General features: G+C 66.6%; 42 protein-coding genes and 2 pseudogenes. 12 read left to right on the top strand and 32 right to left on the bottom strand.

The window, feature by feature from the left end:
* Positions 1-166: 166 nt before the first annotated feature.
* Positions 167-1,177: a type I glyceraldehyde-3-phosphate dehydrogenase gene (gene gap, locus AB4Y40_RS40235; RefSeq protein ID WP_368692587.1), complete on the bottom strand. Its 1,011-nt coding sequence runs from the start codon at positions 1,175-1,177 to the stop codon at positions 167-169.
* A 137-nt stretch (positions 1,178-1,314) separates the two neighbouring features.
* Positions 1,315-3,357, bottom strand: coding sequence for a transketolase (gene tkt, locus AB4Y40_RS40230; protein WP_368692586.1), 2,043 nt, complete (start codon positions 3,355-3,357; stop codon positions 1,315-1,317).
* A gap of 379 nt (positions 3,358-3,736) precedes the next feature.
* Between tkt and speE the strand changes: the two genes are divergently transcribed.
* The 3 genes from speE (at position 3,737) to AB4Y40_RS40215 (ending at position 5,879) form a co-directional block, all read left to right on the top strand.
* Positions 3,737-4,600: a polyamine aminopropyltransferase gene (gene speE, locus AB4Y40_RS40225; RefSeq protein ID WP_368692585.1), complete on the top strand. Its 864-nt coding sequence runs from the start codon at positions 3,737-3,739 to the stop codon at positions 4,598-4,600.
* Between the two features lie 105 nt (positions 4,601-4,705).
* Positions 4,706-5,119, top strand: a complete 414-nt coding sequence (locus AB4Y40_RS40220; protein ID WP_342919395.1) for a VOC family protein — start codon at positions 4,706-4,708, stop codon at positions 5,117-5,119.
* A gap of 19 nt (positions 5,120-5,138) precedes the next feature.
* Positions 5,139-5,879, top strand: a complete 741-nt coding sequence (locus tag AB4Y40_RS40215) for a 16S rRNA (uracil(1498)-N(3))-methyltransferase (protein ID WP_368692584.1) — start codon at positions 5,139-5,141, stop codon at positions 5,877-5,879.
* An 86-nt stretch (positions 5,880-5,965) separates the two neighbouring features.
* Here AB4Y40_RS40215 and AB4Y40_RS40210 read toward each other — a convergent pair whose 3' ends face one another.
* The 3 genes and pseudogenes from AB4Y40_RS40210 to AB4Y40_RS40200 all read right to left on the bottom strand — a co-directional run bounded on the left by AB4Y40_RS40210 (position 5,966) and on the right by AB4Y40_RS40200 (position 9,519).
* Entirely contained in the window at positions 5,966-6,523 is a 558-nt protein-coding gene (locus tag AB4Y40_RS40210; RefSeq protein WP_133182332.1) for a barstar family protein, read from the bottom strand.
* Between the two features lie 7 nt (positions 6,524-6,530).
* Positions 6,531-6,818 (bottom strand): annotated as a pseudogene (locus tag AB4Y40_RS40205) (ribonuclease); the annotation flags it as partial.
* A 406-nt stretch (positions 6,819-7,224) separates the two neighbouring features.
* Complete coding sequence (locus AB4Y40_RS40200) at positions 7,225-9,519, bottom strand: NADP-dependent malic enzyme (protein WP_368692583.1); 2,295 nt, start codon at positions 9,517-9,519, stop codon at positions 7,225-7,227.
* A 186-nt stretch (positions 9,520-9,705) separates the two neighbouring features.
* Here AB4Y40_RS40200 and thiL point away from each other — a divergent pair, with 186 nt between their 5' ends.
* From thiL to AB4Y40_RS40180, 4 genes are read left to right on the top strand one after another with little or no spacing between them, the layout of a single operon-like run.
* Entirely contained in the window at positions 9,706-10,695 is a 990-nt protein-coding gene (gene thiL / locus AB4Y40_RS40195; RefSeq protein ID WP_368692582.1) for a thiamine-phosphate kinase, read from the top strand.
* Complete coding sequence (locus tag AB4Y40_RS40190; protein ID WP_368692581.1) at positions 10,685-11,269, top strand: phosphatidylglycerophosphatase A; 585 nt, start codon at positions 10,685-10,687, stop codon at positions 11,267-11,269. Before thiL ends, AB4Y40_RS40190 begins: the two co-directional genes overlap by 11 nt.
* Before the next feature lie 45 nt (positions 11,270-11,314).
* Positions 11,315-11,815, top strand: a complete 501-nt coding sequence (locus AB4Y40_RS40185) for a CinA family protein (RefSeq protein ID WP_342919401.1) — start codon at positions 11,315-11,317, stop codon at positions 11,813-11,815.
* Between the two features lie 55 nt (positions 11,816-11,870).
* Positions 11,871-12,419, top strand: a complete 549-nt coding sequence (locus AB4Y40_RS40180; RefSeq protein WP_368692580.1) for a cupin domain-containing protein — start codon at positions 11,871-11,873, stop codon at positions 12,417-12,419.
* Here the strand turns inward: AB4Y40_RS40180 and AB4Y40_RS40175 are convergent.
* The 3 genes and pseudogenes from AB4Y40_RS40175 to AB4Y40_RS40165 all read right to left on the bottom strand — a co-directional run.
* The gene (locus AB4Y40_RS40175) at positions 12,416-12,859 is read right to left on the bottom strand and encodes a nuclear transport factor 2 family protein (protein WP_368692579.1); all 444 of its coding nucleotides are present in this window, start codon (positions 12,857-12,859) and stop codon (positions 12,416-12,418) included. The genes AB4Y40_RS40180 and AB4Y40_RS40175 overlap by 4 nt on opposite strands.
* A gap of 117 nt (positions 12,860-12,976) precedes the next feature.
* Entirely contained in the window at positions 12,977-15,214 is a 2,238-nt protein-coding gene (locus AB4Y40_RS40170) for a YadA family autotransporter adhesin (protein ID WP_368692589.1), read from the bottom strand.
* A 6-nt stretch (positions 15,215-15,220) separates the two neighbouring features.
* Positions 15,221-15,544 (bottom strand): annotated as a pseudogene (locus tag AB4Y40_RS40165) (ESPR-type extended signal peptide-containing protein); the annotation flags it as partial.
* A 691-nt stretch (positions 15,545-16,235) separates the two neighbouring features.
* Between AB4Y40_RS40165 and AB4Y40_RS40160 the strand changes: the two are divergent.
* Entirely contained in the window at positions 16,236-19,556 is a 3,321-nt protein-coding gene (locus tag AB4Y40_RS40160; RefSeq protein WP_368692578.1) for an ATP-binding protein, read from the top strand.
* A gap of 92 nt (positions 19,557-19,648) precedes the next feature.
* Here AB4Y40_RS40160 and pyrF read toward each other — a convergent pair whose 3' ends face one another.
* From pyrF to AB4Y40_RS40090, 14 genes are all read right to left on the bottom strand, one after another.
* Positions 19,649-20,464, bottom strand: coding sequence for an orotidine-5'-phosphate decarboxylase (gene pyrF, locus AB4Y40_RS40155; RefSeq protein ID WP_368692577.1), 816 nt, complete (start codon positions 20,462-20,464; stop codon positions 19,649-19,651).
* 182 nt (positions 20,465-20,646) lie between these two features.
* On the bottom strand, positions 20,647-21,837 hold the full coding sequence (locus AB4Y40_RS40150) for an aldose 1-epimerase (protein WP_368692576.1): 1,191 nt from the start codon (positions 21,835-21,837) through the stop codon (positions 20,647-20,649).
* Positions 21,838-22,128: 291 nt separating this feature from the next.
* Positions 22,129-23,049 (bottom strand): SMP-30/gluconolactonase/LRE family protein, encoded by a 921-nt coding sequence (locus tag AB4Y40_RS40145; protein WP_368692575.1) that lies wholly within the window; start codon positions 23,047-23,049, stop codon positions 22,129-22,131.
* A complete protein-coding gene (locus tag AB4Y40_RS40140; protein ID WP_368692574.1) occupies positions 23,046-23,858 on the bottom strand; it encodes an SDR family NAD(P)-dependent oxidoreductase in 813 nt (270 codons plus the stop codon). Before AB4Y40_RS40140 ends, AB4Y40_RS40145 begins: the two co-directional genes overlap by 4 nt.
* A 33-nt stretch (positions 23,859-23,891) precedes the next feature.
* Positions 23,892-24,920: an L-arabinose ABC transporter permease AraH gene (gene araH, locus AB4Y40_RS40135; RefSeq protein ID WP_342949485.1), complete on the bottom strand. Its 1,029-nt coding sequence runs from the start codon at positions 24,918-24,920 to the stop codon at positions 23,892-23,894.
* Between the two features lie 23 nt (positions 24,921-24,943).
* Entirely contained in the window at positions 24,944-26,455 is a 1,512-nt protein-coding gene (gene araG / locus AB4Y40_RS40130; protein WP_324162371.1) for an L-arabinose ABC transporter ATP-binding protein AraG, read from the bottom strand.
* Positions 26,456-26,560: 105 nt separating this feature from the next.
* Entirely contained in the window at positions 26,561-27,562 is a 1,002-nt protein-coding gene (locus AB4Y40_RS40125; RefSeq protein WP_368692573.1) for an arabinose ABC transporter substrate-binding protein, read from the bottom strand.
* A 152-nt stretch (positions 27,563-27,714) separates the two neighbouring features.
* Positions 27,715-28,494 (bottom strand): SDR family oxidoreductase, encoded by a 780-nt coding sequence (locus AB4Y40_RS40120; RefSeq protein ID WP_368692572.1) that lies wholly within the window; start codon positions 28,492-28,494, stop codon positions 27,715-27,717.
* On the bottom strand, positions 28,491-29,168 hold the full coding sequence (locus tag AB4Y40_RS40115) for a 2-dehydro-3-deoxy-6-phosphogalactonate aldolase (RefSeq protein ID WP_368692571.1): 678 nt from the start codon (positions 29,166-29,168) through the stop codon (positions 28,491-28,493). Before AB4Y40_RS40115 ends, AB4Y40_RS40120 begins: the two co-directional genes overlap by 4 nt.
* 96 nt (positions 29,169-29,264) lie before the next feature.
* Positions 29,265-30,281, bottom strand: coding sequence for a 2-dehydro-3-deoxygalactonokinase (locus AB4Y40_RS40110; RefSeq protein WP_368692570.1), 1,017 nt, complete (start codon positions 30,279-30,281; stop codon positions 29,265-29,267).
* Positions 30,278-31,225 carry an IclR family transcriptional regulator gene (locus tag AB4Y40_RS40105; RefSeq protein WP_368692569.1) on the bottom strand — a complete coding sequence of 316 codons (948 nt, stop codon included), beginning with the start codon at positions 31,223-31,225 and terminating at the stop codon, positions 30,278-30,280. Before AB4Y40_RS40105 ends, AB4Y40_RS40110 begins: the two co-directional genes overlap by 4 nt.
* Before the next feature lie 501 nt (positions 31,226-31,726).
* Positions 31,727-32,116 carry a RidA family protein gene (locus tag AB4Y40_RS40100; protein WP_028201897.1) on the bottom strand — a complete coding sequence of 130 codons (390 nt, stop codon included), beginning with the start codon at positions 32,114-32,116 and terminating at the stop codon, positions 31,727-31,729.
* Positions 32,117-32,200: 84 nt separating this feature from the next.
* Positions 32,201-33,682, bottom strand: a complete 1,482-nt coding sequence (locus AB4Y40_RS40095) for an amidohydrolase family protein (protein WP_368692568.1) — start codon at positions 33,680-33,682, stop codon at positions 32,201-32,203.
* 34 nt (positions 33,683-33,716) lie between these two features.
* Complete coding sequence (locus tag AB4Y40_RS40090; RefSeq protein WP_368692567.1) at positions 33,717-34,649, bottom strand: MurR/RpiR family transcriptional regulator; 933 nt, start codon at positions 34,647-34,649, stop codon at positions 33,717-33,719.
* Between the two features lie 127 nt (positions 34,650-34,776).
* Between AB4Y40_RS40090 and AB4Y40_RS40085 the strand changes: the two genes are divergently transcribed.
* On the top strand, positions 34,777-36,057 hold the full coding sequence (locus tag AB4Y40_RS40085; protein WP_368692566.1) for an amino acid deaminase: 1,281 nt from the start codon (positions 34,777-34,779) through the stop codon (positions 36,055-36,057).
* A gap of 23 nt (positions 36,058-36,080) precedes the next feature.
* On the opposite strand, the gene AB4Y40_RS40080 is transcribed toward AB4Y40_RS40085, so the two are convergent.
* Positions 36,081-36,557, bottom strand: coding sequence for a MarR family winged helix-turn-helix transcriptional regulator (locus AB4Y40_RS40080; protein WP_368692565.1), 477 nt, complete (start codon positions 36,555-36,557; stop codon positions 36,081-36,083).
* 93 nt (positions 36,558-36,650) lie between these two features.
* Positions 36,651-38,246, bottom strand: coding sequence for an MDR family MFS transporter (locus AB4Y40_RS40075; protein WP_368692564.1), 1,596 nt, complete (start codon positions 38,244-38,246; stop codon positions 36,651-36,653).
* 123 nt (positions 38,247-38,369) lie between these two features.
* On the opposite strand from AB4Y40_RS40075, the gene AB4Y40_RS40070 reads away from it, so the two are divergent.
* Entirely contained in the window at positions 38,370-39,245 is an 876-nt protein-coding gene (locus AB4Y40_RS40070; protein ID WP_368692563.1) for an EcsC family protein, read from the top strand.
* Here the strand turns inward: AB4Y40_RS40070 and AB4Y40_RS40065 are convergent.
* The 3 genes from AB4Y40_RS40065 to AB4Y40_RS40055 all read right to left on the bottom strand — a co-directional run bounded on the left by AB4Y40_RS40065 (position 39,215) and on the right by AB4Y40_RS40055 (position 42,090).
* Entirely contained in the window at positions 39,215-40,183 is a 969-nt protein-coding gene (locus AB4Y40_RS40065; RefSeq protein ID WP_368692562.1) for an alpha/beta hydrolase, read from the bottom strand. The genes AB4Y40_RS40070 and AB4Y40_RS40065 overlap by 31 nt on opposite strands.
* A 142-nt stretch (positions 40,184-40,325) precedes the next feature.
* On the bottom strand, positions 40,326-40,760 hold the full coding sequence (locus AB4Y40_RS40060) for a CHRD domain-containing protein (RefSeq protein WP_069269154.1): 435 nt from the start codon (positions 40,758-40,760) through the stop codon (positions 40,326-40,328).
* Positions 40,761-40,959: 199 nt separating this feature from the next.
* A complete protein-coding gene (locus tag AB4Y40_RS40055; RefSeq protein WP_368692561.1) occupies positions 40,960-42,090 on the bottom strand; it encodes a porin in 1,131 nt (376 codons plus the stop codon).
* An 85-nt stretch (positions 42,091-42,175) separates the two neighbouring features.
* Here AB4Y40_RS40055 and AB4Y40_RS40050 point away from each other — a divergent pair, with 85 nt between their 5' ends.
* Entirely contained in the window at positions 42,176-42,304 is a 129-nt protein-coding gene (locus AB4Y40_RS40050; protein WP_368692560.1) for a hypothetical protein, read from the top strand.
* Positions 42,305-42,543: 239 nt separating this feature from the next.
* The gene (locus AB4Y40_RS40045) at positions 42,544-43,488 is read left to right on the top strand and encodes a LysR family transcriptional regulator (RefSeq protein WP_368692559.1); all 945 of its coding nucleotides are present in this window, start codon (positions 42,544-42,546) and stop codon (positions 43,486-43,488) included.
* 171 nt (positions 43,489-43,659) lie between these two features.
* On the opposite strand, the gene AB4Y40_RS40040 is transcribed toward AB4Y40_RS40045, so the two are convergent.
* The 5 genes from AB4Y40_RS40040 to AB4Y40_RS40020 form a co-directional block, all read right to left on the bottom strand.
* On the bottom strand, positions 43,660-48,237 hold the full coding sequence (locus tag AB4Y40_RS40040) for a transporter substrate-binding domain-containing protein (RefSeq protein WP_368692558.1): 4,578 nt from the start codon (positions 48,235-48,237) through the stop codon (positions 43,660-43,662).
* 21 nt (positions 48,238-48,258) lie between these two features.
* Positions 48,259-48,990, bottom strand: coding sequence for an aquaporin (locus AB4Y40_RS40035; RefSeq protein ID WP_368692557.1), 732 nt, complete (start codon positions 48,988-48,990; stop codon positions 48,259-48,261).
* A 239-nt stretch (positions 48,991-49,229) separates the two neighbouring features.
* Positions 49,230-49,913: a response regulator gene (locus tag AB4Y40_RS40030; protein ID WP_368692556.1), complete on the bottom strand. Its 684-nt coding sequence runs from the start codon at positions 49,911-49,913 to the stop codon at positions 49,230-49,232.
* A 26-nt stretch (positions 49,914-49,939) separates the two neighbouring features.
* The gene (locus AB4Y40_RS40025; protein WP_368692588.1) at positions 49,940-50,620 is read right to left on the bottom strand and encodes a response regulator; all 681 of its coding nucleotides are present in this window, start codon (positions 50,618-50,620) and stop codon (positions 49,940-49,942) included.
* A 104-nt stretch (positions 50,621-50,724) separates the two neighbouring features.
* On the bottom strand, positions 50,725-51,366 hold the full coding sequence (locus AB4Y40_RS40020) for a response regulator (protein WP_368692555.1): 642 nt from the start codon (positions 51,364-51,366) through the stop codon (positions 50,725-50,727).
* Between the last annotated feature and the right edge of the window lie 133 nt (positions 51,367-51,499).

Here is a 51,499-nt window from a genome sequence, read left to right as displayed (position 1 = left end):
CGCATCGACAAGAAGAGGAAGGTCGTCAACCAGCATGGCGACGAAAGTTAACACCGTCGCGCCCTGTTTACAACAGGCGCTCGCCACAAACAAAAATGCCGTTCAGTTGCTTAACTGAACGGCATTAGCCCCGTGGGGCGGTTTTTTCATGCAGCGTCGAGCGTGCTTACTTCGCGTTCGCGAAAGCCACCGCCGTGTCCAGCATGCGGTTCGAGAAGCCCCACTCGTTGTCGTACCAGCTCGACACCTTCACGAGACGGCCCGAGACCTTCGTGAGCGTGGCGTCGAACGTCGACGATGCCGGGTTGTGGTTGAAGTCGATCGACACCAGCGGTGCGTCGTTGTAGCCCAGGATGCCCTTGAGCGCGCCTTCCGAAGCTTCCTTCATGATGGCGTTGACTTCTTCGACCGTCGTGTCGCGCTTGGCGATGAACGACAGGTCGACGATCGACACGTTGATGGTCGGGACGCGGATCGCGTAGCCGTCCAGCTTGCCGTTCAGTTCCGGCAGCACGAGGCCGACAGCCGAAGCCGCGCCCGTCTTCGTCGGGATCTGGCTGTGCGTGGCCGAGCGCGCGCGGCGCAGGTCTTCGTGGTACACGTCGGTCAGAACCTGGTCGTTCGTGTACGCGTGGATCGTCGTCATCAGGCCGGTTTCGAGGCCGATCTTGTCGTTCAGCGGCTTGACGAGCGGTGCCAGGCAGTTGGTCGTGCACGATGCGTTCGAGATGACCGTGTGTTCGGCCTTCAGCACGTTGTGGTTCACGCCGTAGACGATGGTCGCGTCGACGTCCTTGCCGCCCGGCGCCGAGATGATGACCTTCTTCGCGCCGCCCTTCAGGTGCGCGCTGGCCTTTTCCTTGGTCGTGAAGAAGCCCGTGCACTCCATCACGACGTCGACGCCCAGCTCGCCCCACGGCAGTTCGGCCGGGTTGCGGTTGGCCAGCACGCGGATACGGTCGCCGTTGACGACGAGGTAGTCGCCGTCGACCTTCACTTCACCGGGGAACTTGCCGTGTGCCGTGTCGTATTGCGTCAGATGCGCGTTGGTCTTCGCGTCACCCAGGTCGTTGATCGCAACGATCTGGATGTCGTGCTTCTTGCCGTTCTCGTAGAACGCGCGAAGCGTGTTACGGCCGATGCGGCCGTAGCCATTGATAGCGACGCGAATGGTCATGGTTTATCTCCTAAGGGCTGAAAAATTCTGAAACCAGTGCTGCGCTGGCGCCGACGCGAGGCTGGGGCGGCCCGGCGGGGCGCTCAAGGCAGCGGGCCCGCCAGATCTTGCCGATCAGGCGGGCCCGTTACGCATGCTTAGTTGTCGAGCGCGGCCTTGGCCGTCGCGACGACATGATCGACCGTGAAGCCGAAGTGCTTGAACAGCACGCCAGCCGGGGCCGATTCGCCGAACGTGTCGATGCCGACCACGCCGCCTTCGAGGCCCACGTACTTGCGCCAGAAGTCGGTCACGCCGGCTTCGATCGCGACGCGGCGCACGCCCTTGGGCAGCACGCGCTCGCGGTATTCGGCGTCCTGCTTGTCGAACACGTTGGTCGACGGCATGGACACCACGCGGGCACCGATGCCTTCGCGCTGCAGCGCCTCGACGGCCTTCATCGCCAGTTCGACTTCAGAGCCCGTGGCGATCAGGATGATCTTGCGGCTCGGGATGTCGTCGTTCCAGTCCTTGAGGACGTAGCCGCCCTTGGCGATGTTCGCGATCTGGGCATCGGTGCGCTCGTTGAACTGCAAGTTCTGACGGCTGAAGATCAGCGACGACGGGCCGTGATGCGCGATCGACTCGGTCCAGGCCACCGCGGTTTCCACGGTGTCGGCCGGACGCCAGAGCGTCATGTTCGGGATCAGGCGCAGGCTTGCGACCTGTTCGATCGACTGGTGTGTCGGGCCGTCTTCGCCGAGACCGATCGAGTCGTGCGTGAACACGAAGATCGACGGGCACTTCATCAGCGCGGCCACGCGCAGCGCGTTGCGGCTGTAGTCCGAGAACGTGAGGAACGTGCCACCGAACGCCTTGTAGCCGCCGTGCAGGTTAAGGCCGTTGAGCGCCGCGCTCATGCCGAACTCGCGCACGCCGTAGTTGATGTGGTTGCCCCACTGGATGCCGGTTTCGCCGGCCTTGGCGGCGCGCACGGGCTTCGAAGCCTTCCAGTTCGTGAGGTTCGAGCCGGTCAGGTCGGCCGAGCCGCCCAGCAGTTCGGGCAGTGCCGCGGCGAGGCCTTCGATGGCCTGCTGCGAAGCCTTGCGCGTGGCAACCGTTTCCTTGCGCGAATCGGCGCCGGCGACGATCGCGGCGGCCTTCTGCGCCCAGTCGGCGGGCAGCTTGTGCGCCATGCGGCGCTCGAACTCGGCGGCTTCGGCCGGGTACTTCGACTTGTACGCGGCGAACTGCTCGTTCCATGCGGCTTCGAACTTCGCACCGGCGTCCTTCGCGTCCCAGTCTGCGTAGACTTCCTGCGGTAGCGTGAACGGCTCCCACTTCCAGCCCGCGGCTTCGCGCCACTTGGCAATTTCTTCGGCGCCGAGCGCCGCGCCGTGCACGTCGTGGCCGCCCTGCTTGGTGGGCGCGCCCTTGCCGATGATGGTCTTGCAGCAGATCAGCGTGGGCTTGTCCGAGGCCTTGGCCTTCTGGATGGCCGCGTCGACCGCGTCCACGTCATGGCCGTCCACGTGCGGGATCACGTTCCAGCCGTAGGCTTCGAAGCGTTCCGGCGTGTTGTCGTGGAACCAGTTGACCACGTCGCCGTCGATCGAGATGCCGTTGTCGTCGTACAGCGCGATCAGCTTGTTCAGCTTGAGCGTGCCGGCGAGCGAGCAGGCTTCGTGCGAGATGCCTTCCATCAGGCAGCCGTCGCCGAGGAACACATAGGTGTGGTGATCGACGATCTTCGCGTCGGCCTTGTTGAATTCCGCGGCGAGCAGCGCTTCGGCCAGCGCCATCCCGACCGAGTTCGCCAGACCCTGGCCGAGCGGGCCCGTGGTCGTCTCGACGCCCGGCGTGATGCCGAACTCGGGGTGACCCGGCGTCTTCGAGTGCAGCTGACGGAAGTTCTTCAGTTCCGCCATCGGCAGGTCGTAGCCCGTCAGGTGCAGCAGCGAGTACAGCAGCATCGAGCCGTGGCCGTTCGACAGCACGAAGCGATCGCGGTCGCTCCAGAGCGGGTTCGTCGGGTTATGGCGCAGATGGCGCGACCACAGCGCAACGGCGATCTCGGCCATGCCCATGGGCATGCCGGGGTGACCGGAGTTCGCTTGCTGAACGGCGTCCATGGACAGCGCACGAATGGCGTTGGCCATCAACTGGGTGGTAGCGGGGGAGGCGGAGGACGAGGTCGTCATGTCGAGTCCGGAAGTGTGCAAAAAGCGGCGCGGGCGGCGCAGGTCGCGAACAGCGCATATTGCGAGGGCAAACTGCGGCGCACACAGCAGCGCGGGAGTCCGGAAGCTCGGCAATTCGCCCGCTCAGGCGCACATGCGGCGCCAGGAGACGCGAAACGGCCGGAGCAAACGGAGAGGGCTGCAAAGCGGAATATTCTAGCAGATCGTGGGGATGAACCCTGGTCGTAAGGCGTGCGGTATGCGCCGTGCGCGCCGTGGTCCTCGCGTTGGCCTCCGCCGCGGCCGACGTCCGCTTCACACCCCTATAATGGCTCTGTTGGCCCTATTTTTTGCGCGATTTTCGCGCGCTCCAGCGCACCAGCAGCGCCTCTCGACCTCCGTGACCGACTCCCTCCTCTTCCATCCTGCGGCAGATGCGCTCTACGGCTTTCCTGGCGCGCGCCGCCTCGCCGCGGCCGATACGCCGTGGCAGCGCATCGAGGTCTGGGACACGCCGCAACTGGGCTGCCTGTTCACGCTGGACGGCCGCCCGATGACCTCCGCCGGCGACGAGTTCATCTATCACGAGTGCATGACGCACCCGGCCGCGCTCACGCATCCCGCGCCCCGCGCGGCGCTCGTGCTGGGCGGCGGCGACGGCGGCGCGGCGCGCCAGCTGCTGCGCCACCCGGACATCGAGCGCATCGTCGTGGCCGAACTGGACCCGGACGTGGTGCGCCTGACGGGCGACTATCTGCCCGAGGTGCGCGGCGACGCCTTCGAGGATCCGCGCGTGGAACTCGTGATCGGCGACGCGGCCGCGTTTGTCGCCTCCGCGCAGGAACGCTTCGACCTCGTCGTATTCGATCTGACCCCTCCGGATTCGCCGGCTGCCGGCCTCTACACACCGGCGTTCTACGCTGCGCTCAAGCGTGTGATGAACACCGACGCGCTCGTCTCGCTCCATCTGGGCTCGCCGTTCCATCATGCGCAACGCGTGGGCGCGCTGCTTGGCGGGCTGCGCGCGGCCTTCGCCGTCGTGCGGCCGCTTGCAGCCTACGTGCCGCTCTACGGCTCACTCTGGCTCATGGCGATCGCGAGCGACGCGCTCGACCCGGCCGGCGTCGACGAGACCACGTTGCAGGCGCGCGCAGCCGGGCGGCGCCTCGAGGGCCTGCGCTACTACGACCCGCGACTGCACGCGGCGCTGTTAAAAGGTTCATGCACAGCCCGCGATAAACTAGGCGAAGTCCTGCAGCTCTAGGGGTCCTGCCCGTGGAGACTGGCTGGTTCCAAAGCGCGTTATCCTGCGCGCCGTTGCCCGGAGCAGCACGGCGCTTCATCCGAACCGCGAATCTGGAGAGACTCGATGACCGCACCCCGTCCTGCCGGCGTGCCATGGCTGACCCCGTATCTGACGGTGCGCGACGCGCGTGCGTCGATGGACTTCTATCGGGCAGCACTCGGTTTTGCGGTACGCGACAGCGTGGAGGACGACGGCGCGATCATGCACGTGGAAATGACCTACCACGATCAGCTGATCGTCATGTTCGCGCCGGAGGGCGCATTCGGTTCGACGGCGCGCACGCCCAAAAGCGCACAGACCGTCGCGCCGCAATCTTTTTATCTGTATGTCGACGATGTCGACGCGGTGTATGCGCGGGCGCTCGAAGCCGGCGCGAAATCGCTGAGCGAGCCACAGGACCAGTTCTGGGGGGACCGTTTCGCGCAGGTCGAAGACCTCGACGGTTACCGCTGGGCGCTTGCTCGGCACTTGTCCTGATTCAATGAGAAATAGTTCTATGCCCCGCTTTTTCGTCGGCAACGCCCTGCAATCCGACGAGGTCGTCACCCTTCCCGACGAAGTCACGCGCCACGTCCAGGTGCTGCGCCTGCAGCCCGGCGACAGCATCGTGCTGTTCGACGGTCTCGGCGGCGAGTACAGCGCCGAGATCGTCGGCATGGAGCGCCGCGACACGCAGGTGCGCATCGGGCCTCACCGCGACGTCGAAGCCGAGCCGCCTTACCGCATCACGCTCGCCCAGGGCATTGCCGGCAACGACAAGATGGACTGGCTGATCGAAAAGGCCGTCGAACTGGGCGCGACGAACTTCGTGCCGCTCACCGCCGCGCGCAGCGTCGTGCGGCTTTCGGGCGAGCGCGCCGTGCGCCGCCAGGCGCACTGGCAGCGCATCGTGCAGGCCTCGTGCGAACAATGCGGACGCAACCGCCTGCCCGACGTCGCGCCCGCGCGTGACATCGCCGCGTGGCTCGACTCCCTGGCCAAGCACCCCGGCGAGGACGAACTGCGCCTGCTGCTCTCGCCGCGCGCCAACGTCGCGTTCTCGACCTTGCCGGTCGAGCCGCCTGCGGGCGCAGTGACGGTGCTGATCGGGCCTGAGGGCGGACTCTCGTCGCAGGAAGAGGAGGCGGCGCTCGACCACGGCTTCCTCGCCGTGGGGCTCGGGCCGCGCGTGCTGCGTACCGAAACCGCGGGCATCGCGGTGCTCGCGGCGCTCGCCGCGCGCTGGGGCGGCTGGTAAGCGCGGCGGGTAAAAATGACAAAGCCCGCCGGAAGGCGGGCTCGCGATTTTCTGTCGCATGCGCGCGACGGAACGTGAGTCGAAGGTCAGGCGAACGAATAAAAAACGCGGAACGGCACCTTGCGCTCGGCCCAGTATTCCGATGCCTCGCGAAATACGTCGAGCAGCGTCTCCCGCCCGTCCTTGTCGAACTTCTGGGCGATCGGCAGCCCTTCCAGCACGATCACGAAACCCGGCTGCTCGCCGGCCTTCTGCACCAGATCGGTCAGGCAGTCGTACAAGCCGTCGTAGTTCTTGCCGAAATGTTTCGGAAACAGAAACGACGTGGCAATGGTCTCGAGTACTTCCTGCTTGGTTTGCGCATTCGCGCAGAACGCATAGAGGAAATGCTCCTGCAGCCGCTGGGCTTCGTCCGAGAGATCCTGAATGCGAAACGCCCGGATCGACTGGACAATATTCGGCTGCACGGTCGAAAACAGGCTCATGGCCCCCTCGTTCGATGAAAGCCCCGCCTCATCCTGGCGCGCCTCGCTGTCGTGCTTCAACTGCATGACGCGCTGGAACAGGTTGCCTTCCCCGGACGCGAACAGATCGCTCGCGACCCGGGGGTCGTGCGCGTAAACGTTATCGCTCATGCCGCTCATCCCGGTGTCAATCAATAATTCGCCTGAAACTGGCGTAGTGGTCGTCGGAGTAGTAACAGTTGTCGGTCCGCTTGCGTGGGCCGCCGCAAACGATGCGCTTGGCACCGCGGTTGTGCGCGCCCGGCGTCGGGACCGTGTACTCGTGATAGTAGCCCCGCCGCTGCGGTGGCAATATCCGCTCAAAATTCCCGAATACGACGCCGTCCTTCTCGAAAGGGAACGGGCCGCCCGCCGCAATCAGGCTCAACGTGCCTACCGCCTCACGCGGAAGTTCGTTGACCGAAATGCTGCCGACCGAATTACCCGCCTCTTCCGGCTGGCTCGTGCGCGCCTGAGCGCCACCTGCCGCAAGCGCTGCGGTTGCGACTAGCGCCACCGCGGCGGCGCGCCGCAAGCCAGACAAACTGCCGCCGAAACAATGAGTTAGACGAGGCGCCATCGCCTGGTTCCCGCTTCCCTGGTTACGCGTTCGACGACCATGAAAGGTGTAAGGGTATCGCTAATGATGCCTGGAAGCAACGTTAGTCAGGCGAGGAGGACCACAGCCCGACCCCGCACAAGGGCCAAACCGGTAAATTTTACAATCTAGTTTTGCGCCATTTTGCCAGATCGAGCCGGGTCTCGCGGGCAAAAAAATCGGCGCGCTCACAGGAGTACGCCGATTTTGGGAACCGCGTCGCCGGCAACCCGAGCAACTGAGCTTAACGCGCCGCGTTCACGTCTGCGACGAGCAGCGCCGTCATGTTGACAATGCGGCGCACCGTGGCGGAAGCCGTGAGCACGTGCACCGGCTTGGCCGCGCCCAGCAGGATCGGCCCGATGGCGATGTTGTTGCCGGCTGCCGTCTTGAGCAGGTTGTAGGAAATGTTCGCCGCGTCGATGTTCGGCATGATGAGCAGATTCGCTTCGCCTTCGAGCGTCGACTCGGGCAGGATTTCCTTGCGCAGGTTCGCGTCGATCGCCACGTCGCCGTGCATTTCGCCGTCCACGTGCAGGTCCGGCGCGCGCTCCTGGAGGATCTCGAGCAGGTCGCGCATCTTCTGGGCGCTCGGCGCGTTGCTCGAACCGAAGTTCGAGTGCGAGCACAGCGCGATCTTCGGCTCGATGCCGAAGCGGCGCACTTCCTCGGCCGCCATGATGGTGATTTCCGCGAGCTGCTCCGGCGTCGGGTCGACGTTGACGTGCGTGTCGGCGATGAAAATCTGCCGGTTCGGCAGCACCAGCGCGTTCATCGCCGCGTAGACGTTGCAACCCGTCTTCTTGCCGATCACCTGGTCGATGAAGTGCAGGTGGCGATGGGTCGTGCTGACCGTGCCGCAGATCATGCCGTCGGCTTCGCCCTTTTCCACCAGCATCGAGCCGATCAGCGTAGTGCGGCGGCGCATTTCGAGCTTCGCCATTTGCTGCGTGATGCCCTTGCGCGCCATCAGCTTCGCATAGGTCTGCCAGAACTCGCGGTAGCGCTCGTCATGGTCGGTATTGACGACCGTGTAGTCCTGGCCGGCGTGCAGGCGCAGGCCGTAGCGCGCGATGCGCTGCTCGATCACCGAGGGGCGGCCGATCAGGATGGGCTTCGCGAGCTTTTCGTCGACCACGATCTGCACCGCGCGCAGGATGCGCTCTTCTTCGCCCTCGGCGAACACGATGCGCTTCTTCTCCGGCTCCACGGCGCGCGCGAGCTGGAAGATCGGCTTCATGGTCGTGCCGCTGTGGTAGACGAACTGCTGGAGGTGCTGCTCGTAGGCGTCCATGTCCTCGATCGGACGGGTCGCGACGCCCGAGTCCATCGCCGCCCTGGCCACAGCCGGCGCGATCTTGACGATCAGGCGCGGGTCGAAGGGCTTCGGAATCAGATACTCGGGCCCGAACTGCAGATCCTGGATGCCGTAGGCCGTGGCCACGACATCGCTTTGCTCCTGGCGCGCCAGTTCCGCAATCGCGTTCACCGCGGCGATTTCCATTTCGCGCGTGATGGTGGTCGCGCCCGCGTCGAGCGCGCCGCGGAAGATGAACGGGAAGCACAGGACGTTGTTCACCTGGTTCGGGTAGTCCGTGCGGCCCGTGGCGAGCACGGCGTCCGGACGCACTTCGAGCGCGAGCTCCGGCAGGATTTCCGGCGTCGGGTTGGCGAGCGCGAGGATGAGCGGCTTGGCCGCCATCTGCTTGACCATCTCCTGCTTGAGCACGCCGCCAGCCGAAAGGCCGAGGAAAATATCGGCGCCTTCGATCACTTCGGCGAGCGTGCGCGCGTGGGTTTCACGCGCGAATCGCTCCTTGTCCGGGTCCATCAGCTCGGTGCGGCCCTTGTAGACCACGCCCGCCAGGTCGGTGACGACGATGTTTTCGAGCGGCAGGCCGAGGTCGACGAGCAGGTCCAGACACGCCAGCGCGGCCGCGCCTGCGCCCGAGGCGACCAGCTTCACGTCCTTGATGTCCTTGCCCACGACCTTCAGGCCGTTCGTGAAGGCGGCCGCCACCACGATGGCCGTGCCGTGCTGGTCGTCGTGGAAGACCGGAATCTTCATGCGCTTGCGCGCTTCGCGTTCGACGATGAAGCACTCGGGCGCCTTGATGTCTTCGAGGTTGATGCCGCCGAAGGTGGGTTCGAGCGCGGCGATCACGTCGACGAGCTTGTGCGGGTCCGTCTCGTTGAGTTCGATGTCGAACACGTCGATGCCCGCGAACTTCTTGAAGAGCACCGCCTTGCCTTCCATCACCGGCTTCGAGGCGAGCGGCCCGATGTTGCCGAGGCCAAGCACGGCCGTGCCGTTCGACACGACGCCCACGAGGTTGCTGCGCGCCGTGAAGCGCGCGGCGTTGAGCGGATTCTCGACAATCGCCTCGCACGCGAACGCGACGCCCGGCGAATACGCGAGCGAGAGATCACGCTGATTGATCATCTGCTTGGTCGGCGCGATCGCGATCTTCCCGGGCGTGGGGAACTCGTGATAATCGAGGGCGGCTTCGCGAAGCTTGTTCGTAGCGGGATTCGACATGGGAGGCAGGACGTGAGTGCGGATTAGAATGACAACTCGAACGCTGAGTTGACCGATTGTAGCGCCAATCCCAGACAGCATTCCTTTCAGTTCGGGCGCAAGTGCCGCGACCGCGATGGGGGGAAAGCCATGCCAGGGCGCCCTTTGCGGCGACGGCCATATTCCAACTGTCATAACCCTTTCGTCATGCTTTCCGAGTTCTCCCTGATCGACCGATATTTTGCGCGGCGAGCGCGCACGAACACGCAACGCGCCACGCTGGGCATCGGCGACGACTGCGCGCTCATCGCGCCCGCCGCGGGCGAAATGCTGGCCGTCTCGACCGATATGCTGGTGGAAGGCCGCCACTTCTTCCCCGACATCGATCCGCACGCGCTCGGCCACAAGGCGCTCGCCGTGAATCTGTCCGATCTCGCCGCGATGGGTGCGCAGCCGCTCGGCTTCACGCTCGCGTTCGCGCTCCCCAAGGCGGATGAGGACTGGCTAGCCGCGTTCAGCGCGGGACTCTTCGAGCTGGCCGAGCGCTTCGACTGCGAGTTGATCGGCGGCGATACCACGGCAGGGCCGCTGAACCTGTGCCTGACGGTGTTCGGCTCAGTGCGTCAGGATGCCGCGCTTCGGCGCGACGCCGCCCAGGCGGGCGACGACATCTGGGTTTCCGGCACGCCCGGCGATGCGCGCGCGGGCCTCGGCATGATGCGTGGCGAATGGCCGGTGAGCGAGCCCGACGCCGCGCACTTGCGCCGGGCGCTCGAATACCCTGAACCGCGCGTGGCGCTGGGCCTCGCGCTGCGCGGCGTGGCCCGCGCGGCGCTCGACGTATCGGACGGTCTGGCCGGCGACCTGCGCCATATCCTGGAACGCTCGCACCTCGCCGCGACGATCGACGTCGACGCCTTGCCGCTCTCGCCTGCGCTCGCGCGCCTGCCGCGCGACGTGCAGCTGCAATGCGCGCTCGCGGGGGGCGACGACTACGAACTGTGTTTCACGGCGGCGCCCGCGCGGCGCGACGCGGTCGAGGCGGCCGCGCAACAGGCGGGGGTGCGCGTCACGCGCATCGGTACAATGACTTCCCGCACTTCGCCGCAAGCCGCCCCCGAGATCGCCTGGCGCGACGCGGGTGGCACGCCGCTCAATCTGACGTTGCAAGGTTTCGATCACTTCCATGCAGACTGACCCCACGCCCTCGCCTGCCGGTCAGCCGGCTCCTCCGGCAGGCTCGGCAAGCAACGCCGCGGCACCCGGCACGGGCGCTCAGGCCGGTGGCCCGCGCCGCGCCGACGCGCCGTTCATGCTCACCCATCCGCTGCACATCGTTTCGCTCGGCTTCGGCTCGGGGCTCTCGCGCCTCGCGCCCGGCACGGCCGGCACGCTGTTCGCCTGGGCGTCCTTCGAGGTGCTCAACCGCTATCTCACGGTGACCGAGTGGGGACTGCTGATCTTCTTCGGCTTCTTTGCGGGCATCTGGATCACGGCCTTCACGGCGAAGAAGCTGCGCACGGATGATCCCTCGGCCATCGTCTGGGACGAGATCGTGGCGTTCTGGCTCGTGCTGCTCATGATCACGCCCGTCGATTTCGAGGGCCGGCTGTGGGCCTTCGTCGTCTTCCGGTTTTTCGACATGGTGAAGCCGCCGCCCATCCGCTATTTCGACCGGCGCTTCAAGGGCGGCCTCGGCATCATGCTCGACGACATCGTCGCCGCATTCTTCACACTGCTCGTCATCGCGCTCTGGCGCATGTCGGTGTAACGCCACGTCGACGCCACGCCGCCGCCAACCCAACGGATTGCTGCAATGTCTACCGATTCCGTCGTCCACCAACTCGCCATCCGCGTCGGCAACAAGCTGCGCGACGGGCGGCTCATGCTCGCGACCGCCGAATCCTGCACGGGCGGCATGGTCGCCACCGCCATCACCGACATTTCCGGCAGCAGCGTCTGGTTCGAACGCGGCTTCGTCACCTACTCGAACCAGGCGAAAACCGAGATGATCGGCGTGCCGCCCGAACTCATCGACAAGCACGGCGCGGTGAGCGAACCGGTCGCGCGCGCGATGGCCGAAGGCGCGCTCAGCAACAGCCGGGCACAGGTTTCGCTCTCCATCACCGGCGTCGCTGGACCGGGCGGCGGCACGCCGGAAAAGCCGGTTGGCATGGTGTCGTTCGGCTGGAGCAACCGGCTGCATACGAGCGTCGAGACGCTGGTCTTCAAGGGCGACCGCGAACAGATCCGCGTGCAGGCCGCCGCGCACGCGCTGCGCGGGCTGCTCGCGTTCATCGACGAACAGGAACGCTAAAACCGGCCCGCGCCTCGCCGGAGCGCCGGCCGGGCCCATCAAGGAGGCCCATGCCATGGCAGCCGCGAATACCGCAGTCGAAGAATTGATCCGCCGCTTCGGGCTTGAACCGCACCCCGAAGGCGGCTACTACAGCGAAACCTATCGAGCCGACAAGCTCGTGCGGCGCGACGGCGCAGCCGCCGCAGAGGGCACGCGCGCAGCCTCGACGGCCATCTACTTCCTGCTGGCGGAAGGCGCCTATTCGGCATGGCACCGGATCCGCTCCGACGAGCTCTGGCACTTCTACGCGGGCTCGCCCCTCGAGATTCATTCGATCGACGAACGCGGCGTGCTCTCCACGCGCAAGCTGGGCCACGCGCTCGACCATCCGGGCACCGTGTTCCAGGCGGTGGTGCCGGCCGGACACTGGTTCGCGGCGCGCTGCTGCGATCCTTCGACCTATGCGCTCGTGGGCTGCACGGTGGCGCCGGGGTTCGAGTTCAGCGAGTTCGAGATCGCCGATGCGAACGCGCTCGCCGAAAAATACCCGCTGCATCGATCGATCATCGAATTGTTCGGCAAACCGGCGTCCGTTGCGGCTGCGGCCGCGAAGAAAGATTAGGCGCGCGGCGTCCCCTGGGAGGAGATCACCTGCCACCCGCGCGGACCGCCACGCACGAAGACGTCGGTGAACGCTGCCTGCTTCGCGGCAGCGCCGGCGTTCACACGATACTCGACGACGCCGGTGACGAGGCCAGTGGCGCCGGACACGCGCACGTTCACGAAAACGAAGCGCTGCGTGTAGCTCTCGGGTGCCTTGTGCCCGGCCATTGCATCGACCCTGTCCTGGATCGCACCGCGTTCGGTGACCTGAACGAAATCGGCATGCAGTAGTTGATCGAGAGCCGGCCTGTCGGCGGCGATCTGGGCCGCCACCCAGGCATTCTCGATTTGCCCGATTTGTGCTTTGTCCGAGGCCTCATCGGCATGGGCAGCGGCCGAAGACAGGCAAACCGCGCCGACAACGGCCAACGCGATAGCCAGTTTGAAACGATGCTTCATAGCTTTACCTTTACTGGAGTAGCCAAGGCTCGGATGCCGACGCGCACCGCCTGCCACTCGCGTGTTCTGTTGCACCGCCACGGTTACCCGTGGCGGCCGGCGTTGTTATCTGGGTGATCAGAATCCGAACGTCGCGCCAACCGAAGCGCCAGTGCTGCCGCCGCTGCCAGTCGAACGGGCAAGGTGCGCGTTCAGCAGCAGGCGGTTGCTCACATACCAGTTCGCACCGAGTGCCAGGGCGCTTTCGCCGCCGTAGGTACCGGCCGCGACGGCCATCTGGAAGTTGCCTTCCGCCCGTGCGTTCGGGATGAGCGACGAAGCTGCCATCGCCGTGGCGCCCAGCGCGTTCATCTGCTTGCGAACGACGCCGATCTGCTGGTTCGTGTATGCGTTGGACTGCTGCGTCGCCTGCTGCACGGCGCTGCCCGTCGCATTGCTGACCGCGTCGTTCAACTGGTCGACGTTGACCGCGTCCGTGCCCGCGGTGCCCGCCGCGACGTTGGCAATCTGGCGCTCGCTGCCCGCCGAGCCCACCGACACCGTGTTTGCACGATCGGCCACCGAGCCTGCGCCCAGCGCGACCGAGTTCTGCGCGGTTGCTGTTGCGCCCGCGCCAAGCGCCGTCGAATTCTTCGCGGTGGCTTGCGAGCGCGCGCCATACGCCGACGACGTCTCCCCGCTTGCCACCGAATTCGCGCCGCCTGCGGTGGCATGCGTGCCGCTTGCGGTGGCCGCTTCGGTGTTGCGATCGCCTTGTGCCGAGAACATCGGGTCGGTCGCGTTTTCGGCGATGTTGGTGACGTTCGCGATCGCCGCGTTCATCTGACCGACGTTCACCGCGTCCGAATCCGCCACGCCGTCAGCCAGGTTGTGGATCGAAACCGGCGTGGTCGAACCCGGGCCGCCCAACGTGATCGAGTCGTGCGCCGACGAGTCGTACATCACGGCATCGGCGAGCTGGCTGCTGATGTTGGTGACGCTCTGGCTCACTGCGTACAGCTGCGAACCGTTCACCGCATCCACGCTCGATGCGGTCACCGCGCCGTTCGACACACCCGTCAGGACACGCGTACCCGCCGTGCCCGTGAAGTCCACGGTTGTGCCACCCGTGTCCTTCGCCACCGTCACCATGCTCGTCGGCGAGGCTTGCCGCACCAGACCGATCGTGCCGTTGTTGATGTTGTTCGTCAGGTTCATGATGTCGGTCGTGTTCTGCGTCACGCGGCCGTCGAGGTTCGTCAGTGCGCCGCCCACGTTGTTGAACGTGTCGCCACCGATCAGGTACGTCGGGGCCGAGATCGAGCCGTCGCTGTTCACCGTCGAGCCGCCGCCGAACGAATCCGCCGTCGAGCTGGCCAGGTTGTACAGCTGCGAGCCGTTCACCGCGTCGAGACTCGTCGCGCTCAGCACGCCATTCGCCACGTTGTGCAGCGCCACCGGCGTGGTCGAATCCACACCGCCTAGCGTCACCGAGTCGTGCGCCGACGTGTCGTACTTGACCGCATCAGCGAGTTGGCCGTTGATGTTCGTGACGTCTCCCGCGAGATCCGAGATGCTCTGGTTCGTTGCATTGAGCTGCGAGCCGTTCACCGCATCCACGCTCGAGGCGTTCACCGCGCCGTTCGACACACCCGTCAGGACACGCGTACCCGCCGTGCCCGTGAAGTCCACGGTCGTGCCACCCGTGTCCTTCGCCACCGTCACCATGCTCGTCGGCATGGCTTGCTGCACCAGACCGATCGTGCCGTTGTTGATGTTGTTCGTCAGGTTCGTGATGTCGGTCGTGTTCTGCGTGACCTGCTGGTTGGTCGCGAAAAGTTCCGAGCCATTCACCGCGTCGGTCGACGAAGCCGTCAGTTGGCCTGCCGCAACGTTGGTGATCGTGCGCTCCTTCCCCGCCGAACCCACCGAGACCGTGCTCTTCGCGTTCGTGCCGGCGAAGGTGTAGCCATTGCCGCCGATCGTTGCGCCCGGCGTGTTCACCACGGCTGCTGTGGTCGTACCCGTGCCCAGCGCCACGTCGTTTGCATTGCTCGCGACGGCCAACTTGCCTATCGCCATCGAACCATCACCGACTGACGTCGCGCCGCTGCCGATGGCGACCGAGGTGGCGCCGGTCGACGTCGTCAATACGCCCATCGCCACCGACCCGTAGCCCAACGCGGCGTTGTAACTGCCCATTGCGGCAGAGAAATCGCCACTTGCTATTGTGCGGTAGCCCAGAGCGCGGCTGGCATCGCCGGCTGCCGTTGCGAGCGAACCCACCACGGTTCCAAATGCGCCCGTAGCGGTGGCACCGAAGCCAATCGCGCCCGCATTCTGGCCACTGGCAAGCGCGTATTGGCCGATTGCCATTGTTCCTGCGCCTGTTGCACTGGCATTGGAGCCGATCGCAAGGTTGAGCTGCTGGAGAGAACGACCATCGGCACTAACCAGATACTGGTTTGAAGTATCAGCCGCGTAAGCGCTCGTACCGATCGCAACGTTTGCGTCAACGCCGCTGTCATTCGCAGCGGTGCTGCCACTCCCGCCGGCGCTATACGCGTGCGCCTGGCTGGCCACGCCAAGCGCCGCTGCCGCGATCACGATCGCATTCGCCGCAACTCCCTTCTTCTTGCCTTTGGCACGTTCCGGAGCCGCAACCCATGTCCCCGTCGCCTCATTCCACACTGGGCGATAAACCATATTCATTCGTATTCCTTAACTATATTTAAACATTGAAACTGGCTTTGCAGAGTTTGCAAATTGCCTGGAGTTGCGCCGCGCCGGATCTAATCGCCCGACTTCAAGTCCGGTTTTCGTTCATGCACGATTGGCACAGACAAGCTCGTTCTGCCGTGAGAAAGAAGCGGATAGCGGCTAGCGGGCCGAATACGGCACGTTCGACACAGAGCCGGCAAAGGAGTGATTCGGGACGCTCGCGCGCCTCGCGCGAGGTGAAAGACGAAATGCCACCTCAGCATCATGACTCCGATGCTAAGGAAGGCCGAAGGCGGGATGAATCAGACAACTCCTATTGTTCAGCCACCAGGCTGAAATAGTTCTTAGTTATTAGCGAGCACCACCAAGAAAAAAGTGCTCGTTTCGCAAGCCGGAATGCCACGCCGTCAGACAAGCGCTGTCAGGCATTGACATATAATGAACTGGCACGCTTTGCTGCAAAGCATGGGCCTGTGTTGCATCCTTCAGGCATCCCCTCAAGATTCCTAACTTTTGGCAACTCGATTGCGCCCATGACGGAAAAGACGCGAAACGTGTGGATCAGCGCGGCCAGCGACGCCCCAGCCACACCAACGCAGGAAAGAGCGCCAATGGGCAAGTGTCGCGCCGATCCGCACGCCGATTGGGTGCGCTTCACCCAGGATCGCGGATCCGCATGATGCCCAGCTTCGGTCGCCGCCATGGCGCCCCTCCCACTTCGCCGTACGCCGCGCTCGAGGCGCTCCAGCGCAACCTCAGGCGTGAACGGCGCGTCTTCGCACTGCTGACCGGCCTGCTGATCCTTGCGGCGCTGTGCATGGCCGCCGCCGCGCTCGGCGGCATCGCGTTCAGCGCACTGCGCGCGCAGGCGCTGGAGGCGAACACGCTCAGTGCGAAGGCCAACGCGCGGCTCGACCGGCTGTACACGCTGCTCGGCAGTGCAGGCGTCGTCCTCGTGCTCGAGACCGCCTCGGCATCGACGGCACCGTTGAACGCCGAGCCAACCTCCCGCTGCGCGACGACCTTCGAAGGCATGGACGGGTCGCCAGATCTGAGGGCAGTGTGCGAGCACATGGCGGGGGTGCTCGACATCGTCTCTTCCGATGTGCCCATCATGTTGCTGCGCGCCGACGGTGGCGCGGCGTATAGCCGTGGTGTCGCGCCCAAGGGGTCGCAATTGCGGCCGGCCGAAGCCGCGCGCACGCTGGCCGATGCCGCGCTCCTGCAGATCACGACCCATGGCCTGGATCCGGTCGCGGCAGCCAGAGGTATCAGAGTCGCCTGGTTCCGCCCACCCGAATCGCTCGGCTTCCCGCCCGATCTCGTGCTCGGCGCGTTGCCGGTGCTCAGGAACGGTACGCTCTACGCGTTCACGATCACCAGCGTCGATCTCGACTCGCTCCTCCTCGCCCCGAGCACCAGCGTCCCGTCGATCCCCCCGACGCTGTTCGGCGCTGACGGCATCATGCTCGCCGGCCCGCTGCCCCCTGCTGGCGCGCGGTATCTCGACCGACGCCTTGCGAACCTTGCCCCCGGCAACTTCCACGTACTCCCGCGCTTCGGCGTCGCGCTGCGCGAAGCGCCGCTCGTGCATGGCTTTGGGCACTTCATGGTGGCGCTGTCGTGGGGCGAGCTTTTCGCGATCACGCGCACGCCCGTCGTCATCGTCCTGATCCTGACGGCCGCGCTCATTGCCATGCTCACCGTGCTGTCGCGCTACTGGAATCGCCGGGTGCTGACGCGTACCTACGACGAAGCCGCGCGCGCGCTCGAAGGCGAGTTGCTCAATCATCTGCTCGTGCACGCCACGCCGGTGGGCCTGTGCATCGTCAGGCGCAGCAACTTCGAGATCGTCGTGGCGAACCAGATCGTGCGCAATGTTCTCGGCATCGACGAGCACGCCACGCATTTGCCGAGCGCGCTGTGTGTCGAGTTCGAACAGCACGGGCCGTGGCCCGCCCCCACGAAACACGAGGACGAGACGACGGTGTACGAGTTGCCGTACTCGCTCGAGCGGCCCGGCAAGGAAGCGCTCCATCTCGCCATCACCTATGCGCCGGCCACGATGAACCACGAAGCCGTCCTGTTCTGTGCGATAGCGGACATGTCGGAGCGCCACGAAGCGGAGCGCCTGCTGCGCGAAGCCAAGCGCATGAGCGACGAAGCCGCGCGCGCCAGGGTGAGCTTCTTCGCGGCGATGAGCCACGAGATCCGCACGCCGCTCGCTTCGCTCGTCGGCAATATCGAACTCGTCGCGCGCGGGCCGCTCGCGCCGGAACAGGGCGCGCGCGTGCAGGCCATGCAAAACTCCTCGGCCGAACTGCTGCAGATCGTGAGCGACGTGCTCGATTTTTCGAAAATCGACGTGGGTCAGATGAAGCTGGTCGAAGAACCTGGCTCGATTGCGGCGCTCCTCGTCCGCATCGCGCTCGCCCATGCGCCGCTCGCCGTGCGCCAGCACCTGCCGTTCTATCTCGTGATGGATCGGGCCATTCCGGCGCAACTTCGCTTCGACGCCGTGCGCGTCGCGCAGATCGCCAACAATCTGCTCAGCAATGCCTTCAAGTTCACCCGCTCCGGGAAGATCGTCCTGCGCGCGCGCTGGAGCGAAGGTGCGCTTGAGATCAGCGTGAGCGACTCCGGCGACGGCATTGCCGATGACCTCAAGCCACACCTGTTCCAGCCCTTCACGCAAGGCGACGCCCATCGGCTCACGCAAGCGCGCGGTACCGGCCTCGGGCTTTCGATCTGCGCCCGGCTCGCCCAGTTGATGCACGGCCGCGTCGAACTCGACAGCGCGCTCGGCGTGGGGACACGCGTGGCCGTCACGCTGCCGCTGTGCCCCGAGGGCGAGGCCACGGCTGGCGATGAATGGACGCTGCACGACGCACATCCCGCCATCCTGTGCCGCGCGCCGGAGAACCGCGAGTGGCTGGCCAACCTGTTCGACAGCCGCAGCAGCACGCCGACCTTCCTGAGCCTCGACGCGCCGCCGCATGACGGCACGTTCGACTACCTGCTCGTGACCGACGAATTCACCGGCGACGACATCGCTTCGCTCTGGCCGGACCGCGCGAAAATCATATGGCTGCGCCAGGACGGACCGCTCGTCCCGCTCGAACTCGACGGCGGCGCCGTCGTGGTGAGCCTGTACAGTCTCGCGGGCATACGCGCCGCGACGCAGAAGCGGGTTCGCAGCCGAGGAACGGCAGCGCACGCACAGCAACCCGCAGCGGACCAGCCCGCGACAGAGGAGAATTTCGCAGCGTTAACTGCGCTGATCGCCGAGGACAACCGGCTCAATCGCGCACTGCTGCGCGACCAGTTGCGCATACTGGGCGCCACCGTCATCGAGGCGAAGGACGGCGAGGAGGCGCTGGCGCGACTCGACGAGCGGCCAGTGGACCTCGTCCTCACGGATCTGAACATGCCGGGCATGAACGGCTACGCGCTGCTTGACGCAGTACGCGCAAAGCACCCTCATCTGCCGGTCTACGCAGTGAGTTCGGATGCGCTGCCCGAGCAGATCGCGCAGGGGCGCGCGTTGGGCTTTACCGACTATCTCACCAAGCCGGTCGCGCTCGCGGACCTCGCCCGCGTGCTGGCCGCCGTGTCGGCACAGATCAGCGTCGCGCCGAGCGAACGCGCAAGCGCGTCGAGCGCGACTCTCACAGCGGATTCCGAAGCAGATCCGCGCGCCGGGCTGCCCCGCTTCCCGCCACTGCCTGCCGCGCTCGCCGATATATTCATCGCGCAGGTGGATCACGATCTCGTCGATTACACGCAGATCGCCTCGCAGCGCGACTTCGCGCGGATGAACGACTGGGCGCATCGCGTGTCCGGCGGACTGGCGGTGCTGGGTCCTTCGAGGATCAATGAAGCCTGCCTCGAGCTGCACGCGGCGATGCGCGAAGCGGGCAAGTGGACTGACGAAGTCGGCGATCTGGCGGCCGCCGTGGCGGCGGAACTCGAAGCACTGCGCTCGCAGTCGGGTTAGCCGCGCGGGCGTCGTCGACGTGACGCCTGCGGGCAAAGGCAGTGACGCCCAGACCGTTCAGGAACGTCTACCCGCCCCCGCAGAAACCCATCTCAACGATAGGCGTTGATCCGGTCGCGCGTTTCTCTCGCGGCCGTTGCAGCCGCCTGCGCGTAGTCCTCGCCCTTGCTCGCGTAGATGATCGCGCGCGACGAGTTGATGAGCATGCCCGTGCCGTTCGCCGTGCGGCCCGCCTTCACGGTGGCCTCGACGTCGCCGCCCTGTGCGCCGATGCCGGGAATCAGCAGCGGCATGTCGCCCACGATGCCGCGCACCGTTTCGATTTCCTTCGGGAACGTCGCGCCGACCACGAGGCCGAGTTCGCCGCTAGCGTTCCATTTGTTCGCGGCGAGGTCGGCCACCACCTGATAGAGCGGCTTGCCGCCGGTTTCGAGGAACTGCAGGTCCGAGCCGCCGGGGTTCGACGTACGGCACAGCACGATCACGCCCTTGCCCTCGTGCGCGAGCCACGGCTCGATCGAATCGAAGCCCATGTACGGATTGACCGTGACCGCGTCTGCCTTGAAGCGCTCGAAGGCTTCGCGCGCGTACTGCTCGGCGGTGCTGCCGATGTCGCCGCGCTTGGCGTCGAGAATCACGGGCAGGCCCGGGTGCTTCTCGTGGACGTGCGCGATCAGCGCTTCGAGCTGGTCTTCGGCGCGGTGCGCGGCGAAGTAGGCGATCTGCGGCTTGAACGAGCACGCGTACGCCGCGGTGGCGTCGACGATCCCGCGGCAAAACTCGAAGATCGCGTCGCTGCGGCCGGCCAGCGCGGCGGGAAACTTCGTGGGCTCAGGGTCGAGGCCCACGCACAACAGCGAGCCGGTGCGCTGCCAGGCGGCGCCGAGGGTCTGGATGAAGGAAGTCATGGTGGTTGCTCGCGGCGAGGCAATAAGGGAAAACGGCGCGTATTTTACCCGCCCCGGAAGATGAGGCCGCGCCGCGGCGCCTGAATCGGCCTGCGCCCGGCGCTCCCGCGGGACGCGAGACGAATCGCCGGAAGAACCGGGCGCGCGCGCTCGACGTGCGCTACGCCCGGCTCATGCACGCCTTACGTCCGGGCGCGCGCGCCCTTGCCGCCTCTCGCGCCCGTGCGGCCGCGCGCGCCGGCGCGGTGCGGGCTGGCTGACGCGCGCATGTCCATGCGCTCCACGGTGAAGGAAAAGCGCCGCACGAGCCGCTCGCCGTGCGCGAGCACGGTCATGCCGTTCGCGTCGCCGCCGCCGCGCAGGTTCACCGCGTTGATCGGATGATCGACGGGTTCGAAGCAGAAGAAGTCTGCGCCGGGAGGCGTGTAGAGCACGTAGTAGTCGGTGTTCGCGCAAATCGAGAGCGAGAGCCTGCGGCGCTCCCACACTACCGCCGCGCGCCCGCTCCAGCCGCTGAACGCATGATTGACGAGCTGCGCAGGCAGCGGATAGGCCACGCCGAACTGCCAGGCGGGCGGCGCGGGCACGTGGCGCACCGGCAGCCAGTCCTGGCCCGAGAGCCACAGGCCGCTCGCGGGCGCCGAAAGCTCGGTGTTCGTGTCGCGCGCAAGAAACGGATGCACGCCAAGGCCGAACGGCAGCGCCTCGCGGCCCGTATTCTCCACTTCCAGCGTCATCGCGAGCGTCGCGCCGTCGAGCGCATAGGTGAGCGCCGCGCGGTACGAATACGGTTCGCCGTCGCTGCGGTCGAGCACGAGGCGCACATTCTCGCGATCGGCACTGTCGATGCTCCAGGGCGCGAGCCAGCCGTCGCCGTGAATCGGCAGCGGTTCGCTAGCGCGATTGCGCGGCACCTCGATATCGCGGCCGCCAAAGTGAAAACGCCCTGCGCCGATGCGGTTCGAGTACGGCAGCAGCGGGTAGCACGCGAGTTCGTTCGGATCCATGCGCGCGCTCACGCGCTCGCAGCGGCGAAACACGGGCTCGAACGCGCCTTCGCTGCGCCAGTCGAAACGCGTGATTCCGCCGCCCAGCTGGGGCGCGACGTCGAGCCTTAGATACGCGTTCGCGAGCGTCACGCACGCCACGTCGCTCGAGCCCGCCGCGCCGATCGCGACCGCCGAGGTGCTCGGCCCCGGCAAAACCGGATGTGTGGCGGCTTCGAGCCGCGCGCGGCGCGCGGCGGCGGCCGGTGACACAACCGGCGAGACAGACGGAGCGGATGAAGCGGTGGGCGGCACGCTGGCAGCAGCGGCGCCGGCGGAAACGGTGGAACGGGTAGGTCGACGCACAGCGGAATTCGCGACGCTCATAAGATGCTCCTCGAGAGGCATGTTTGATTGCCGCCGCAAAAGGCGGCTCACCGGTGGCCTGTCGACACCGCGCATGCGCACGGGCCTGTGGCCGCTTCTTGTGTTCGCCCTTCTAGTGGTACTGGCAAAGCCAACTGCACACTATCGATCGACTGCATCTGTTGCCGAACTGCAACGACTGTCCGTCTCTTCATGCCGCCTGCCGCCAGCGGCGCCTTGCACGGTTCGCGTGCGTGTATCGTCAGATGAAAATACCCGCACGCCTCTGCGCAAGCGCCTGACACACCGGACTCAAGCGCGCCTGCGCCCCTGAAACCGCGGTTCTTCAAGGCCCTGGCGGCCAATTCGAACCGAAAACACGCCGCCCGCATGCGGCTCGCGCGCGAGGGCCTCCTCCTCCATTTCCTCGCGTGCGCTCGTGACATAAAGCGTGTCCAGAAGCGCACCGCCGAGCGTAACGCAGCTTGGCTGCGCTGTGGGAATCTTTACGCGCTCGGTTTCGACGCCGTCGGCGCCATAACGCACCACGCGCTCGCCGCCCCATTGCGCGTTCCAGAGGCCGCCTTGCGCATCGACGGTCGAGCCGTCCGGCACGCCGGTGTCGTCGGTGAGCGTGACGAAGGTACGTTCGTTTGCAATCGTTCCGTCTGCGCCGTAGTCGCACGCGCGAATCTCGCGCGTGAGCGTGTCGCAGAAATACATGGTCGAACCGTCCGGGCTGAACGCGATGCTGTTCGAGATCGCGGGCGCGGGCAGCGGCAGACGTTCGAGCGTGAGATCGTGGTTCAGGCGATAGAAACCGCCGATGGCCTGCCGCGGCGTTCCCTCATACTTCGTGCCGAACACGAAGCGGCCCTGGCGGTCGCAGCGTCCGTCGTTCAGGCGCGTCGGCACGCCGGGTTCGACTTCGACGATGGTGTCGATCGCGCCCGTTTCCAGGTCGAAGAACGCCAGTTGCGAGGCGAGGCCGAGGAGCAGCGTGCGCTCGTCTTCGCACAGCGCGAAGCATGCGAGGCGCTCGGGCATCTCCCAGGTGACGTGTTTGGCGCCGGACGCATTGGCGTCGTAGCGTTGCAGGCGTTTGCCCGAGATATCGACCCAGTAGAGGCGGCCGCTGCGCGCGCACCACGTCGCGCCTTCGCCCAGCTCGCATTTCGCGTGGACGAGCAGCTCGGCCACCGCTTCGTTCGAAGCGCTTTCCTTTGCGCTCATGCCCAGCCTCCATCAACGACGATGTCCTGCGACGTGATCATGCGGCTGTCGTCGGCGGCGAGGAAGAGCGCCATGCGCGCGAGATCGGCGGGCAGCAGCTCCGCGTCGATGCACTGGCCGCGCTTGATGGCCTCGCGGCCTTCGTCGGTGAGCCACAGGCGGCGCTGCTTCTCGGTCATCACCCAGCCCGGCACGAGCGAATTCACGCGGATGCCGTACGGTCCAAGGTCTCTCGCGAGACCGCGCGTGAGACCCTGCACCGCCGACTTGCTCATCGTGTAGACCGGCATTTCCGACTGCTTGAGCATCCAGCTGATCGAGCCCAGATTGATGATCGAGCCCGCGCGTGCGGCCTTCATGTCCTCCGCCACGGCCTGCGCGGCGAACAGCTGATGCCGCAGGTTCACGGCCACGCCCGCGTCGAACGACTCGGGCGTGACTTCGGCCAGCGTGTGGCGTTTGTCGTTGGCCGCGTTGTTCACGAGCACTTCGATCGGCCCGAGCGCCGCCTTCACATCGGCGATGGCGGCGCGCAGCGCCGAGATGTCGGTGAGATCGACGCTGGCGAACAGCGGCTTGTGGCGCGAATCGCCGAGTTCGTCGGCGAGCGCCTGGCCCGCGCTCGCGTCGATGTCGAAGAACGCCACGCGCGCGCCCTGCGCGGCGAAGTGCTCGACGAACGAGGCGCCGATGCCGGTCGCGCCGCCCGTGATCAGCACCGCGCGGTCAGCCAGGCTCGGATAGCGCGCGTAGCTTTCGTGCGCATGGCGCGTGAGCGCGTTAGCGGGCGAATTTGCGTTGGGCGACATCGTTTGGGTTTCCTTATGAAACTGTCAGCGAACTCAATCGCGCGCGCCGCGGTTCTTGAGCTGGTCGAGCAGCACCGCCGCGAGCAGGATCGCGCCGCGCACGAGGTACTGATAGAACGCGTCGATGTTGAGCAGGTTCATGACGTTTTCGACCGTGCCCATGATCAGCACGCCGATCACCACGCCCGAGATCGTCGCACGGCCGCCCAGCAGCGAGACGCCGCCCAGCACGCACGCCGAGATCACGTTCAGCTCGAAGCCTTCGGCCGCATTCGGCTGGCCCGAGGTGATCCGCGAGGCGAGAATCACGCCCGCGAGCGCCGTGACCGCGCCTTGGATCAGGAAGATCCACACGCGCGTGCGCTCGACCTTGATACCGGCCAGACGCGACGCTTCCGGATTGCCGCCGATGGCGAGCGTATTGCGCCCGTACACCGTCTGATTGAGCATCACGCCGAACACGATGAAGCAGACGAGCGTGACCCAGATCGGCAGTTGCACGCCGAAGAGCGAGGCCGTGCCCATGGCGATGAACGTGTCCGACGACACGCCCACGGCCTGGCCGTGCGAGGCGATGAAGCCGAGGCCGCGCACGATTTCCATCGTGGCGAGCGTGGTGATCAGCGCGTTGATGCGCAGATACGCGATCACCGCGCCGTTCACGAAGCCGATCGCGGCACCCGCCGCAACGGCCGCGACGATGGCGATGAACGTGTTGTTCGTCGCGTTGAGCACCATCGCGCAGAGCACGCCCGCGAACGCGACGATCGAGCCCACGGAAAGGTCGAAGTCGCGCGAGGCGAGACAGAACATCATCGTGCAGGCCACCATGCCGATCTGCGAGACCGACAGTGCGAGGCCGAGCATGTTCTCGATCGAGAAGAAGTGATCGACGGTCAGCGACATCACGATGAACATGACCGCGAAGATCACGATCAGGCTGTACTCGGTGATCTGCTGCCACCACTTCTGCTTGTCGGTGGGACTCGGAATCAGCGCGTCGGCGACGCTCTTGGCGGCGCTGTTGGCAGACTCGGCCGCCAGGTTTTCTCTTGCTTGCATTTCAGTCACTCCTCCCGGTCCACTCATGCAGCCTTGGCCTGCGTGCGCTTGGGCAGCGCGAGGTCAAGCACCGCGTGTTCGCTCGCCGCGCTGCGCGGCAACTCGCCCGATATACGGCCTTCGCGCATCACCACGATGCGATCCGACACGCCGAGCACTTCAGGCAACTCCGACGACACCATCACGATCGCGCAGCCGCGCGCGGCAAGCTGGTAGATCACGTTGTAGATTTCATGCTTCGCGCCGACGTCGATGCCGCGCGTCGGTTCGTCGAGAATCACGACCTTCAGGTCGGGCTCGGCGAGCCAGCGCGAAAGAATCGCTTTCTGCTGGTTGCCGCCCGAGAGAAAGCGGATTTTCTGGCGGCGGCTCGGCGTCTTGATCTTCAGCAGCTTGATGAAGCGGTCCGCCGTTTCCGCTTCCTTCTTGCGGTCGAGGAACATGCCCGCGCGCAAAAAATGGCGACGGCAGCTGATGTTGATGTTCTCCGACACCGTCGCCATCGCAACGATGCCCTGCTCCTTGCGGTCTTCCGGGCACAGCACGATGCCGTGGCGAATCGCGTCGCTCGCGCTTTTCACGCGAATGGTCTTGCCGTCCAGCTCGATCTCGCCCGCGCGCCGCTTGTGCGTGCCGTAGATGAGCTGCATCAGCTCGCTGCGCCCCGCGCCCACGAGCCCGAAGAAACCGACGATCTCGCCCGACTTCACCTCGAAGCTCGCCGCTTCGTTGAGCGGATGCCCTTCCACGCCACGCACGGCGAAACGCACGTTGCCATGCTCGCGCGGCGAATAGTTGTAGATGTCGCTGATCTCGCGGCCCACCATTTCGGCCACGAGCGTTTCGCGCTTCACCTCTTCGAGCTTCTCGTGCGAGGCGACCTTGCGGCCGTCGCGGAAGATCGTGCAGGCATTGCACAGCTCGTAGATCTCGTCCATGCGGTGCGAGATATAGATGAGCGCGCGATTGTCGGCACGCAGCTCGCGCACGAGCTTGAACAGCACTTCGGTCTCGCGGTGCGAGAGCGAGCTGGTCGGCTCGTCGAGCGCGATCACGCGCGCGTTGCGCAGCAGCGCCTTGCAGATTTCCACCATCTGGCGCTGCGCGATCGAGAGCTTGCGCAGTTTCGCGGCCGGATCGAGGTCCACGCCCATCGCGGCGAGACGTTCGCGCACGAACTTGCGCGCCTCGCCGCGCTTCACCCAGCCGAGTGCATTGGGCAACGCGCCGAGCAGCAGGTTTTCCGCGACGGTCAGGTCGGGCACGTACTGCAGTTCCTGGTGAATCACCGCGATGCCCGCGCCAATCGAGGCCGCCGCATCGGAGAAGTGCACCTCGTTGCCGTCCATCAGGATGCGGCCGGAATCGGGCTGATACTCGCCGCCGAGAATCTTGAGCAGCGTAGACTTGCCCGCGCCGTTCTCGCCCATCAGGCCATGCACTTCGCCTGCGTTCACCTCGAACGACACGCCGTCGAGCGCGCGCACGCCTGGGAACACCTTGCCGATATTGTCAAAACGCAGTGTCGCTGACACTTCGGTTTCCTCTCATTCGATACGCTGCGGGCGCGGCCTTCGCCCCCTTCGGGCTTGCTGGCCGCCCCGCAGCGGGAAGCACCCTAACCCACTACTATCAAGCGCTTACTTCGAAGCGAGACCCATCTGCTGACGCACGCTCTCCACGTTGTCGCGCGTGGCCAGCATGCCGGTCGTCAGCGTGAGCAGCGGCGGTTCCTTGCCTTGCGTGATCCACGTGTACATCAGGTCCGAGGTTTCCTCGCCGTGGCGCTTCGGGCTGATGATGACGGTGCCGTAGAAGCCCGTCGGCTGCGGCTTCTTGAACTCGTTGAGTGCCGAGTCCGAACCGCCGATGCCGATGCCGATCATGTTGTCGGCCTTGAAGCCGCGGCCTTCCGCTGCGCGCACGGCGCCGAGCACGCCTTCGTCATTCAGCGCGTAGGCCACCCAGTGCTTGTACTGCGGGTTCTTCGTGAGCGCGATATTGGCGGCGTTGAAGGCGTTTTCCGTGTCGGTCTTCGCTTGCGGCGCCTGGACGATGTTCGCCTTCGGGAAGCCCGCGGCCACGAGCGCGTCGGTCGCGCCCGACGTGCGGTCATGCGCCGTCGGCAGCTGCTCGTAGGTCACGTCGATCGCGCCGACGTCCTTCATGTCCCAGCCGCGCTTCTTGATTTCAGCGGCGATGCCGTCACCCACCTGCTTGCCGATGTTGTACGCCGAGATACCCATGTGCGGCACCGACTCGATCGGCTTGCCCGCGCCATCGACGAGGCGGTCGTCCACCGTCATCATCTTGAGCTTGTCGGCCTTGGCCTTGGCGACGATGCCCGGTCCGAGCTTCACGTCAGGCGTGCAGATGATGAAGCCCTGCGCCTTTTGTGCGGCCAGGTTGTCGATTGCGCTCATCACCTTCTCACCCGAGGGCGCGCCGATCTTCACCAGCGTGAAGCCCTTTTCCTTCGCTGCCATTTCCGCGAACTTCCATTCGTCCTGGAACCACGGCTCTTCGGGCTGCTTCACGAGAAAGCCGATCTTCACCTGGTCAGCGGCCTGCGCGACGGGCGCTTGCGCGAACACGGCAGTAGCTGCGGCGGCCACCAGCGTCAGAAAGATGCGTCGTTGCATTTTGTCAGTCTCCTGTCTTCTTCAGTCACGGGAAGGGTATCGGCCGCCTCTTCTTTTACCCGCCGATGCGCGCGGCCAGCGCTCCGGCGGATTCCTGCGTATTCGTTCCAACCTCGCGTTCCTTCGTGCTGCGAATTACTTTTTCAAGGCGCTCATTCGTGATGGAGCGCCGTGCGGCCGCCATCGATCGTGATACAGCTCGCGTTGATGAACGGCGCTTCGTCCGAGGCGAGGAACACCGCCGTCATCGCGACTTCCTCCGGGCGGCCGATGCGCTTCATCGGCGGCAACTCGAGCGTGGCCTTGCGCGCGGCTTCCGGGTCGGGCTGCGCGTTCCACCAGTCGTGCGTGAGCTGCGTTTCGATGTAGCCCGGCGCGATGGCGTTCACGCGCACGTTCTTCGGCGCGTACTCGATCCCGAGCGCACGCGTGAGCCCGATGACGCCGTGCTTGGCCACCGGGTACGGGAAGCAGCCCGGAATGATCTGGAACGCGTGCGTCGAGGCGATGTTGATGATGCTGCCCGCACACCGCTCGACCATGCCCGGCAGCACCGCGCGGCAGCCGTTCCACACGCCGTCCAGATCGACGGCGAAGCAGCGGCGCCAGTCGTCGTCGGTCATCGTGAGCGGGTCGGCGAACACGTTGATGCCGGCGTTGTTCACGAGCACGTCGACCGGGCCGAACGCGCGCTGCGCTTCTTCCACGGCGGCGCGCAGCGAGGCGGGCTGCGTCACGTCGGTTTGCACGGCGAGCGTTCGCGCGCCGTCGCATGCGTTCGCAATCTCGCGCGCCGTCGCAGCCGCCGTCGCGCCATCGAGCTCCGCGAGCACGACAGCGGCGCCCTCGGCCGCGAACGCGCGCGCGATCGCCGCGCCGATGCCGCGTCCGGCGCCGGTGACGAGCGCGACCTTGCCCGCGAGGCGATTCACTTTTGCGCTCCTCGCACAGCTTTCCAGCCTTCGATGAAGGCCAGCGCGTTCGCGCGCGTGGCCGCCGCGTCCTGGCCCGGCTTGTAGAGCGCGGAGCCAAGGCCGAAGCCGCTCGCGCCCGCGGCCAGCTGCGGGCCCATGTTGTCGGGCTTCACGCCGCCCACGGGCAGCAGCGGCACGATTGGCGGAATCACGGCGCGCCACGCCTTCGTCACGGCCGGGCCGAGCTGCTCGGCGGGGAACATCTTGAGCGCGTCGGCGCCGTGCTTGAGCGCCGCGAACGCTTCGGTCGGCGTGGCGACGCCGGGCACGCAGGCGAGGCCCTGGAGCTTGGCGGCGAGGATCACGTCGGTATCGGCGTGCGGCATCACGATCAGCTCGCCGCCCGCTTCCCGCACGTCGCGCACGCGCTCGGTGGTGAGTACGGTGCCCGCGCCGATCATCGCGTCGTCGGGCAGCGCGTCGCGCAATGCCGCGATGCTGTCGAGCGGCTGCGGCGAATTGAGCGGCACCTCGATCAACCGGAAGCCCGCGTCGTAGAGCGCGCGGCCATGCTCGGCGGCCTCGGCGGGCTTGATGCCGCGCACGATCGCGACCATGCCGCAGGCGCCGAACGCGGCGACGAAGCCGGCGTGCGGCGTGTACGGGGCGGGCAGATTCAGTTCGGGTTCCATGTCGGCTTCCTGTTGCGTGGCTTCGTGTCTGGTTCGGTTCAGCGCATTTGCAGCGGGTTCGCAGCGGGTTCGATTCATCGGCCCATCGGCACGCGTTTAGCGCGGCGTGACGAGCCCGGCCTGCACGGCGATGCGCCAAAGCCCGTGTTCGGTCGCCTGGCGCACGAGATGCGCGCCGCTGCATCCGAATGCGGCAAGCGCCATGCGGTAACGCTCGCACAGCGCCTCGGCGCCGATCAGCTGCGGCGCGCAGCCAGCGAGCGCCACGTCGCGTCGCGCCAGTGCCGCCTCGAGGCCCGCCAGCTCGTGGCCGATCACGAGGCCCGAGAGATAGTCGGGCTGCTCGTCGGCGGCGAGCTGGGCCGTGAGGCCGAGCGTGCGCGTGCTGAACGCGGTGGCGAGCAGCCCCACGCAGCCCTGCTCGCGCGCCACGCTCACGCCGCGCAGGAACGCTGCCGTGTCGGGCTCGACGGGATGCTTCATCGTGCGGCCGAGGATCGTATGCGCGCACAGCGCCGCGTAGACCTCGCCCGTCATGAAGGTATAGAAGCGCGCGATGCGCTCGCCCTCCACCACCACCCATTTCGCGTGCGTGCCGGGCAGTCCGACGAGCGCCGTTTGCGGCTCGCCTTGGTCGCCCGATGCGCCAGGCGCGCCAAAAATTTGCGTTTCCTCGCCGCGCATCACGTTGGGCAGCGCACCCGGCTCCAGCACGCCCGGCACCACGGCGACTTCGGCGCCGGATGCGGCGCGCACGCGCACGATGCCGGCCACCAGCGCCTGGGCGCTCGCGGGCGTTTCGACATAAGGCGCCTGCACCCAGCCCTGGGCGCTGCCGACCATGCCCGCGGCCAGCACCGGCAGCGAGGGCGCTTGCGCGAGCCACACGCCGCACGCTTCGTCGAAGGCGGCGTCGAAGCCGCCTTCTTCGGCGGGCACGGGCAGGTTCATGATCCCCGCCGTCGAAACGCGCGTAGCGATCACCTTGCCCGCTGCATCGAACAGATACGCGCGCAGCGAGGTCGTGCCCCAGTCGAGCGCGATGAGCGCGGCGTCGCGAGCGATCGCGGCGTCGATGGCCACGCCGCTTACAGACTTCTCGCGTGCTTTCATCGACGAATCCTGCGCGTGGTGGGCTGCGGCGCACGCCAGCCCAGTTCCTGCGAAATCGCGCGCGCCTCGCGCTGCACGACCGGAATCAGTTCGTCCATGCGCTCGAGTGGCATGTAGGGAATCGTGCTCGCCACCGAAAGCGCTGCCACGATCGCGCCGGAAGCGTCGCGCACGGGCGCCGCCACGCAGCGGATCGAAATTTCGTTCTCCTCCAGATCGAACGTGTACCCGCCCGCCGAGTAAGTCGCCATGCGCTTGAGGAAGGTATCGGGTTCGAGGCTGTGATCGGGACGGAAGCTCACGCCCGCGAGCGTGCGGCGCGACGCGTCGAACAGGTCGCGCCACGATTGCGGCGCGAGGTCGAGCATCATCGCCTTGCCGATGCCCGTGGACGCGAGCGGCATGCGGTGCCCCACGCGCGAGCGCATTTCGAGGCCGCGCTGGCCGGGAATCTTGTCGATGTACAGCACGTCGTCGCCGTCGCGCACGCCGAGGTGGATCGTGTCGAGCGTTTCGTCGGCGAGCGCCTGCAGATGCTGCCGCGCAACGGCCGTGAGCGGCATCTGCTCGAGCGCGATGGTGCCGAGTTCGATGAGCTTCGGCCCGAGCAGGTAGCCGCCCTGCACCTGGCGCAGGTAGCGCGCCTGCACGAGGCTCGAAACGAGACGGTGCGTGGTGCTGCGCGTCGTGCCGAGCACCGCGCCAAACGAGCGCAGGTCGCGCACGCCGGCGGCGGCCGCTTCGAGGATCGCGAGGCCGCGCAGGAGCGTCTGGGTGCCGGCCTGCTGCATCGAGCCGTCGAGCAACGTGCTCGCGACGCCGATTTCGTCGGCGGCGGGGCGGGCTTTCGGCTGCGCTTGCGCGGAGCTTGCCGCGGCGTTTTGCTCGGGCGCGGCCTCGTCGGGGAGGTTCGCGGCGAGTGTGGAAGACATCGCTTTGTTCATGGCGAGGGCGATGAAAAGAGACGATCGAAAGGCGCGTGCCGTCAGGCGGCGCGCGAACCGTGCTTCGGGAGACGGCCCGGCGCGCGGGCGGCCGGGGCTCGAACAGGTAGCGGCGGGCGGCGCGTGGCCGCGCAAAGCGCTGGCTGAAGCATGGCGAACGTCTCCTTTGCGGTCCGGTTCGCTCCGCGTCTTGCGCGTGCGCCGGATTTATCTGGGTCTGCCGACGATGTTTGCCGCGCAGTGCAGTCGCGGCTTATCGGATGGACTGGATTGTAGGCAGGTTTTTTCGAGTTCTCCAATATGTGATTGGGTCGCTCATATATTGGGAATATCGAACAACGGGAGTGTCATCTGCCGAATGGCTAATGAGGGACGGAACTCCGCTTCGAGAATCCCGTCGGCATGACCCCGCAAGAAAAAACGGCTGCCGGATAATTCCGGCAGCCGTTTCGTGCGGCACTCAATGAGGCTTTCGCGTATCGCTCGCCAAAAGCCGCGCCCTTACTTCCCGGCCGGCGCCTTGTAGGCCACGCAGTCGACTTCGACCTTGCAGTCCACCACCATGCTCGACTGCACGCAGGCGCGTGCCGGCGGATGCTCGCCGAAGTACTCGCGGAACACCTTGTTGAACGAGGTGAAGTCGCGCGCGTCGTCGAGCCACACGCCGCAGCGCACCACGTGCTCCGCGCCATAGCCCGCTTCCTTCAGGATCGCGAAAAGATTCTGGATGGCCTTGTGCGACTGCTCGACGATCCCGCCGTTGATCACCTCGCCGCCTTCCATCGGCGTTTGGCCCGAGACGTACAGCCAGCCGTCGGCTTCCACGGCGCGCGCGAACGGCAGATGCTGTCCGCCCTGGCCCTTGCCGCCTTCCGCTCCAATTCGTTTCATCGTTTGCTCCTTTGAGATCGTGCGGCGCGCGCGGCTTTTTGGGCCACGCGCGCCGGGGGTCGAAATTCGATCGATAAAGCCTGCTTAAAAGCCCGTCGCCTCGGCTTGCGCCTCGCGTTTGCCGCGCGCGACGAAGTGGCCCGCGCGCTCGCCCGTGGGCTGCCCGTCGCGGTACGAAAGCACGCCGTTCACCCACACCGCGTCGATGCCCTCCGCCACCTGCTGCGGCTTCTCGAAGGTCGCGGCGTCGCGCACGCGGGCGGGGTCGAACAGCACGAGGTCGGCGTGCCAGCCCACATGCACCTCGCCGCGCTGCGAAAGACCGAAACGCCGTGCCGACAGGCCCGTCATCTTGCGCACCGCGTCTTCGAGCGGCAGCAAGGCCGCGTCGCGCGCGTAGTGCCCGAGCACGCGCGGAAAAGCGCCCCACAGGCGCGGATGCGGCAGCGGATCGTTGGGCAGTCCATCCGAGCCGACCATCGTGGCCGGATGCGAAAGAATGCGGCGCACGTCGTCTTCGGACATGTTGTGGTACACCGCGCCCGCCGGCTGCAGACGCTTGCCCGCCTCCTGCTGCGACACGCCCCACTCCGCTGCGATGTCCTTGATGAGCTTGCCCGCCTGCTCCGGGTGCGGCGTGGACCACGTGATCGTGATGTCGATGTCGCCCGTCACCTGCTTGAGATCCAGCGTCGAAGAGCTGCGGCTATACGGATAGCAGTCGCACCCTACCGGCTGATACTTGCGCGCGCTTTCGAGCGACGCGAGCACCTCCGTGCTGCGCCCCCAGTTGGAAGGACCCGCGCACTTCAGATGCGAGATCACCACCGGCACGCGCGCATGCTGGCCGATGTGGTACGCCTCGTTCATCGCTTCGAGAATCGCGTCGAACTCGGTGCGCATGTGCGTCGTGTAGAGCGCGCCGGCGGCGGCGAGCGGCTGGGCCAGCGAGGCGACCTCTTCAGTCGATGCCTCGAACGCCGAGCCGTACGCGAGGCCCGTGGAAAGGCCGAGCGCGCCGTGCGCGAGCGCGTCTTCGAGTTGCGCGCGCATGGCCGCGATCTCGTCTCCGGTGGCGGCGCGCTTCAGGTCGTTCATGTGGTTGTTGCGCAGCGCCGTATGGCCGATCAGCGCGCCCACGTTCACGGCGGGCCGCGCCGCGTTCACCGCGTCGACGTACGCGGAGAACGTCGGATAGCTGAACGCGTCGCGCTCGCCGAGCAGGTTCATCGGGTCGGGCGGATCGCCCCTGAGCGTCACCGGCGACGCGCTGATCCCGCAGTTGCCGACCACCACCGTCGTCACGCCCTGGCTGATCTTGGGCAGCATTTGCGGCGCGCGGATCACGTGCGTGTCGTCGTGCGTATGGACGTCGATGAAACCCGGCGCGAGCGCGCGCCCATTGGCCTCGATCACCTCTTCCGCGAGCCAGTTCGACAGGTTGCCGATCGCGACGATGCGTCCGTCGCGCAGCGCCACGTCGCGCTCGACGGGCGGCGCGCCGGTGCCGTCGTAAAGCATGGCGCCGACAATCAGCGTGTCGGCGGCTTCGGGGTGCGAATGCATGCGCGTCTCCTCAGGATGGCTCTTGGTTGGCCGCTCAGTCACCGAGCGGCTGGCGTTCGCCGCCGCCGCGATGCGCGTCCAGCGTGTGTTTCATGCGGCGCAGCAACTCGCGGCTTTCCTCGGGTTGCGCGAGCGCCAGCTCGGTCACGAGCACGTCGAGTGCCATCATCATCGCGTAACGCGACGACGATGGCTTGTAGATGAAATCGGTCTCGCTCGCGACGATCGGCACGAGCCAGTCGGCGAGCGCGGCGAGCGGCGAAGCCGGCGCGGTGAGCGCGACGAGCTTCGCGCCGTAGTCGCGCGCGATGCGGCACGCGTCGACGAGTTCGGGCACGCGTCCTGTTACGGAAAGCGCGACGACCACGTCTTCGGGTGAGAGTGTGCTCGCCACCATGCGCTGCAGCAGGCTGTCCTGGTACGACGCCACCGGACGGCCCAGGCGCACGAGGCGAAAGCGCATTTCGTCGGCGAGCGCGCTCGAGCCGCCGCCCATGCCGAACACGTAGATCATGCGGGCCTGCGCCAGCGCCGCGGCGGCTTGCCCAAACGGCGCCTGGCACAGCAGTTCGTGGTTGCGTGCGAGCGCCGTGTGAATTTCGTCGTAGACGCGCGTGGCCAGCGGTTCGGCTTCGCCGCTGGCGTCGGCGGCGCGCGGCTTGCCCGCGCCTTCGGAAGCGCCGGCAGCCCCACCGCGCAGGAAGCGGTCGCCCACGGCGGCCGCCTGGGCGAGCCGCAGCTTGAGTTCGCGCACGTCGTGGCAGCCCACCGCCTTCGCAAAGCGCGTGACGGAGGCGACGCTCACGCCCGCGCGCTGCGCCAGCTCGCCGATGCTCGCGCGCGCGGCGCTGGCAAGATCGTCGAGAATGAGCGCGGCCACGTCGCGCTCGGCCGGACGCAGTTCGGGCACGCATTGCGCAATACGCGCGACGATGTCGAAGCGGGCCGGATCGGCGGCGGTGTTCATTGCAGGGAGTCTGTTAATAAATAACAATTCACGAAGCGATGTTACTTTGTGTACTATCTCCGAGTCAACGCCGGTTCGCAGGACTCCGGCGTAGCTGGGACGCATGAAGCATATGGAGCGAAGGGAAATGAAAGTTACAAACTATCAGAGTGCAACGATCGACCCGAACAGCAAGGGCCTTGGCAACGTACCGGGCGCGAGCGTGCCGCTCGGGGACGCAGGGCGCCTCGAATGGAATTTACTCGAAGAGGACGTGAGCCTGCCCGCTGCGGTGCTGTATGCCGACCGCGTCGAGCACAACCTCAAGTGGATGCAGGAGTTCGTCACGCGCTATGGCGTGAAGCTCGCGCCGCACGGCAAGACGACGATGGCGCCGCAGCTCTTTCGCCGCCAGATCGACACCGGCGCGTGGGGCATCACGCTCGCCACGGCGCACCAGACGCGCGCCGCCTACCGCGGCGGCATCACGCGCGTACTGATGGCGAACCAGCTCGTGGGCCGGCGCAACATGGCGATCATCGCCGAGCTGCTCAGCGATGCAACCTTCGAGTTCTTCTGCCTCGTCGATTCGGTGGAAGGCGTGGAGCACCTCGGCGAGTTCTTCCGCGCGTCGGGCCGCACGCTGCAGGTGCTGCTCGAACTGGGCGTGCCGCGCGGCCGCACGGGCGTGCGCGACACCGACACGCGCAACGCCGTGCTCGCGGCGATCGCGCGCTATCCCGACTCGCTCAAGCTGGCGGGTGTGGAAATCTACGAGGGCATCCTCAAGGAAGAAAGCGAAGTGCGCACCTTCCTGCGCGACGCGCTGAACGTCACCCAGGAACTGGCCGCCGCCGGCCGCTTCGCGCGCACGCCCGCGCTGCTTTCGGGGGCGGGCTCGGCCTGGTACGACATCGTCGCGGAAGAGTTCGCGCCGGCCACGCAGGCGGGCGCGATCGACGTGGTGCTGCGCCCCGGCTGTTACGTGACGCACGACGTGGGCGTCTACAAGCAGGCTCAGTCGCAGATCCTCACGCGCAACCCCGTGGCACGCGAAATGGGCGTGGCGCTGCTGCCCGCGCTGCAGCTCTGGGCCTACGTGCAGTCGATTCCGGAGCCTGGCCGCGCCATCATCGGCTTCGGCAAGCGCGACGCCGCGTTCGACGCGGGCTTTCCGGAGCCGTCGCGCCACTACCGCCCCGCGAACGGCGGCGCGCCGCGCGAAGTGGCGGCAAGCGAAGGCTGGGAAGTGTTCCAGATGATGGATCAGCACGCCTACCTGAAGATTCCGGCGGGCGCGGACCTCAAGGTCGGCGACATGATCGCGTTCGACATCTCGCACCCCTGCCTCACGTTCGACAAGTGGCGCCAGGTGCTGATGGTCGATGCGAATTATCGCGTGACGGAAGTGATCGAGACGTTCTTCTGAGCGCAGCGCGCATCGGCGCGGGCTCAGCCCGCTTCGGGCGCGGCCTCCTGAGCCTGCGCTAGCGAGGCCGCCGCCGTGGCGGCCTCGCCGATGCGCGCCTCCATCATCCCCAACGCGCTCGACAGCGCCGCGAGCGCGTCGTCGGGCAGCGACATCGTCACGTTCAGGAACGCGTTGCGGCGCGGCAGCCCCTCTTCGGTCACGGCGCGGCCGGCGTCGGTCAGCGTCACGTTGGTGATGCGGTTGTCGCGCTCGTCGGCGCGGCGCGCGATCCAGCCGAGTGCCTCCAGCGCCTTCAATTGCCGCGTGAGCGCGCCCGGGTCCACGCGCAGCCGCTCGACGAGCCGCTTTTGCGACGACTCGCCGTTCTGCTCATATAGCGCGAGCAGAATGCGCCAGCGCGGCAGCGGGTGTCCAACCTGCGCCTCGAACGCCGACATGAACGTCCGGTAGGTCCGTCCAAACTGCTGCACGATGGCGATGCGATCCTGAATATCCATGCTTTGTTTTCCTGCCGGCTTCATCGCCGCGCGTTTGCCGGGGTCCGTGCCGGGGCCTGTGCCGGTGCCGGTGCCCGCCAGGGGCGGAACGTCTCAATCCGCGTGAATCACGGGCTCCACCTTGCGCTGCAGCTTCACAGGCGGCACACGCCGGGTTTGCCAGATCGACACCACCGCGATCGCCGCCGCCACGGCAATGCCCAGGTGAATCGCGCCCACGAGCGCCTCGCGCGCGGCTTCGAGCAGCGGCGCGCCATTATGCCCGGCGTGCGCGAGATCGGCGATCAGTGAAGCCTGCGCGTCGCGGTTGATGAGGATCTGCGGGTCGGCGAGCTGCGGCAGCCAGTGCGTGGCGTGGTCGGCGTCGAGCGCGCGTTGCACGCCGCTCGAGTAGAGCTGCGTGACCATCGTGCCGGTGAGCGCCGTGCCGATCATGCCGCCGATCATGCGCAGCGACTGCAGCAGCGCGGTGGCAATGCCCAGATGCTCGCGCCCCGCGGTCTGCTGCGCGAACACGGTGAGGTTCGGCATGACGAAGCCGAGGCCGATGCCAGCCACGATCATTAGCGTCATGAGCAGGCCGCGCGGCGTGTTGCGGGTAGCGAGCGCCACGGCGAAGCAGGCTGCCGCGATCATCGCGAAGCCGATGTAGAGCATCAGGTTCGGATTGCGGATGCGTGAGACGATGCGACCATTCGCGATACTGCCGATCGTGATGAACACCACGAGCGGTGTGATGACGACGCCCGCTTCCTTCGGCGTCATGCCGAAGCCGCCCTGGAACAGGAGCGGCGCGTAGAAGAGCAGCGAAAACATCGTGAAGCCGCCCAGCACGGCGAGCGTGAAAAGCGCATTCAGGCTCGCGTTGCGGAACATGTCGACGGGCAGGATGGCCTGGGGGCAGCGCCGCTCCCATTGCCAGAGCGCCCAGCCGGCTGCCAGCGCGAGAGCGAGCAGGCCGATGGCCGACGCGGTGAGACCGCGCCCCGGCAGACGTTCCACGAAAAGCTGCAGGCTGCCGAGCGCGACCGCGATGAGGAGCGCGCCTGGCCAGTCGAGCCGCATGCGCGCCTCGTGCGCGACGTGGCGCAGATGCGGCAGATACTTCCAGACGAAGAACAGCGAAAGCAGGCCAACGGGCAGATTCACGTAAAACACGGAACGCCAGCCGTAGTACTGCGTGAGAAAGCCGCCGAGCGACGGCCCGACCGCATTGGCGATGCCGAACGCGGAACTCATGAGCACCTGCCAGCGCAGGCGCACGACCGAATCGGGGAAGAGGTCGGGAATGCAGGCGAACGCCGTGCCGACCAGCATGCCGCCGCCGATGCCTTGCAGCCCGCGCGCGATCACGAGGAACAGCATGCTGTTGGCCGCGCCGCACAGCACGGAAGCGGCGGTGAAGACGACGATCGACGCGATCACGAACGGCTTGCGCCCGTAATAGTCGCCGAGTCGCCCAAAAATGGGGACAGTAATGACCGAGGTGAGCAGATAGGACGTGGCGACCCACGCGTAAAGCTCAAAGCCGCGCAGTTCGGCGACGATGGTCGGCAGCGCGGTGCCGACGACGGTCTGGTCGAGCGCGACGAGCATCGTCACGAACGACACGCCGAGCATCGCGAGCAGCGACTCCCGGAACGGCAGAACCTGCCCGCTCGAATGGTGGGCGGCGGTATGAACGGCCATTTTTTGATCCAGCAACGGTTGACGCGTCAAAGATTTATCATCATAGCACGGTCCGATCCACTACACTGGGGCGTCGAACGGCGGCGATGCCCTCGCCGTCGTTGCTGAAAATCCGGGAGCGCAATGGAACCCACGACCGAACCGACCGCCGCAGATCCAGCCCGCGCGGGCGCCGCCGCGGCCTTCACCGAGGCCGATCTCGACGCGCTGCGGCGCGCCAAGCATGAGCTCGAAACGCCGCCGCTCGGCATGAAGCTCGCAGCGATCGTGGGTGCGCCGGTGGAAAAGCTGATCGCGCGGCTGCCCGGCGTCGCGAACGACAAGGTGACCGACGCGACGCAAGCCGCGCTGCGCAAGTGTCTGCAGCTCGCGCTGAAGACGCTCGGCAAGCAAGGCGCCCTCTCCACGGCCGAAGCGCGTGGGAGCACGAAGCCGAGCAACCTGCTGCACAAGTTCGCGGTGGCGACCACGGGCGCGGCGGGCGGCGCGTTCGGCCTGTTCGCGCTGCCGGTCGAGCTGCCCGTCACGACCACGCTGATGTTTCGCTCGATCTGCGATATCGCGCGCAGCGAAGGAGAAAATCTGGCCAGCACCGACACGCAGCTGCAATGTCTGACCGTGTTCGGCATGGGCGGCCGCTCGGCCGCCGACGACGAAGCCGACTTCGGCTATTTCATCGCGCGCGGCGCGCTCGCGAAGGCGGTATCGGCAGCGTCGTCGGAAATGGCGACCAAGGGCTTCGCCGCCCACGGCTCAACCGCGCTCCTCAAGCTCATGCAGACCGTGGCCGCGCGCTTCTCCGTGCAGGTGAGCGAGCAGGTCGCGGCGAAATCGATACCGGCCATCGGCGCGGTGCTCGGCGCCATGGTCAACACCGTGTTCATCGACCATTTCCAGCAGGTGGCGCATGGGCACTTCACCGTGCGCCGGCTCGAGCGCCGCTACGGCGAAGCCGCCGTGCACGCGGCCTATGACGCGATCGACGTCTCGCTCGATTGAGGCGGCTGCGGTTTCTCGTCGCCGCGCGCCGGCCCAGGCGTCACGCGGCGCACGAAGCTCGCGGCGACGTCGAGCGTGCGGCGCGCCTCGGGCATGAACGGCGCATAGATCGGCCAGATATGCGGCATGCCGCTGGCAATCTCGCACTCCACCGACACGCCGTCGGCGCGCGCGCGCTCGGCGACGCGGCGCGTGTCGTCGAGCAGCGTTTCGGAGCTTCCGACGAACAGGCTTAGCGGCGGCAAGCCGCGAAAGTCGGCATAGAGCGGCGACACGTAGGGATCGGTCGCGCTGGCCGATCCGAGGTAAAACGGCGCGATGCGCTTGAATACCGCGCCGCTGAACATGGGATCGCGCCCGTCGTTCTCGCGTATCGAAGCGCCCGTCGCCGCAAGATCGGTCCACGGAGAAAAGAGCACGGCGCCGGCGGGGAGCGCGTCGCCTGCGTCGCGCAAGGCGACGAGCGTCGCAAGCGCGAGCCCGCCGCCCGCCGAATCGCCGCCAATCACGATCGAGCCGGGCTGCGTTCCTCTTGCCAGCAAATGGCGGTACGCGGCCAATGCGTCTTCGAGCGCGGCCGGAAACGGATGCTCGGGCGCGAGGCGATAGTCGAGCGAGAAGACATCGGCGCCGGCGCGCTTGCCCAGACCAAACGAAATCGCGCGCTGCGAGCGCGGCGAGCAGAAGTAATAGCCGCCGCCATGCAGATAAAGGAGTGTGCGCTGCGCGGGCGAGCGCTCGCGGATGAGCCACTCGCCGCGCATCGGAACATCGGCGGCATCGTACTGCTCGCGCAAACGCCAGCCGCCCGGCACGCCCGGCGTCCAGATGCGTCTCGCCGTCAGCATGCGCACGCGTGCGACGTTGATCGACTTGCGCGTTTGCGGCAGAAAAGTGCGGCGCAAGAACCTGCAGATCAGCCTGCTTTGCCAGCTCATCGGCTCAGCCCTCCGCAGCACTCAAACCGGCCTGGACCAGGACTCGGCGGCGGTCGATCGATGGCGTCCCGCAATCAGACTTCGATCGCGGGAACGCGCGGCACGCGCAGTACGTCGAGTGAGACGAACGATCGAGAGCCGGTCAATTGGCGGGCAGCACCTGACCGCGAATCTCGCCTGACGGGTTCTGCGCCGTATGAATGTTGAAATACCATTGTCCGCCCATGAGCTGGGTCACCTGCTGCTCGTTGAGCGTGGCCGAACCCTTGATCGGACTCGCCAGCTCGCCCTTCGGAATCGGTACCTGCACATTAGCGTTCTGTCCGACCGGCGCAGGGCCGTGGAAGTGCGCGGCGGCGGCCGGGCCGGAGAGGCCTTCGTAGGTGATCGTCCAGTTCAGCGTTTTCGTAGACGTGTCGAAGGTAGCGTTGAGCATGCCGTGGCCCTGGCTCACGCGCGGCGGCACTTCGCTGGACGGTTCGAGATCGGCCTTGAGCGCGACGGTGTCGGCATACGCGGCGCTGGAGGCGAGGACACACAGAGCGAGAGCGAGCTGCAGCGGACGAAGCAAATTCATGGAATTTCTCCTGTTTTTGTGGCGCGCTGCACCAGAAGGCGCAAAACCGCGCTCTCACATGCTAGAGCAAATCCGCTGGGCGCGTCCGCTGCGCCGATGTCGGCCCAACGTAAGCTGCGTGCAACAAAAAAAGGCGCCGCGAACGGCGCCCTTCAACCCAAGTACTACCTGCCATCCGGTGTACGACGCCACCGAATTCCTAGAAGCGGTGACGAAGACCCGTCGTGATGATCCCCTGGTTCTTGCTCGACGAGACACCGCCGTCCGGCGTGTAGCCGACTTGCGTCAGGCCCACGGCGTTCGCGCCTGCCCCCCACATGCCGACGCCTTCGAGGTACACGTCGGTGCGCTTCGACAGCGCGTAGTCGGCTTGCAGCGCGAACTGGTGCCAGTGCGCCGAGTTGCTGCCGTTCGCGTCGAGCACCGGGCCGTTCGCATTCGTATAGGTGTACATCGCGCCGATGCCGAGCGCCGGCGTCAGGTTGTAGCGTGCATTGGCTTCGATATTGTTCAAGCGCAGCGAATTGCCGAGCGGGTCGTTGACGCGCGACTGCGTGAACACGACGCCGCTGATCATCGGCCCATAGATGTAGCTTGCACCCGCGCCCCAGTTACGCTGACGCTCATTCCCGCCGAGCGCGCTGAGCACGCCGAGCGTGTTCGCCATCGGCGAACCCTGGACAGCGCCCCCGCCGTTGGCATTCACGCCGTTGATCTGCGTGTAGGCCGCGCCAAGACGCAGGCCCTGGTACGCGTAGCTCATACCAGCGCTATACGCGCGGTTGACCGCGAAGCCGCCGGCCTGGTTCGAGAACGCGTAGAGGCCGCCGAACTCGAAGCCCGAGAGGTTCGGGCTCGTGTACTTGACCGAGTTGTTGAGCGAGAACGTGCCGTTCAGGTCATCGTTGTCGAGCAGGTGCGCCGTGTAGGTGCCGCCCCAGCTGCCCACCGCGGCGAGGGGACCGACGTAGTCGATCATCGAGTCGAACTGGCGACCGAACGTGAGCGTGCCGTACTGGTCGTGCGTCAGACCGACGTATGCCTGCCGATTGAACAGGCCGCCGTTCAGCTGGCCGTTCGCGACGTTGAAGCCGCTTTCGAGGGTGAAGATCGTCTTCAGGCCGCCGCCGAGATCCTCGACGCCACGCAGACCCCAACGGCTCGCCTGAAGGTTGCCGCTCGTCATCGCGAAATTTCGGTTGCCGTCGATGTTGGTCGTGTAGGTGAGACCCGCATCAACAATTCCGTAGAGCGCGACGCTGCTTTGCGCGTACGACGCCGATGCAAAAGTCGCGGCGACTGCCGCCGCGATAGCCAGTTTCTTTTTCATATGCTTCCTTCGATGCAAGGCCTTTCGGCGAACCTGAATGCCGTCGCCGGCCTCATGCCGGCATGGCGATTCCGCAGCGCGGTGAATGAAGCGCCGCATTGATTTGCATAGCGAAGTTTATGGGCAGCCCTATTGGCGAGCTACCCGCCATCTCGACAAAAGCCTTTTCGAATTAATTGATTCCGCTGGCGGCAAAATCCTCAAACGCCTGTGACTCAATGCTCACGACTTATCTTGTTTTTCTCTTTATCCGATCATTCCATTCGGTATCCCGATAAAGCGTTGCAGTCGGGCAACACCCCAATTCGGGATAAAGCATCATTCGGACGAGTCCCATTCCGCTCGCCCCACGTGCATCGCTAATATCCGTCCCGGCAAACACCAGTCCGTCTGTTCCAACTTCCAGGTTTTCATCGCAGTACCCATCCCCTCGTGGCCACGCTCCCCAAAAACATGAATCAGCTTCAGGCCATGCGTGTGTTCGTCAGCGTTGCCGAGCACGGCTCGTTCGGCCGCGCGGCGATGAGTCTGAACCTGTCGAACGCGGTGGTCACCCGCTACGTGGCGTTGCTCGAAGCCCATCTGGAAACGCGGCTCATCAACCGCAACACGCGCAGCGCGTCGCTCACCGAGGCAGGCGCCGCCTATGCGCAGTGTTGCCGGCAGGTCCTCGACGATCTGGCGCGCGTCGAAACGCATATCGCGCATGGCGTGTCGGTGCCGTCCGGCGCGTTACGCGTCGTTGCGCACGCATCGTTTTCGCTGCACGATCTCACGCCGATGCTCAAGTGCTACCTCGACGCGTTCCCGAAAGTCCGGCTCTTGCTGACGCTGCTGCACCGTCCGGTCGACCTGATCGAGGAAGGATTCGACGCCGGCATCGTGGCGCCGCGTCAGGTGAGCGGCGGCACGCTGATCCGCCGCCCGCTTTTGAGCGTCGCGCCGGTCGCCGTCGCCTCGCCCGCCTACCTCGCGAGCCGTGCGGCGCCACGATGCCCCGCCGATCTCGCCCGCCACACGCTGCTTGCGCCGTCCGCCGATATTCACGGCAACGAATGGCACTTCGAAGGCCCGGGCGGCGAGCGCAAACCCGTGCTGATCGAGCCGGCATACGCCGTGAACAACTCGGTGATGCTGCGCCAGGCCGCGATCGCGGGGATGGGCATCACGATCCTGCCAGCGAACCAGGTGGGCGCCGATCTCGCGACCGGCCGGCTCGTGCACGTGCTCGCCGGGTGGGAGATCCGCGACGCCGACAAGGAGCTCTCGCTCGTCTACCCCGGCCGCCGCCACGTTCCGGCAAAAACACGCTCGTTCGTGGATTTCACCGTCGAATGGTTTCGCCGGCACGAGACCGCCGCAACAAGCGCGATTACCAGCACTTCCTGTAATAGTTAATTGATCGAATTTATCTCGATTTCTCGTCGCGCGGCGACTAAGCTACGAACTGCGAGAAGTGACTCTTCATCGAAGGGTCTCCAAGCTTGAACGCGGCTTCGGCCGCGTTTTTTTTCGCCTGCTTTTTGCCCGCTATTGTCCTGCGCGCATCGATTTCCTGATGTACATCATTCACGCGAGCAGCGCGGCCTGCTGCTCGATTCCGACCAGCATCGCCTGGCAAGTGCGGATGAGCGCGTAGCCCTCCTCGCGCAGTTGCCCGGCAGTGTGACTGTTCATGTGACTGCGGAACGTCTCGAGTTCGGCGAGCAGCGCAGGATACTGCAGCACGCCCACCGCACCGGCGAGCCGGTGATGCCATTCGCGCAGGCGCGCGACATCGGCTTGTTCGAGGAGCGGCGGCAAGGCGTCGAGGTCGTCGCGCATCGCCGAAACGAACGAGCCGAGCAAGGTCTTCACGGTCGCCTCGCCGCCCCAAACCTGGATCATATGCGTGAGATCCAGCGCCTCGAACGTCCGTGCGCTTGCCGGCTTTTCCGCGAGCTTTCCGCCGCAACTGCCGGGCCCCGGCGAAGCCGGCTCCGCCGCCCGCGACGCGGCTTGCCCCGCCCCTTGTCCGTTCGCGCCCGCCTCGCGCGTGGCCTCGTCCTGCAGGGTGCGCTGCATGCCCTCCACGCCGAACCAGCGCGCGAGATACTCGCGCAGCGTGGCCACGCGCGTGGGCTTGACGAGGCAATCGTCCATGCCCGCTTCGCTGCACTGACTCATGTTCTCGGGCGCCGTATTGGCCGTGATGCCGAGTATCGGCAAGCGCCGCACGCGGTGCGCCTTGTGCTCCATTTCGCGTACGCGCCGCGCGAGATCGTAGCCCGATACATTCGGCATATGACAGTCGGTGATCAGGCAGCCGTATTCGCATTCGGCCAGCGCTTCGAGCGCCTTCGCACCGTCGTCGACGACGTCGCACGCGAACCCGATCAGCGCCAGTTGATGACGGATCAGCTCCTGATTCACCGGATGGTCCTCCGCCACGAGGATGAGGCGGCCGGCAGCGCGTTCCTGCTCGCGATCGGGCGCCGGGAGCGTCGTCTCGACATCGGCGGCGGGACGCGACGGGCTGGCGGGCTTGAGTGGCAGCCCCGCCAGCGCCATCGCACAAACGGCGCTCAAGCCCCGCCAGGACAACGGGTTGACGCTCACGCGCACGCCGCTCTCGGCGACGCGATAACCGCTTGGCTTCGGGTTGTCCGTCAGGCAAAGCACAGGCGCACCGGGTTTGCCCAACCGCCCGGCCAGCGCTTCCGACACGAACACCAGATCGGCCTTGTCCGCGCTCGCGGCGCGGGCGAGGTCGGCTGGTGCGACGCGGCGCATTGCCATGCCGAGCGCCGAACCAAAATGCATCAATGCGGCGGCGATGCTCGCCTCCTCGCACGCGACGAGCGCACGCTTGCCGCGCAGCCCGGCGGCCGCGCCGCTACGCACCTCCACGGGCAGTTCGATATGCAGCGTCAGGCAGGTGCCGCGATCGACTTCGCTCTCCAGTTCGAGCGTGCCGCCCATCAGCGCGGCGAGCTTGCGGCAGATCGTGAGGCCGAGCCCCGTGCCGCCGAAGCGTCGCGTGGTCGAGGTCTCGGCCTGCACGAACGGCTCGAAGAGCTGCGCCTGCGCTTCGGGCGCAATGCCGATGCCCGTGTCGGCCACCGCGATCGACAGCCGCTGGCAGGCAGGCGCGCCGCCGCGCGCGCCGACATCGCGTGCGCGAACGTGCACGCTCACTTCGCCCGCCGGCGTGAACTTGATCGCATTGCTGAGCAGATTGAAGAGGATCTGCCGTAGCCGCACGCTGTCGCCGCGCAACTGCGCCGCGACCTCCGGCTCCACATCCACGCGCACCTTCAGCCCCTTCTCGTGCGCACGCGCGGCCAGCAGCCCGACGGCGTTGTCGACGAGTTCGCGCACGTCGAACGGCTGCGAGTCGATGACGAGATGGCCGGCCTGGATCTTCGAGTAGTCGAGCAGATCGTCGAGGATCTGCAGCAGCGCCCCCGCCGATTCGTGCACCATGTCGACCATTTGCGCCTGGTCCGGGTTCAGCGGCGTGCGCTCGAGCACCTCGACGAGACCCAGCACACCGTTCATCGGCGTGCGGATCTCGTGGCTCATCATGGCGAGGAAATCGTCCTTCGCGCGAGAGGCCGCCTCGGCGATATCGCGTGCGTGCTCGAGTTCGTCTGCGCGCGCGTGCTCGACGCTCGCATCGAGCGCATAGCCGCTCCAGACGATCGCGCCGTCCTCGGCACGGCGCGGCGCGAACTCCGCGCGCACCCACACGAACCCGGCCGCGCCCTGAAAGCGGAACTCGGCGTGCACGGGTATGAACCGGCGTGCCGAGCGTTCGAGCCGCGAGGCAAGGCGCGCGCGGTCATGTCGCCCCACCCGCGAGAGATCGACCGAATGCGCGCGGCGAAGCTCTTCCACGGTGTCGCCGAGGAGCCGCTGCGTGTCGCCGCCAATGTACGGAAACGAGTAGCGGCCATCGGGCGAGCGGCGCAACTGGAACACGATCGCGGGCAGCGACCCCGTCACCTCCGAGAGAAGCCGCTCCGATTCGCGTTCGCGCAACTCGGCGCGGCGAATGTCGGTGACGTCGATCATCGTGCCGAGCACGCAGAACGGCGCGCCGTGGAGGTCGCGGCACAGGCGCGTCCAGAAAATGCCATGACGCGGCTCCCCGGGCGCATTCTCCAACGTCAACTCGACACGCTGGCTCTCCCCCTCGACGATCGTCAGCCGGTAGAGATCGTCCATGCGGCGGCTGTTTTCGGGCCCCCACGCCATCACGGCCGAACCCGTGCGCCCGAGCACCCGGGCGCGCGCGAGGCCCGTCGATTCTTCGTAGGCGCGATTGACCGCGAGGTAGCGGTTTTCGAGATCCCGCGCACCGAGCGGATACGGGATCATCTCCATCATCGTGTCCTGCAGTTCCACCTGGCGCGCGAGCACCTGCTCCGCGCGCCGCCGCCGGTGCATTTCGCGCTGGAGCAACACGTAGGCGCGCAGCGTGACGAGCAGCAGCACGCCGAACACGATCAGGAGCGGCAGGAGCCGCAGCGCGTTCACGCTCCAGCCGCCAGCCTGGGTGGAGACGGCTGCGGTCCAGCGATTGCGGATGCGCTGCTGTTCGACGGGCGGCATCGCGTCGAGCGCGCGATTGATGAGCCGCGCGAGCGGGGCGAGGTCGCAGCGCACGGCAAATGCCGTCGAATCGTCGACGCCCACCGCTCCCAGCACCTTCAGCGAGTCGAGATAGGTGCCGCTGAGCGGCGCGTCTAGCGCGGCCGCGTTGCCCACCAGCACATCGGCCTCGTGGCGCACGACCATGGCGAGTCCCGCGTCGAGGCTTGCAGTGCGCACGACCTGCGTACCCCGCAGCTCCTGCATGGCCGGCGTGTGCGGCGCCAGCACGATGCGGCGGCCCGCAAAGTCGGCCAGCGAGCGCGCCATCGGTTCGTCGCGGCGCCCCACCATGACGAGCGGATAGTGCTCGAACGCTTCCGTGTAGACGACGCCTGAGCCGAACACGCCATCGCCCACCGAGGTTGCGGCGAGCGCGATCTCGCCGCGCTGCATTGCGTCTCCAGCGCTTGTCCACGGAGAAACAGGCACGCGCTCGAAGGTCACGCCGAGGGTGCGCCCCAGATAGCCGAGATAGTCGACGGCCATGCCCGACGATTCGCCGGCCTTGCTCGTGAAGCTGAACGGGAGCCAGCCGCTGTCGTAGCCGACTTTCAGCGGCGACAAGGCACGCAGCCACGCGCGCTCGTCGGCGCTCAGGCTGAACCCGGCCGGCGAGGCCTGTCCCGGCGCGTCGCCCTGGAACCAGCGTGCCCGCTCGGCCGCCGCCGCGGCAGGCCGCACGTCGGCAAGCAGGAGGTCCAGCCGGTCGCGCAGATCCGGCCTGGAGACCGGCACGGCGTATCGCAACTCGCGCACGCGCTCGCGCTCCTCGAAGGCGACGCGCAGATCGCCGAATGCTTCGAGCGTGAGCTGATAGCGCGCCACGGGCGAAAAGCCTGCGTAGACGTCGGCCTGACCCTGAGCGATGGCACGCAGCGCCGCCTGCGTGCTCGCGAAGGTTTCGAAGTGTGCCTGCGCGAAGCGCTCGCGCAATACCGATTCGAGGGCGTCGCCGCGCTCGACTGCAAACGTCGCACGCGCGAGGCGGGCCGGCTGGGTCGCGAGCGCGGTATTCCCGGCACGCGTGACAAATGCCGTGGTGCCGCTCAGATACGGCACCGTGAAAGCGAGACAGCGCTCGCGCAACGGCGTGCGCGCAACGCTCATCACGATGTCGATATCGCCTGCGCAGGCCGCCGCGAGCAACGCCGGCATGTCTGCGAAGACGCGCGGCTCAAGCATGACGCCGGCACCGGCGAGAAGGCGCAGATAGTCGGCGCTGAAGCCGGTGAGCGTGGCGCCGTCGAGCACTTCGAGCGGCGGCCGCCCCCCCTCCACCACGCCGACGACGAGCTCTCGCGGCAACGTCGGAGCGACCTGCCGCGAGAGTTCGACGCCCTCGTTTGTCCGCTCACACGAAGTCGCGGCGCTGGCCGCCGCCGCGGAAAACGCGAGCAGCCATGCCGCAGCGAGCGCGCCGAGGCAGGCGGGCACGCACGCGAGTCCGCGCGCCCGCCACGATGCAGCCGGGCGCGCGCGAAGACGGAAGATGCGGTGAAGCGACTTCATTGGCGCACGGCAGGCTGGATTTCAGACGCCGTCGCGAGATGACGTGGCGGAAATGCGCGAGCGCCGGCTCACGAGGCGGTACACCACGCCAGCCGCGGCGCCCCCCAGCAACGGCGCCGCCCAGAAGAGCCAGAGCTGATCGAGCGCCCATTCGCCGACGAACAGTGCGGGACCGGTCGAGCGCGCCGGATTCGCGCCGCCGTTGCTCACCGGGATGGCGATCAGATAGATGGCGGCAAGGCAGGCGCCCACGGCGAGCGCCGCAGTCTTGCGGCGTGCGACCGTGCTCGACATCAGGAGATGGAAGAGGACGAACACGAAGGTCGCCGCCAGTTCCAGCAGGAACACGGCGGCGAGGGCGTAGTCGGTCGGCGAATGATCGTCATAGCCGTTGCTGCCGAGGTCGGACACCGCGACGGAGAAACCCGGGCGCCCGCTCGCCACGCGGACGAGCAAGGCCGCGCCGAAAACGGCCCCGATGGTTTGTGCCGCGAGGTAGGGCCCGGTATCGCGCACCGGGAAGCGCCCGGAGACCGCGTAGCCGATCGTGACGGCGGGATTGAAGTGGGCGCTTGCCGCGCGCGCGGCGGCATAGTTCGCCACCGTGAGCGCAAGCCCGAATGCCGCGGCCATCTCGAAAACGTTGAAGCCCTGGGAGGGCGGGCTCGCGTTGAGCGCCGTGGCTGCGCAACCCGCGAACACGAGCCACGCGGTGCCTGCACCCTCGACCGCTAAACGCCTGCCAAGCTTCATTGTTTCATCTCCAGATCCGAACTACATCCCGACCCCGGTCCGACCCGGCCGTCGTTCGGTCGCATTCCCGGGTCGGCAATATCTGACGAGCCATGCGTCAAGCTTGGGATTATGGAGAGACGATTCCGGCAATCAGATAGGAGAACTCTTAAAACGCTGGGCGCATTGCGCAAGACACGGCGAGAGAAAATCCGGCGAACGCAGGAATAACCGGGGGACGCGCGCCACCAGGGGATGAATCAGGTCAGCCCCACCTGGATGGCGAAGTCGCTCAGATCGCGCTCCGTGACGAGGCCCAGCTTGCGCATCGTGCTGCGCTTTTGGGCGCTGATCGTTTTGCCGCTGCGCTGAAACCGCTGCGCAATCTGGCGCACCGACATACCCTGCGCGTAAAGCTGGAAGACCTCCCATTCGCGCGCGCTCGGCACGCCCGAGCACGGGGCGCACGCGGCGCCGGCGCGCGCGAGCGTGGCGCGTACGTGGCCCGAAAGAAACGGCGTGCGCTCGCGAGCGGCGGCGACGGCGAGCAGGAGATCGTGCACGACGTCGCGCTTGTCGACGATGACGTTCAGGCCGCGATGCATCAGGCCTGTCAGAACGGGCGGCGTCGACACCATGCTCAGGACGACGATCGCAGGCGTGTCTCGTGTTTGCGCGAGGCGCCGCAGCAGGGTAAGGGAGCCATATTCGCCGTCCAGCCCCGGCATGCACAGATCGGAGATGACGACGTCGCAGTCGGTCGTATCGAGCTGCGTGGCGAGCTCGAGCGTATTGCCGGCTTCGCCGACGACGAGGGCTCGATCCGTTGCGCGCAGCAGGCTGGCCACGCCGAGCCGGATGCACGCGTGGTCGTCGGCAACGATCACGCGCAGCGGCTTGCCCGTGCGAGGCGCGTCGTCTCGACCAACCCGGATGGCGTGCATGGGAGACCTTGCGTGGGTAGAACCGCTCAGGTTTGCTCGCCCTGCGTCACGCCGCATTCGACCGCGAAGCGATAGAGCTCGATATCGTTGCTGAGCGCGAGCTTCTTCATCGCCGCGCACTTTTGCGCGCTGATCGTCTTGACGCTGCGCCCGAGCAGACCTGCGATTTCCGTCACGCCGAGCCCGGTTGCATAGTGCGTGATCACCTCGAATTCACGCCGCGTGAGAATGCGGTGCACCTCGTCGCGCCGCTCGGCGCGCGCCGCTTCCGTGAGCAGGTCGCGCACGACAGGCCCGACGTATTGCTCGCGCGCCATCGCCGACATGATCGCAACCGGGATCAGGTCGATGCGGTCGCGCTTGCTGAGCACCGCATCCACCTCCATCTCGATGGTCTTGCGCAGCACCGCGGCCTCGCTTTCCATGGTGAGGACGACCACGGCCTTTTGCGGGAACCCGGCGCGAAAGGCGCGGATGGCCTCGGGCCCGTCCAGCTCGCCGGGCAACGCCATGTAGAGGTCCATCAGCACGAGATCGAACGCATTCCGGGCCGCGACTTCGAACAGCTCGGACACGCTGCGCGCACGCGCGACGACCTGCACGTTGGGATAGTGGGTGAGCATGCTCTCCAGCGCATACACGACGAGCGGATGGTCGTCGGCGATGATCACGCGCACCGGTGCCGCGAGGTCGGCCGTATCCGTCATGTTGCGCGCCGCGAGGCTGGCGCGCTGGTCGTCGTGGTCGCGCATCGCGCGCTGGGAGGCGGCCCCCGCAGGGGCATGATGCGACAGCGATGAGGGAAGCGGGTTCATAGAAGTCCGTACGCCTTGACATAGGCGAAGAGTCCCGCGTCGTTGCTCACGCCGAGCTTCGCCATGGCATCGCGCTTCTGGCAGTTCACCGTGCGCACGTCGCGGCCGAGGGCACGCGCAATTTCCGTGATCGAACTGCCGCTCGCGAATTTGCGGACCACCTCCGATTCGCGCGGCGTCAGGCGCGGCAAGCACAGGTCGGACGGTCCGGCGGCGGCCGCGAGTTCGCGCTCGATGGCCGGGCTGAGATAGGCGAGACCCTGGGCGGCGCCGCGCACGATGGCTGCGAGATCGTCCATCGGCTCGGTTTTGCGCAACATGGCGACCGCGCCCGCATGCGCCACCGCGCGCAGAACGACAGCGTTCGCAACGCTGGTCAGCACGATCACGGGCACATGGGGCCAGTCGCGGCGCAAACGCTGCACGAGGCGCAGGCCGTCCTCGGCTTCGCCGGAGACCGGCGGCATATTGAGGTCGGTGACCACCACGTCGCACGGGACGGTTTCGAGCGTCTGCAACAACTCTCGCGCGCCGCACGCTTCCCCCACGACCTCGATATCGTCTGCCGCGAGGAGCGCCGAGCGAACGCCAAGCAGAACGAATGGATGATCGTCGGCGAGGACGACACGTAGCTTCACACTGAATCTCCTTCGAGGTGGATTTGCGGGTTGCCGATGCGCTGCGTGAGCGACAAGCGGCACATGCGCGGCGTCCGGTTCGTGCGCGGGTTCGTGCAACCAGACGATCGTAAGCACGGTGGAGACCACACAC

The sequence above is a fragment of the Paraburkholderia sp. EG287B genome (genome assembly GCF_040965595.1).
Lineage (GTDB): Bacteria > Pseudomonadota > Gammaproteobacteria > Burkholderiales > Burkholderiaceae > Paraburkholderia.
Note: the sequence above shows the minus strand (reverse complement) of the source record. Positions and strands in the feature narration are given on the sequence as shown.

Excerpts from the sequence above, each read along its gene's own strand:
- AB4Y40_RS40180 (WP_368692580.1), top strand. The coding sequence starts at position 11,871 with ATGGCAGCCGCGAATACCGCAGTCGAAGAATTGATCCGCCGCTTCGGG.
- AB4Y40_RS40035 (WP_368692557.1), bottom strand. The coding sequence starts at position 48,990 with ATGAAGCTTGGCAGGCGTTTAGCGGTCGAGGGTGCAGGCACCGCGTGG.
- AB4Y40_RS40200 (WP_368692583.1), bottom strand. The coding sequence starts at position 9,519 with ATGTCGAATCCCGCTACGAACAAGCTTCGCGAAGCCGCCCTCGATTAT.
- AB4Y40_RS40075 (WP_368692564.1), bottom strand. The coding sequence starts at position 38,246 with ATGGCCGTTCATACCGCCGCCCACCATTCGAGCGGGCAGGTTCTGCCG.
- AB4Y40_RS40215 (WP_368692584.1), top strand. The coding sequence starts at position 5,139 with ATGCCCCGCTTTTTCGTCGGCAACGCCCTGCAATCCGACGAGGTCGTC.
- AB4Y40_RS40045 (WP_368692559.1), top strand. The coding sequence starts at position 42,544 with ATGAATCAGCTTCAGGCCATGCGTGTGTTCGTCAGCGTTGCCGAGCAC.
- AB4Y40_RS40110 (WP_368692570.1), bottom strand. The coding sequence starts at position 30,281 with ATGAAAGCACGCGAGAAGTCTGTAAGCGGCGTGGCCATCGACGCCGCG.
- araH (WP_342949485.1), bottom strand. The coding sequence starts at position 24,920 with ATGCAAGCAAGAGAAAACCTGGCGGCCGAGTCTGCCAACAGCGCCGCC.
- AB4Y40_RS40040 (WP_368692558.1), bottom strand. The coding sequence starts at position 48,237 with ATGAAGTCGCTTCACCGCATCTTCCGTCTTCGCGCGCGCCCGGCTGCA.
- AB4Y40_RS40145 (WP_368692575.1), bottom strand. The coding sequence starts at position 23,049 with ATGAGCGCAAAGGAAAGCGCTTCGAACGAAGCGGTGGCCGAGCTGCTC.
- tkt (WP_368692586.1), bottom strand. The coding sequence starts at position 3,357 with ATGACGACCTCGTCCTCCGCCTCCCCCGCTACCACCCAGTTGATGGCC.
- AB4Y40_RS40025 (WP_368692588.1), bottom strand. The coding sequence starts at position 50,620 with ATGACGGATACGGCCGACCTCGCGGCACCGGTGCGCGTGATCATCGCC.
- AB4Y40_RS40030 (WP_368692556.1), bottom strand. The coding sequence starts at position 49,913 with ATGCACGCCATCCGGGTTGGTCGAGACGACGCGCCTCGCACGGGCAAG.
- thiL (WP_368692582.1), top strand. The coding sequence starts at position 9,706 with ATGCTTTCCGAGTTCTCCCTGATCGACCGATATTTTGCGCGGCGAGCG.
- AB4Y40_RS40150 (WP_368692576.1), bottom strand. The coding sequence starts at position 21,837 with ATGAGCGTCGCGAATTCCGCTGTGCGTCGACCTACCCGTTCCACCGTT.
- AB4Y40_RS40125 (WP_368692573.1), bottom strand. The coding sequence starts at position 27,562 with ATGCAACGACGCATCTTTCTGACGCTGGTGGCCGCCGCAGCTACTGCC.
- gap (WP_368692587.1), bottom strand. The coding sequence starts at position 1,177 with ATGACCATTCGCGTCGCTATCAATGGCTACGGCCGCATCGGCCGTAAC.
- AB4Y40_RS40105 (WP_368692569.1), bottom strand. The coding sequence starts at position 31,225 with ATGAACAAAGCGATGTCTTCCACACTCGCCGCGAACCTCCCCGACGAG.
- AB4Y40_RS40070 (WP_368692563.1), top strand. The coding sequence starts at position 38,370 with ATGGAACCCACGACCGAACCGACCGCCGCAGATCCAGCCCGCGCGGGC.
- AB4Y40_RS40170 (WP_368692589.1), bottom strand. The coding sequence starts at position 15,214 with ATGGCAATCGGCCAATACGCGCTTGCCAGTGGCCAGAATGCGGGCGCG.
- AB4Y40_RS40065 (WP_368692562.1), bottom strand. The coding sequence starts at position 40,183 with ATGAGCTGGCAAAGCAGGCTGATCTGCAGGTTCTTGCGCCGCACTTTT.
- AB4Y40_RS40080 (WP_368692565.1), bottom strand. The coding sequence starts at position 36,557 with ATGGATATTCAGGATCGCATCGCCATCGTGCAGCAGTTTGGACGGACC.
- AB4Y40_RS40210 (WP_133182332.1), bottom strand. The coding sequence starts at position 6,523 with ATGAGCGGCATGAGCGATAACGTTTACGCGCACGACCCCCGGGTCGCG.
- AB4Y40_RS40175 (WP_368692579.1), bottom strand. The coding sequence starts at position 12,859 with ATGAAGCATCGTTTCAAACTGGCTATCGCGTTGGCCGTTGTCGGCGCG.
- AB4Y40_RS40055 (WP_368692561.1), bottom strand. The coding sequence starts at position 42,090 with ATGAAAAAGAAACTGGCTATCGCGGCGGCAGTCGCCGCGACTTTTGCA.
- AB4Y40_RS40140 (WP_368692574.1), bottom strand. The coding sequence starts at position 23,858 with ATGTCGCCCAACGCAAATTCGCCCGCTAACGCGCTCACGCGCCATGCG.
- AB4Y40_RS40185 (WP_342919401.1), top strand. The coding sequence starts at position 11,315 with ATGTCTACCGATTCCGTCGTCCACCAACTCGCCATCCGCGTCGGCAAC.
- AB4Y40_RS40090 (WP_368692567.1), bottom strand. The coding sequence starts at position 34,649 with ATGAACACCGCCGCCGATCCGGCCCGCTTCGACATCGTCGCGCGTATT.
- AB4Y40_RS40060 (WP_069269154.1), bottom strand. The coding sequence starts at position 40,760 with ATGAATTTGCTTCGTCCGCTGCAGCTCGCTCTCGCTCTGTGTGTCCTC.
- AB4Y40_RS40220 (WP_342919395.1), top strand. The coding sequence starts at position 4,706 with ATGACCGCACCCCGTCCTGCCGGCGTGCCATGGCTGACCCCGTATCTG.
- AB4Y40_RS40050 (WP_368692560.1), top strand. The coding sequence starts at position 42,176 with ATGAAGCGCCGCATTGATTTGCATAGCGAAGTTTATGGGCAGCCCTAT.
- AB4Y40_RS40190 (WP_368692581.1), top strand. The coding sequence starts at position 10,685 with ATGCAGACTGACCCCACGCCCTCGCCTGCCGGTCAGCCGGCTCCTCCG.
- pyrF (WP_368692577.1), bottom strand. The coding sequence starts at position 20,464 with ATGACTTCCTTCATCCAGACCCTCGGCGCCGCCTGGCAGCGCACCGGC.
- AB4Y40_RS40100 (WP_028201897.1), bottom strand. The coding sequence starts at position 32,116 with ATGAAACGAATTGGAGCGGAAGGCGGCAAGGGCCAGGGCGGACAGCAT.
- AB4Y40_RS40095 (WP_368692568.1), bottom strand. The coding sequence starts at position 33,682 with ATGCATTCGCACCCCGAAGCCGCCGACACGCTGATTGTCGGCGCCATG.
- AB4Y40_RS40085 (WP_368692566.1), top strand. The coding sequence starts at position 34,777 with ATGAAAGTTACAAACTATCAGAGTGCAACGATCGACCCGAACAGCAAG.
- AB4Y40_RS40115 (WP_368692571.1), bottom strand. The coding sequence starts at position 29,168 with ATGGAACCCGAACTGAATCTGCCCGCCCCGTACACGCCGCACGCCGGC.
- AB4Y40_RS40160 (WP_368692578.1), top strand. The coding sequence starts at position 16,236 with ATGATGCCCAGCTTCGGTCGCCGCCATGGCGCCCCTCCCACTTCGCCG.